Annotated in this window: 63 protein-coding genes, 5 tRNA genes and 3 pseudogenes (2 of these 71 running past the window's edge); 37 read left to right on the forward strand and 34 right to left on the reverse strand. The window is 53.3% G+C overall.

The features are described 5' to 3' along the window. Nucleotides 1-731 carry the final stretch of a methyl-accepting chemotaxis citrate transducer gene (tcp, locus tag ET34_RS0113805; protein WP_031523003.1) on the forward strand. Its footprint begins 934 nt before the window's first position, so only the last 731 of its 1,665 coding nucleotides appear in the window; its start codon lies off the left edge, out of view; its stop codon occupies nt 729-731. A gap of 27 nt (nt 732-758) precedes the next feature. Here tcp and ET34_RS0113810 read toward each other — a convergent pair whose 3' ends face one another. Beyond that, the gene (locus tag ET34_RS0113810) at nt 759-1,007 is read right to left on the reverse strand and encodes a KTSC domain-containing protein (RefSeq protein ID WP_330218005.1); all 249 of its coding nucleotides are present in this window, start codon (nt 1,005-1,007) and stop codon (nt 759-761) included. A 145-nt stretch (nt 1,008-1,152) separates the two neighbouring features. Here ET34_RS0113810 and ET34_RS0113815 point away from each other — a divergent pair, with 145 nt between their 5' ends. The 19 genes from ET34_RS0113815 (at nt 1,153) to luxS (ending at nt 16,030) form a co-directional block, all read left to right on the forward strand. Then, complete coding sequence (locus ET34_RS0113815) at nt 1,153-1,920, forward strand: basic amino acid ABC transporter substrate-binding protein (protein WP_031523006.1); 768 nt, start codon at nt 1,153-1,155, stop codon at nt 1,918-1,920. 66 nt (nt 1,921-1,986) lie between these two features. Continuing rightward, a complete protein-coding gene (locus ET34_RS0113820; protein WP_031523007.1) occupies nt 1,987-2,751 on the forward strand; it encodes an amino acid ABC transporter permease in 765 nt (254 codons plus the stop codon). Next, complete coding sequence (locus ET34_RS0113825) at nt 2,738-3,460, forward strand: amino acid ABC transporter ATP-binding protein (RefSeq protein WP_031523009.1); 723 nt, start codon at nt 2,738-2,740, stop codon at nt 3,458-3,460. The genes ET34_RS0113820 and ET34_RS0113825 overlap by 14 nt, the downstream gene beginning before the upstream one ends. Before the next feature lie 131 nt (nt 3,461-3,591). Continuing rightward, a complete protein-coding gene (gene mltB, locus ET34_RS0113830) occupies nt 3,592-4,674 on the forward strand; it encodes a lytic murein transglycosylase B (RefSeq protein WP_031523011.1) in 1,083 nt (360 codons plus the stop codon). Nucleotides 4,675-4,779: 105 nt separating this feature from the next. Beyond that, on the forward strand, nt 4,780-5,277 hold the full coding sequence (gene pncC / locus ET34_RS0113835) for a nicotinamide-nucleotide amidase (RefSeq protein ID WP_031523012.1): 498 nt from the start codon (nt 4,780-4,782) through the stop codon (nt 5,275-5,277). Between the two features lie 92 nt (nt 5,278-5,369). After that, nucleotides 5,370-6,434, forward strand: a complete 1,065-nt coding sequence (recA, locus tag ET34_RS0113840) for a recombinase RecA (RefSeq protein ID WP_031523014.1) — start codon at nt 5,370-5,372, stop codon at nt 6,432-6,434. 63 nt (nt 6,435-6,497) lie between these two features. Next, nucleotides 6,498-6,992, forward strand: coding sequence for a regulatory protein RecX (locus tag ET34_RS0113845; RefSeq protein ID WP_031523016.1), 495 nt, complete (start codon nt 6,498-6,500; stop codon nt 6,990-6,992). A gap of 140 nt (nt 6,993-7,132) precedes the next feature. Next, entirely contained in the window at nt 7,133-9,760 is a 2,628-nt protein-coding gene (alaS, locus tag ET34_RS0113850; protein ID WP_031523017.1) for an alanine--tRNA ligase, read from the forward strand. A gap of 241 nt (nt 9,761-10,001) precedes the next feature. After that, nucleotides 10,002-10,187 (forward strand): carbon storage regulator CsrA, encoded by a 186-nt coding sequence (gene csrA, locus ET34_RS0113855; protein WP_000906486.1) that lies wholly within the window; start codon nt 10,002-10,004, stop codon nt 10,185-10,187. Nucleotides 10,188-10,544: 357 nt separating this feature from the next. Beyond that, a tRNA-Ser gene (locus ET34_RS0113860) sits at nt 10,545-10,637 on the forward strand. Between the two features lie 4 nt (nt 10,638-10,641). After that, nucleotides 10,642-10,718: transfer RNA gene (locus ET34_RS0113865), tRNA-Arg, on the forward strand. 63 nt (nt 10,719-10,781) lie between these two features. Continuing rightward, nucleotides 10,782-10,858 (forward strand) — tRNA-Arg (locus ET34_RS0113870). Nucleotides 10,859-11,054: 196 nt separating this feature from the next. Continuing rightward, nucleotides 11,055-11,131: transfer RNA gene (locus tag ET34_RS0113875), tRNA-Arg, on the forward strand. A gap of 196 nt (nt 11,132-11,327) precedes the next feature. Continuing rightward, nucleotides 11,328-11,404 (forward strand) — tRNA-Arg (locus tag ET34_RS0113880). Between the two features lie 245 nt (nt 11,405-11,649). Then, nucleotides 11,650-12,564, forward strand: a complete 915-nt coding sequence (locus ET34_RS0113885) for a bestrophin family protein (protein WP_031523019.1) — start codon at nt 11,650-11,652, stop codon at nt 12,562-12,564. 116 nt (nt 12,565-12,680) lie between these two features. Then, the gene (yqaB, locus tag ET34_RS0113890; RefSeq protein ID WP_031523020.1) at nt 12,681-13,247 is read left to right on the forward strand and encodes a fructose-1-phosphate/6-phosphogluconate phosphatase; all 567 of its coding nucleotides are present in this window, start codon (nt 12,681-12,683) and stop codon (nt 13,245-13,247) included. Continuing rightward, on the forward strand, nt 13,244-13,672 hold the full coding sequence (locus ET34_RS0113895) for a YqaA family protein (protein ID WP_031523022.1): 429 nt from the start codon (nt 13,244-13,246) through the stop codon (nt 13,670-13,672). Before yqaB ends, ET34_RS0113895 begins: the two co-directional genes overlap by 4 nt. A gap of 131 nt (nt 13,673-13,803) precedes the next feature. After that, on the forward strand, nt 13,804-15,360 hold the full coding sequence (gene gshA, locus ET34_RS0113900) for a glutamate--cysteine ligase (protein ID WP_031523023.1): 1,557 nt from the start codon (nt 13,804-13,806) through the stop codon (nt 15,358-15,360). Nucleotides 15,361-15,514: 154 nt separating this feature from the next. Continuing rightward, the gene (luxS, locus tag ET34_RS0113905; RefSeq protein ID WP_031523025.1) at nt 15,515-16,030 is read left to right on the forward strand and encodes an S-ribosylhomocysteine lyase; all 516 of its coding nucleotides are present in this window, start codon (nt 15,515-15,517) and stop codon (nt 16,028-16,030) included. Nucleotides 16,031-16,636: 606 nt separating this feature from the next. Here the strand turns inward: luxS and emrB are convergent. From emrB to ET34_RS0113975, 12 genes are all read right to left on the reverse strand, one after another. Then, on the reverse strand, nt 16,637-18,181 hold the full coding sequence (emrB, locus tag ET34_RS0113915; protein ID WP_031523027.1) for a multidrug efflux MFS transporter permease subunit EmrB: 1,545 nt from the start codon (nt 18,179-18,181) through the stop codon (nt 16,637-16,639). Between the two features lie 15 nt (nt 18,182-18,196). After that, entirely contained in the window at nt 18,197-19,369 is a 1,173-nt protein-coding gene (emrA, locus tag ET34_RS0113920; RefSeq protein WP_031523028.1) for a multidrug efflux MFS transporter periplasmic adaptor subunit EmrA, read from the reverse strand. 135 nt (nt 19,370-19,504) lie between these two features. Then, on the reverse strand, nt 19,505-20,038 hold the full coding sequence (mprA, locus tag ET34_RS0113925) for a transcriptional repressor MprA (RefSeq protein WP_031523030.1): 534 nt from the start codon (nt 20,036-20,038) through the stop codon (nt 19,505-19,507). Nucleotides 20,039-20,592: 554 nt separating this feature from the next. Further along, nucleotides 20,593-21,777, reverse strand: coding sequence for an MFS transporter (locus tag ET34_RS0113935; protein ID WP_031523031.1), 1,185 nt, complete (start codon nt 21,775-21,777; stop codon nt 20,593-20,595). 189 nt (nt 21,778-21,966) lie between these two features. Beyond that, entirely contained in the window at nt 21,967-22,962 is a 996-nt protein-coding gene (gene proX, locus ET34_RS0113940; protein ID WP_031523032.1) for a glycine betaine/L-proline ABC transporter substrate-binding protein ProX, read from the reverse strand. A gap of 102 nt (nt 22,963-23,064) precedes the next feature. Next, the gene (gene proW / locus ET34_RS0113945) at nt 23,065-24,210 is read right to left on the reverse strand and encodes a glycine betaine/L-proline ABC transporter permease ProW (protein WP_031523034.1); all 1,146 of its coding nucleotides are present in this window, start codon (nt 24,208-24,210) and stop codon (nt 23,065-23,067) included. Further along, nucleotides 24,203-25,405, reverse strand: coding sequence for a glycine betaine/L-proline ABC transporter ATP-binding protein ProV (gene proV / locus ET34_RS0113950; protein WP_031523036.1), 1,203 nt, complete (start codon nt 25,403-25,405; stop codon nt 24,203-24,205). The genes proW and proV overlap by 8 nt, the downstream gene beginning before the upstream one ends. 362 nt (nt 25,406-25,767) lie before the next feature. Next, nucleotides 25,768-26,730: a class 1b ribonucleoside-diphosphate reductase subunit beta gene (nrdF, locus tag ET34_RS0113955; RefSeq protein WP_031523038.1), complete on the reverse strand. Its 963-nt coding sequence runs from the start codon at nt 26,728-26,730 to the stop codon at nt 25,768-25,770. Between the two features lie 9 nt (nt 26,731-26,739). Beyond that, nucleotides 26,740-28,884: a class 1b ribonucleoside-diphosphate reductase subunit alpha gene (gene nrdE, locus ET34_RS0113960; protein WP_031523039.1), complete on the reverse strand. Its 2,145-nt coding sequence runs from the start codon at nt 28,882-28,884 to the stop codon at nt 26,740-26,742. Next, nucleotides 28,857-29,267 (reverse strand): class Ib ribonucleoside-diphosphate reductase assembly flavoprotein NrdI, encoded by a 411-nt coding sequence (nrdI, locus tag ET34_RS0113965; protein WP_031523041.1) that lies wholly within the window; start codon nt 29,265-29,267, stop codon nt 28,857-28,859. The genes nrdE and nrdI overlap by 28 nt, the downstream gene beginning before the upstream one ends. Next, a complete protein-coding gene (gene nrdH / locus ET34_RS0113970; protein ID WP_031523043.1) occupies nt 29,264-29,506 on the reverse strand; it encodes a glutaredoxin-like protein NrdH in 243 nt (80 codons plus the stop codon). The genes nrdI and nrdH overlap by 4 nt, the downstream gene beginning before the upstream one ends. Before the next feature lie 276 nt (nt 29,507-29,782). Continuing rightward, the gene (locus tag ET34_RS0113975; protein WP_031523044.1) at nt 29,783-30,106 is read right to left on the reverse strand and encodes a DUF883 family protein; all 324 of its coding nucleotides are present in this window, start codon (nt 30,104-30,106) and stop codon (nt 29,783-29,785) included. A gap of 163 nt (nt 30,107-30,269) precedes the next feature. On the opposite strand from ET34_RS0113975, the gene ET34_RS0113980 reads away from it, so the two are divergent. Then, nucleotides 30,270-30,614, forward strand: coding sequence for a DUF2002 family protein (locus ET34_RS0113980; protein ID WP_031523046.1), 345 nt, complete (start codon nt 30,270-30,272; stop codon nt 30,612-30,614). Between the two features lie 35 nt (nt 30,615-30,649). Here the strand turns inward: ET34_RS0113980 and ET34_RS0113985 are convergent, their stop codons facing one another. Both ET34_RS0113985 and ET34_RS0113990 read right to left on the reverse strand, forming a co-directional pair. After that, nucleotides 30,650-31,099: an L-alanine exporter AlaE gene (locus ET34_RS0113985; RefSeq protein WP_031523048.1), complete on the reverse strand. Its 450-nt coding sequence runs from the start codon at nt 31,097-31,099 to the stop codon at nt 30,650-30,652. Between the two features lie 426 nt (nt 31,100-31,525). Continuing rightward, on the reverse strand, nt 31,526-31,705 hold the full coding sequence (locus tag ET34_RS0113990; RefSeq protein ID WP_031523050.1) for a hypothetical protein: 180 nt from the start codon (nt 31,703-31,705) through the stop codon (nt 31,526-31,528). A gap of 321 nt (nt 31,706-32,026) precedes the next feature. On the opposite strand from ET34_RS0113990, the gene ET34_RS21900 reads away from it, so the two are divergent. The 5 genes from ET34_RS21900 to ET34_RS0114015 all read left to right on the forward strand — a co-directional run bounded on the left by ET34_RS21900 (nt 32,027) and on the right by ET34_RS0114015 (nt 34,622). Further along, the gene (locus ET34_RS21900) at nt 32,027-32,185 is read left to right on the forward strand and encodes a YqaE/Pmp3 family membrane protein (protein WP_035891369.1); all 159 of its coding nucleotides are present in this window, start codon (nt 32,027-32,029) and stop codon (nt 32,183-32,185) included. A gap of 116 nt (nt 32,186-32,301) precedes the next feature. Then, nucleotides 32,302-32,730 carry a bleomycin resistance protein gene (locus tag ET34_RS0114000; RefSeq protein ID WP_031523052.1) on the forward strand — a complete coding sequence of 143 codons (429 nt, stop codon included), beginning with the start codon at nt 32,302-32,304 and terminating at the stop codon, nt 32,728-32,730. A gap of 119 nt (nt 32,731-32,849) precedes the next feature. Next, a complete protein-coding gene (locus ET34_RS0114005) occupies nt 32,850-33,695 on the forward strand; it encodes a YPO3983 family protein (RefSeq protein WP_035891373.1) in 846 nt (281 codons plus the stop codon). Beyond that, a complete protein-coding gene (locus tag ET34_RS0114010; RefSeq protein WP_031523056.1) occupies nt 33,682-34,149 on the forward strand; it encodes a DUF943 family protein in 468 nt (155 codons plus the stop codon). The genes ET34_RS0114005 and ET34_RS0114010 overlap by 14 nt, the downstream gene beginning before the upstream one ends. A 14-nt stretch (nt 34,150-34,163) precedes the next feature. Further along, a complete protein-coding gene (locus ET34_RS0114015; protein WP_031523057.1) occupies nt 34,164-34,622 on the forward strand; it encodes a DUF943 family protein in 459 nt (152 codons plus the stop codon). A gap of 157 nt (nt 34,623-34,779) precedes the next feature. Here ET34_RS0114015 and ET34_RS0114025 read toward each other — a convergent pair whose 3' ends face one another. Further along, nucleotides 34,780-35,385, reverse strand: a complete 606-nt coding sequence (locus tag ET34_RS0114025; protein WP_072002029.1) for a TetR/AcrR family transcriptional regulator — start codon at nt 35,383-35,385, stop codon at nt 34,780-34,782. A gap of 118 nt (nt 35,386-35,503) precedes the next feature. Between ET34_RS0114025 and ET34_RS0114030 the strand changes: the two genes are divergently transcribed. After that, entirely contained in the window at nt 35,504-36,511 is a 1,008-nt protein-coding gene (locus tag ET34_RS0114030; RefSeq protein ID WP_031523061.1) for a saccharopine dehydrogenase, read from the forward strand. A 49-nt stretch (nt 36,512-36,560) separates the two neighbouring features. On the opposite strand, the gene ET34_RS0114035 is transcribed toward ET34_RS0114030, so the two are convergent. Next, nucleotides 36,561-36,827, reverse strand: coding sequence for a helix-turn-helix domain-containing protein (locus ET34_RS0114035; RefSeq protein WP_031523062.1), 267 nt, complete (start codon nt 36,825-36,827; stop codon nt 36,561-36,563). 108 nt (nt 36,828-36,935) lie between these two features. Here ET34_RS0114035 and ET34_RS0114040 point away from each other — a divergent pair, with 108 nt between their 5' ends. Next, a complete protein-coding gene (locus ET34_RS0114040) occupies nt 36,936-37,184 on the forward strand; it encodes a helix-turn-helix domain-containing protein (protein WP_031523064.1) in 249 nt (82 codons plus the stop codon). 53 nt (nt 37,185-37,237) lie between these two features. Here the strand turns inward: ET34_RS0114040 and ET34_RS21015 are convergent, their stop codons facing one another. After that, the gene (locus ET34_RS21015; protein ID WP_072002030.1) at nt 37,238-37,630 is read right to left on the reverse strand and encodes a DUF943 family protein; all 393 of its coding nucleotides are present in this window, start codon (nt 37,628-37,630) and stop codon (nt 37,238-37,240) included. Beyond that, a complete protein-coding gene (locus ET34_RS0114050; protein ID WP_051640544.1) occupies nt 37,617-38,549 on the reverse strand; it encodes a YPO3983 family protein in 933 nt (310 codons plus the stop codon). The genes ET34_RS21015 and ET34_RS0114050 overlap by 14 nt, the downstream gene beginning before the upstream one ends. Before the next feature lie 402 nt (nt 38,550-38,951). Here ET34_RS0114050 and ET34_RS21020 point away from each other — a divergent pair. The 4 genes and pseudogenes from ET34_RS21020 (at nt 38,952) to ET34_RS0114065 (ending at nt 42,639) form a co-directional block, all read left to right on the forward strand. After that, nucleotides 38,952-39,495, forward strand: a pseudogene (locus ET34_RS21020) (phage polarity suppression protein). Between the two features lie 691 nt (nt 39,496-40,186). Then, nucleotides 40,187-40,735, forward strand: coding sequence for a hypothetical protein (locus tag ET34_RS21910; RefSeq protein WP_072002031.1), 549 nt, complete (start codon nt 40,187-40,189; stop codon nt 40,733-40,735). Then, nucleotides 40,722-40,955 (forward strand): ABC-three component system middle component 6, encoded by a 234-nt coding sequence (locus tag ET34_RS0114060; RefSeq protein WP_031523069.1) that lies wholly within the window; start codon nt 40,722-40,724, stop codon nt 40,953-40,955. Before ET34_RS21910 ends, ET34_RS0114060 begins: the two co-directional genes overlap by 14 nt. After that, on the forward strand, nt 40,942-42,639 hold the full coding sequence (locus ET34_RS0114065; protein ID WP_031523070.1) for a DUF2326 domain-containing protein: 1,698 nt from the start codon (nt 40,942-40,944) through the stop codon (nt 42,637-42,639). The genes ET34_RS0114060 and ET34_RS0114065 overlap by 14 nt, the downstream gene beginning before the upstream one ends. Here ET34_RS0114065 and ET34_RS21025 read toward each other — a convergent pair. The 8 genes and pseudogenes from ET34_RS21025 to ET34_RS0114105 all read right to left on the reverse strand — a co-directional run bounded on the left by ET34_RS21025 (nt 42,640) and on the right by ET34_RS0114105 (nt 47,559). Beyond that, nucleotides 42,640-43,812 (reverse strand): annotated as a pseudogene (locus tag ET34_RS21025) (tyrosine-type recombinase/integrase). 402 nt (nt 43,813-44,214) lie between these two features. Further along, nucleotides 44,215-44,544 (reverse strand): TA system toxin CbtA family protein, encoded by a 330-nt coding sequence (locus tag ET34_RS0114075; RefSeq protein WP_031523072.1) that lies wholly within the window; start codon nt 44,542-44,544, stop codon nt 44,215-44,217. A 20-nt stretch (nt 44,545-44,564) separates the two neighbouring features. After that, nucleotides 44,565-44,882 (reverse strand): type IV toxin-antitoxin system YeeU family antitoxin, encoded by a 318-nt coding sequence (locus ET34_RS0114080; protein WP_031523074.1) that lies wholly within the window; start codon nt 44,880-44,882, stop codon nt 44,565-44,567. Nucleotides 44,883-44,899: 17 nt separating this feature from the next. Further along, complete coding sequence (locus tag ET34_RS0114085) at nt 44,900-45,121, reverse strand: DUF987 domain-containing protein (RefSeq protein ID WP_031523075.1); 222 nt, start codon at nt 45,119-45,121, stop codon at nt 44,900-44,902. 8 nt (nt 45,122-45,129) lie between these two features. Beyond that, complete coding sequence (locus tag ET34_RS0114090) at nt 45,130-45,606, reverse strand: JAB domain-containing protein (RefSeq protein WP_031523077.1); 477 nt, start codon at nt 45,604-45,606, stop codon at nt 45,130-45,132. 15 nt (nt 45,607-45,621) lie between these two features. Then, the gene (locus ET34_RS0114095) at nt 45,622-46,074 is read right to left on the reverse strand and encodes an antirestriction protein (RefSeq protein WP_031523079.1); all 453 of its coding nucleotides are present in this window, start codon (nt 46,072-46,074) and stop codon (nt 45,622-45,624) included. 102 nt (nt 46,075-46,176) lie between these two features. Next, nucleotides 46,177-46,332: pseudogene (locus ET34_RS21030) on the reverse strand (DUF905 family protein); the annotation flags it as partial. 339 nt (nt 46,333-46,671) lie between these two features. Continuing rightward, complete coding sequence (locus tag ET34_RS0114105) at nt 46,672-47,559, reverse strand: AraC family transcriptional regulator (RefSeq protein WP_031523082.1); 888 nt, start codon at nt 47,557-47,559, stop codon at nt 46,672-46,674. Between the two features lie 136 nt (nt 47,560-47,695). Here ET34_RS0114105 and ET34_RS0114110 point away from each other — a divergent pair, with 136 nt between their 5' ends. From ET34_RS0114110 to ET34_RS0114120, 3 genes are read left to right on the forward strand one after another with little or no spacing between them, the layout of a single operon-like run. Next, nucleotides 47,696-48,439: an SDR family NAD(P)-dependent oxidoreductase gene (locus ET34_RS0114110; protein WP_031523084.1), complete on the forward strand. Its 744-nt coding sequence runs from the start codon at nt 47,696-47,698 to the stop codon at nt 48,437-48,439. A gap of 13 nt (nt 48,440-48,452) precedes the next feature. Continuing rightward, nucleotides 48,453-48,854, forward strand: a complete 402-nt coding sequence (locus ET34_RS0114115) for a VOC family protein (protein ID WP_031523086.1) — start codon at nt 48,453-48,455, stop codon at nt 48,852-48,854. A 52-nt stretch (nt 48,855-48,906) separates the two neighbouring features. Further along, nucleotides 48,907-49,890 (forward strand): saccharopine dehydrogenase family protein, encoded by a 984-nt coding sequence (locus tag ET34_RS0114120; RefSeq protein ID WP_269077683.1) that lies wholly within the window; start codon nt 48,907-48,909, stop codon nt 49,888-49,890. A 51-nt stretch (nt 49,891-49,941) separates the two neighbouring features. Here the strand turns inward: ET34_RS0114120 and ET34_RS0114125 are convergent, their stop codons facing one another. From ET34_RS0114125 to ET34_RS0114135, 3 genes are all read right to left on the reverse strand, one after another. Continuing rightward, nucleotides 49,942-50,682 carry an SDR family oxidoreductase gene (locus tag ET34_RS0114125; protein WP_031523090.1) on the reverse strand — a complete coding sequence of 247 codons (741 nt, stop codon included), beginning with the start codon at nt 50,680-50,682 and terminating at the stop codon, nt 49,942-49,944. Next, on the reverse strand, nt 50,679-51,161 hold the full coding sequence (locus ET34_RS0114130) for a nuclear transport factor 2 family protein (protein ID WP_031523092.1): 483 nt from the start codon (nt 51,159-51,161) through the stop codon (nt 50,679-50,681). The genes ET34_RS0114125 and ET34_RS0114130 overlap by 4 nt, the downstream gene beginning before the upstream one ends. A gap of 88 nt (nt 51,162-51,249) precedes the next feature. Beyond that, entirely contained in the window at nt 51,250-51,996 is a 747-nt protein-coding gene (locus tag ET34_RS0114135) for an SDR family NAD(P)-dependent oxidoreductase (RefSeq protein ID WP_031523094.1), read from the reverse strand. Between the two features lie 112 nt (nt 51,997-52,108). Here ET34_RS0114135 and ET34_RS0114140 point away from each other — a divergent pair, with 112 nt between their 5' ends. After that, nucleotides 52,109-52,735: a TetR/AcrR family transcriptional regulator gene (locus tag ET34_RS0114140; RefSeq protein WP_236633866.1), complete on the forward strand. Its 627-nt coding sequence runs from the start codon at nt 52,109-52,111 to the stop codon at nt 52,733-52,735. An 11-nt stretch (nt 52,736-52,746) separates the two neighbouring features. Further along, on the forward strand, nt 52,747-53,169 hold the full coding sequence (locus tag ET34_RS21915; RefSeq protein WP_060683209.1) for a VOC family protein: 423 nt from the start codon (nt 52,747-52,749) through the stop codon (nt 53,167-53,169). 651 nt (nt 53,170-53,820) lie between these two features. Here ET34_RS21915 and yfjT read toward each other — a convergent pair. The 4 genes in view from yfjT to ET34_RS0114165 are tightly spaced (at most 40 nt apart) and all read right to left on the reverse strand, a layout consistent with a single transcriptional unit that may run on beyond the window. Continuing rightward, a complete protein-coding gene (gene yfjT, locus ET34_RS0114150; protein WP_031523099.1) occupies nt 53,821-54,288 on the reverse strand; it encodes a protein YfjT in 468 nt (155 codons plus the stop codon). A 23-nt stretch (nt 54,289-54,311) separates the two neighbouring features. Further along, nucleotides 54,312-54,752 (reverse strand): YfjS/YafY family lipoprotein, encoded by a 441-nt coding sequence (locus ET34_RS0114155; protein ID WP_031523100.1) that lies wholly within the window; start codon nt 54,750-54,752, stop codon nt 54,312-54,314. Next, on the reverse strand, nt 54,752-54,988 hold the full coding sequence (ypjK, locus tag ET34_RS0114160) for a protein YpjK (RefSeq protein WP_016239690.1): 237 nt from the start codon (nt 54,986-54,988) through the stop codon (nt 54,752-54,754). The genes ET34_RS0114155 and ypjK overlap by 1 nt, the downstream gene beginning before the upstream one ends. A 40-nt stretch (nt 54,989-55,028) precedes the next feature. Further along, nucleotides 55,029-55,178: the final stretch of a WYL domain-containing protein gene (locus ET34_RS0114165; RefSeq protein ID WP_031523101.1), read on the reverse strand. The gene runs 552 nt beyond the window's last position; only the last 150 of its 702 coding nucleotides appear in the window; its start codon lies beyond the right edge, outside the window — the gene reads right to left on this strand; the stop codon is at nt 55,029-55,031.

Raw genomic sequence — 55,178 nt, forward strand, 5'->3', positions numbered from 1 at the left:
TGACGGCGACGGTGAAACAGAACACCGACAACGCCCGTCAGGCCGCGCAGCTGGCGAAGAATGCCTCGGAAACCGCTGGCAAGGGCGGGCGCGTGGTGGATCAGGTAGTCACGACCATGAAGGAGATCTCTGACAGCTCGCGGCAGATTGCCGATATCACTAGCGTCATCGACAGCATCGCTTTCCAGACCAATATCCTGGCGCTGAACGCCGCGGTAGAAGCGGCGCGGGCCGGCGAGCAGGGGCGCGGCTTTGCGGTGGTTGCCGGGGAAGTGCGTACCCTGGCAAGCCGTAGCGCCCAGGCAGCTAAAGAGATTAAGTCGCTGATCGACAACTCTGTGACCCGCGTGGGTATGGGGTCTGAGCTGGTGCATCAGGCGGGCGATACCATGAAAGAGATCGTTACGGCGGTAACCCGCGTCACCGACATTATGGGTGAAATCGCCTCGGCGTCGGATGAGCAGAGCAAAGGCATTGAGCAGGTCAGCCTGGCAGTATCACAGATGGACAGCGTAACGCAGCAGAACGCCGCACTGGTGGAAGAGTCGGCTGCGGCTTCGGCAGCGCTCGAAGATCAGGCCGATCGCCTGCGTCAGGCGGTGGCTGTTTTCCAGCTGAAGGCAAACCACAGCTCACCGGTACGTGACGTGCCGCCGGCGCGGGAGAAGCCACAGGCTCTGGTACCTTCGATGGCAGGCAAAGCCGGTGGAGAACACTGGGAAACGTTCTGAGTTTCCATGCGTTAACGGGAAGAGACGTCAGCCAACGGTCACTTTAAAGAAGCTGTTCCTGATGCTGGCCGTAAAGTACGTCTCTTTCTCATTGCTCATCATAAACGTCTGATACGTTTTAGCGGGCACGCCTAAAAACTGCTCCACGCGGCCATTGGCGTGCTCAATTTCCATTACTGAACAGGTGGGATCGTAACCTGCGCTTTTGAATGTGCGGGACCGGAGTTCATGTCTTTTCATATCATTCGCGTCTTGTGGTGATGGTAAAAGAGTCATATCGGTCCAGCCTGGCGAAACTTTATACCTGCGGGTGTGGACGGCCAGTGCGCCGCTCAGGAAATATCATATTTTTTAGTTGCGTCGCTGCACCACTATATGTATTTTTATGCATAATATTTGCATAAAAATAAGGATTCAGATGATGGTTAAGCAATTACTGCAGGCGTGTGGTCTGATGGTTGCCCTGGCGGGCAGCGCCTTTGCCGCTCAGGAAACGTACGTGGTGGGTTCTGGCGGCACTTACCGTCCGTTTGAATTCGAAAACAGCCAGAAGCAGCTCGAAGGCTTCGATATCGACATCATCAAAGCCATCGCCAAAGCGGAAAACTTCAACGTGAAGCTGGTTAACACCCCGTGGGAGGGGATCTTCGCCACCCTCGGTTCCGGCGATCGCGACATTATTATCTCCGGCATCACCATCACCGATAAGCGTAAGCAGATGGTGGACTTCTCTGCGCCGTACTTCCCGGCGGAACAGTCCATTGTCGTGCCGTCCGGTTCAACCGTCACCTCGCTGGATTCGCTGAAAAGCGAGAAAGTGGGCGTGGTGAACTCCAGCACCGGCGACATTGTGGTTTCTGACGTACTGGGCAAAAACAGCACCGCCATCAAGCGTTTCGATAATACCCCGCTGATGCTGCAGGAGCTGTTTGAAGACGGCGTCAGCGCGGCGGTGGGCGATGTGGGCGTGGTGAAGTACTACATCAAACAGCACCCGGAAAAGCAGTTCAAACTGGTGCCGGACGCCAAATTTGAACGCCAGTACTTCGGTATCGCCGTGGCAAAAGGTAACGACGAACTGCTGGCAAAAATCAACAGCGGCCTGAAGAAGATCGTTGCTGACGGCACCTATGCCACCATCTATAAGACCTGGTTCGACGAGAGCGTTCCGACGCTGCCGGCCCAGTAAGTTCACGCCTGATAAAGTGCGGCTATCGCGGGCCTCTGCGGTAGCCGCTTTTTTTAGAGAGACGCTATGACAGGATTTCGTTGGGAGATCATTCAGGAATACGGCCCGCTGTTTATGGAAGGCGCCTGGATGACCATCAAATGCACCATTATCTGTGTCATCCTCGGCACGCTGTGGGGCTTAACCCTCGGGCTGGGGCGCATGGCGCGCGCCGATCACGGGCCGTGGAAATACGTGCTGCGCTGGCTGGTGCAGTTCCCGGTGCGCTTTTACGTCAGCGCCATTCGCGGTACGCCGCTGTTTGTGCAGATTATGGTGGTGCATTTTGCGCTGGTGCCGCTGTTCATCAACCCGCGCGATGGCCTGCTGGTGACCAGCGGCATCATGACCAGCGACCTGGCGCGCGGGCTGCGCTCGGAGTACGGTGCGTTTCTGTCCTGTATCGTGGCGATTACCCTGAACGCCGGGGCTTACGTTTCGGAAATCTTCCGCGCCGGTATTCAGTCCATCGATAAAGGCCAGATGGAAGCTTCCCGGGCGCTGGGCATGCCGTGGTGGAAAACCATGCGTCAGGTGATCCTGCCCCAGGCGTTTCGCCGCATTCTGCCGCCGCTTGGCAACAACGCTATCGCCATCGTCAAAGACTCCTCGCTGGCGTCGGCGATTGGCCTGGCGGACCTGGCTTACGCGGCGCGTACCGTTTCCGGTGCCTACGCCACCTACTGGGAACCCTACCTGACCATCTCCCTGGTTTACTGGGTGATCACCTTCATACTGGCGCAGGGCGTTAACCGTCTGGAAAAGAGGTTTGGCAAAAGTGATTCACATTAATAACCTCCACAAGCATTTCGGCGACAGCCACGTGCTGCGCGGCATCAGCTGCGACGTTAAACCGCAGGAAGTGGTGTGCGTTATCGGCCCGTCCGGCTCCGGCAAAAGCACCTTCCTGCGCTGTATGAATGCGCTGGAGAGCGTGAGCGAAGGCGAAGTCGAGGTGAATGGTTTTGCGATCCACGACCGGAAAACCGATCTCAATAAGATGCGGGAAAGCGTTGGCATGGTGTTTCAGCGCTTTAACCTGTTTCCGCACATGACGGTGCTGCAAAACCTGATGATGGCCCCGATCAACCTGCGCGGTATGAAGCGCGCCGAGGCGGAAACCCTGGCCCTGAGCCTGCTGGCGAAGGTCGGACTGAGCGACAAGCGCGACGCCTGGCCATCGAGCCTCTCCGGCGGGCAGCAGCAGCGCGTGGCTATCGCCCGGGCGCTGGCAATGGGCCCGTCGATCATGCTGTTTGATGAACCGACCTCGGCGCTTGACCCCGAGCTGGTGGGCGAAGTGCTTGGCGTGATGAAGGATCTTGCCGCTGAAGGGATGACGATGGTTATCGTGACCCATGAGATGGGTTTTGCCCGGGAAGTGGCGGACCGGGTGATTTTCATCGATAACGGCGTGATTCAGGAGCAGGGCACCCCGGAGCAGATCTTCACCGCTCCGACCAATCCGCGTACTGCTGCCTTCCTCAGTAAAGTGCTGTAACCCGCATCGCCGTCGGCACTGCCCGGCGGCTTTTTTTCACTGGATGTCGTCTGGCGAGGGGATCGCGATTCACGCTTTCTCTGAGATGGTCTACCATGAGCGCATCGTCATTTACGCTATATGGATATCTCATGCTCACGCGCCGCTTTGCCACTCTGTTACCGCTCTGTGTTCTGCTTGCCGCCTGTAGCAGCGAGCCGGGAAAACAAGAAACCATTGCTGAAACCGTAGGAACCCCTTCCGGCGGCTTCCTGCTGCAACCCCAACATAATGTCCTGCTCGCTTCCGGTGATTTTGCCAACAACCCGGCGGCGCAACAGTTCATCGATAAGATGGTCAGCAAGCATGGCTTTGACCGCCAGCAGCTGCACGAGATCCTCTCCCAGGCGAAACGTCTGGACTACGTGCTGCGCCTGATGGACCGCCAGGCACCGACCAAAACCGGGCCGACGGGGCCGACGGGCGCCTGGCTGCGCTACCGCGGCCAGTTCATCACCCCGGATAACGTGCAGAACGGCGTGGTGTTTATGAACCAGCACCGCGAGGCGCTGGCGCGCGCCCAGCAGGTATATGGCGTACCGGCGGAGATTATTGTTGGCATTATCGGCGTTGAAACGCGCTGGGGCCGCGTGATGGGAAAAACCCGCATTCTGGACGCCCTCGCCACGCTCTCGTTTAACTATCCGCGCCGCGCTGAGTATTTCTCTGGCGAGCTGGAGACCTTCCTGCTGATGGCGCGCGACGAGCAGGACGATCCGCTCAATCTGAAAGGCTCGTTTGCCGGCGCGATGGGCTACGGGCAGTTCATGCCATCCTCCTATAAAGAGTATGCCGTGGACTTTAACGGCGACGGTCATATCAACCTGTGGGACCCGGAAGACGCGATCGGCAGCGTGGCAAACTATTTCAAAGCCCACGGCTGGAAAACCGGCGAGCCGGTGGCCATCCCGGCGATGGGCCAGGCACCGGGGCTGAAATCCGGCTTCAACACCAAATATTCCCCGGCCGAGCTGGCAGCAGCCGGGCTTACCCCGCAGCAGCCGCTGGGCAACTACAGTGAAGTGAGCCTGCTGCGCCTCGATGTGGGAACCGGCTATGAGTACTGGTACGGGCTGCCGAACTTCTACACCATCACGCGCTATAACCACAGCGCCCACTATGCGATGGCGGTGTGGCAGCTCGGGCAGGCGGTGGCGCTGGCCTCGGTGCGCTGAGCCGCGTGATGATGGAATGCGCGTCGAAGAAAATGATGTAATTGCCTGAAATAATTAGAAAGCGTTTCCGCGAGGGGCGCTTTCTCTCTACAATCGGAACCCACTATGACGGACAGCGAACTGACAGCATTAAGCCAGCAGGTTGGGGCGGCACTGAAACAGCAGGGCGCAACGGTCACCACTGCCGAGTCCTGCACCGGCGGCTGGGTAGCGAAAGTCATCACTGATATCGCCGGCAGCTCCGCCTGGTTTGAACGCGGCTTTGTGACCTACAGTAATGATGCCAAACAGCAGTTGATTGGCGTGGATGGCGCAACGCTTGAAGCCCACGGCGCGGTGAGCGAGCAGGTGGTCACACAGATGGCGCAGGGCGCGCAAAATGCCGCCGCTGCAAGCTATGCGATTGCGGTCAGTGGCATTGCCGGGCCGGACGGCGGCAGCGCGGAAAAACCCGTCGGCACCGTGTGGTTCGGCTTCGCCGGGCCGGCTGGCAAGGTGCTGGCCCGCCGCGAGCGTTTTCACGGCGATCGTGAATCCGTACGCCGCCAGGCCACGGCGTATGCCCTCACTACACTGTGGCAACATTTTCTACAAAAGGCTTGAGATACTGTATGACTATACAGTATAATTGCCGCAACAAAACAGAATGACGCAGCGTGGCGCAATAGGGCTCACCCTGCATGACAGGAGTAAAAATGGCTATCGACGAAAACAAACAGAAGGCGTTAGCGGCAGCACTTGGCCAGATTGAAAAGCAATTTGGTAAAGGCTCCATCATGCGTCTGGGTGAAGACCGCTCCATGGATGTTGAGACTATCTCTACCGGTTCTCTCTCGCTCGACATCGCGCTTGGCGCAGGTGGTCTGCCGATGGGCCGTATCGTTGAGATCTATGGTCCGGAGTCTTCGGGTAAAACCACGCTGACTCTGCAGGCTATCGCCTCTGCACAGCGCAGCGGTAAAACCTGTGCGTTCATTGACGCCGAGCACGCGCTGGACCCGGTCTACGCTCGCAAGCTGGGTGTTGATATCGACAACCTGCTCTGCTCGCAGCCGGATACCGGTGAGCAGGCGCTGGAAATCTGTGACGCGCTGGCGCGTTCCGGTGCGGTAGACGTTATCGTCGTCGACTCCGTTGCGGCGCTGACCCCGAAAGCGGAAATCGAAGGCGAAATCGGTGACTCTCACATGGGCCTCGCGGCACGTATGATGAGCCAGGCGATGCGTAAGCTGGCCGGTAACCTGAAGCAGTCCAACACCCTGCTTATCTTCATCAACCAGATCCGTATGAAGATCGGCGTGATGTTTGGTAACCCGGAAACCACCACCGGGGGTAACGCGCTGAAGTTCTACGCTTCTGTCCGTCTTGATATCCGCCGTATCGGCGCGGTGAAAGAGGGCGACGAAGTGGTCGGTAGCGAAACCCGCGTAAAAGTGGTGAAAAACAAAATCGCTGCGCCGTTTAAACAGGCTGAATTCCAGATTCTTTACGGTGAAGGCATCAACTTCTACGGCGAGCTGGTTGACCTGGGCGTGAAGCACAAGCTGATCGAGAAAGCGGGTGCATGGTACAGCTATCAGGGCGACAAGATTGGCCAGGGTAAAGCTAACGCCACTAACTTCCTGAAAGAGAACGTTGCTATCGCGACGGAGATCGAGAAGAAAGTGCGTGAGATGCTGCTGAACAATCAGGATGGCACGCCGGACTTCGTGGTCGATGACCACGACAAAGACGTCGAAGAAACGAAAGAAGACTTCTAATCCTAAGGGCTGCTCCGGCAGCCCTTGTTCTTTTCTACCGCTCCCCATTCTGGTTTCCGTACTATGTCAGATACCCCTTCTCCCCGCCGCTCCGGCTATGCCCGCCTTCTTGACCGCGCCACGCGTATTCTGGCGATGCGCGATCACAGCGAGCAAGAGCTGCGTAAAAAACTGGTTGCCACCTTTCCCGGCCAAAAAGAAGAGCCGCCGGCAGCGGAAGATATTGAAAAAGTCATTGCCACCTGCCTGGAACAACACTGGCTGGATGATGCCCGCTTTGCGCGTCAGTTCATTGCCAGCCGTGCGCGCAAAGGGTACGGCTCGCGTCGCGTGCGTCAGGAGCTGCAGCAAAAAGGCGTGGCGCGAGAGCTGTGCGATGCGGCAATGGCGGAGTGTGAAACCGACTGGACGCAGATAGCCTGGGACCAGGCGACGAAGAAATACGGTGAGCCGCTGCCCACGGAATTTGCGCAGAAAGCCAAAGTGCAGCGCTTTTTACTTTATCGCGGCTTTCTGATGGAAGATATCCAGGAAATCTACCGAAATTTTGCCGATTGACTGCACTCTGGGTTTTACTTCCCTGTAAAGAAAACTTATCTTATTCCCACTTTTTTCCCGATAAGCCGGGCAGGAGAGGGGGGATAATCTCTTCGCTCTTCCCGCCTTACGACACTCGTTAGCTTGATTTCAGGATAATTATGAGCAAGAGCACCGCTGAGATCCGTCAGGCGTTTCTCGATTTTTTCCACAGTAAGGGGCATCAGGTTGTTGCCAGCAGCTCCCTTGTGCCGAATAACGACCCGACCCTTCTGTTTACCAACGCCGGGATGAACCAGTTCAAGGATGTTTTCCTTGGCATGGATAAACGTAATTATTCCCGAGCGACGACCGCGCAGCGCTGCGTACGTGCCGGTGGTAAGCACAACGACCTGGAAAACGTCGGTTACACTGCCCGTCACCACACCTTCTTTGAAATGCTGGGTAACTTCAGCTTCGGCGACTACTTCAAACAGGACGCCATTCAATATGCCTGGGAACTGCTGACCGGTGAGCAGTGGTTCAACCTGCCGAAAGATCGTCTGTGGGTAACGGTATACGAAACTGACGACGAAGCGTTCGACATCTGGGAAAAAGAAGTGGGCGTGCCGCGCGAGCGCATTATCCGCATCGGCGACAATAAAGGCGCGGCATTTGCTTCAGATAACTTCTGGCAGATGGGCGACACCGGCCCGTGCGGTCCGTGCACCGAAATCTTCTTCGACCACGGCGATCACATCTGGGGTGGCCCGCCGGGCAGCCCGGAAGAAGATGGCGATCGCTATATCGAAATCTGGAACATCGTGTTCATGCAGTTCAACCGTCAGGCTGACGGTACGATGGAACCGCTGCCGAAGCCGTCCGTGGATACCGGGATGGGCCTTGAGCGTATCGCTGCGGTACTGCAGCACGTTAACTCCAACTATGAAATCGATCTGTTCAGCAAGCTTATCGCGGCCGTGGCAAAAGAAACCGGCGCGACCGATCTGGCGAACAAATCCCTGCGCGTAATCGCAGACCACATTCGTTCCTGCGCCTTCCTCGTGGCCGACGGCGTTATTCCGTCGAACGAGAACCGCGGCTACGTGCTGCGCCGCATCATTCGTCGCGCAATCCGTCACGGCAACATGCTGGGCGCGAAAGAGACCTTCTTCTACAAGCTGGTAGGCCCGCTGATTGAGGTGATGGGCGCGGCAGGTGACGACCTGAAACGCCAGCAGGCGCAGGTTGAGCAGGTGCTGAAAACCGAAGAAGAGCAGTTTGCCCGTACGCTGGAGCGTGGCCTGGCGCTGCTGGACGAAGAGCTGGCGAAGCTGCAGGGCGATACCCTGGATGGCGAAACCGCGTTCCGTCTGTATGACACCTATGGCTTCCCGGTGGATCTCACCGCCGACGTCTGCCGCGAGCGCAACCTCAAGGTTGACGAAGCGGGCTTCGAAGCCGCAATGGAAGAGCAGCGTCGTCGCGCTCGTGAGTCCAGCGGTTTCGGTGCCGACTATAACGCGATGATCCGCGTTGACTCTGCGTCTGAATTCAAAGGCTACGACCAGCTTGAGCTGACCGGGCACGTCACCGGCCTGTTTGTTGATGGTAACGCGGTAGAGCAGATCTCCGCAGGCCAGGACGCGGTCGTGATCCTGGATACCACGCCGTTCTATGCAGAATCCGGCGGTCAGGTTGGCGATAAAGGCATTATCGGCGGTACCGGCTTTAGCTTCGACGTCAGCGACACCCAGAAATACGGCCAGGCGATCGGTCACGTGGGTAAACTGACCAGCGGTGTGCTGAAAGTGGGCAGCGGTGTGAATGCGCAGGTCGACGAAGCGCGTCGTGAACGCATCCGCCTGAACCACTCTGCGACGCACCTGATGCACGCCGCGCTGCGCCAGATCCTCGGCACGCACGTTGCGCAGAAAGGCTCGCTGGTAAACGATAAGGGGCTGCGTTTCGACTTCTCCCATTTCGAGGCCATGAAGCCTGCGGAAATTCGTGCCGTCGAAGATCTGGTAAACGCGCAGATCCGCCGCAACCTGCCAATCGAAACCAACATCATGGAGCTCGAAGACGCGAAAGCGAAAGGGGCTATGGCGCTGTTTGGTGAGAAATATGATGACCGCGTGCGCGTGCTGAGCATGGGCGACTTCTCCACCGAGCTGTGCGGCGGCACCCACGCCCGTCGTACGGGTGATATCGGTCTGTTCCGCATCGTCGCCGAATCCGGCACCGCTGCGGGTGTGCGTCGTATTGAAGCCGTTACCGGTGAAGGCGCGCTGGCGATGCTGCACGCGCAGAACGATCAGCTGCAGGACATCGCCCAGCTGTTGAAAGGCGATAGCCAGAACCTCGGCGACAAAGTACGCTCGGTGCTGGATCGTACGCGCCAGCTGGAAAAAGAACTGCAGCAGCTCAAAGCGCAGCAGGCCGCTCAGGAGAGCGCGGGTCTGGCTAACAGTGCGAAAGAGATCAACGGCGTGAAGCTGCTGGTCAGCGAACTGACCAATGTCGAACCGAAGATGCTGCGCACCATGGTAGACGACCTGAAAAACCAGTTAGGCTCCACTATCGTGGTGCTGGCGACCGTGGCTGATGATAAGGTTTCTCTGATTGCTGGCGTGTCTAAAGACGTTACCGACCGCGTGAAAGCGGGCGAACTGATTGGTATGGTTGCCCAGCAGGTCGGTGGTAAAGGCGGCGGTCGTCCGGATATGGCGATGGCTGGCGGCACTGATGCACAGGCCCTGCCTGCGGCACTGGCAAGCGTTGAAAGCTGGGTGGCGTCAAAACTGTAATAACAATGGGGTGTCCTGACGCGCTAATGCGCCAGGTTGCGCTGGCGCGTTGAGGAACACTCTCAATTAACACAAAGTCAGGTTGAAGTTATCTATATCGGCTAAGCTTAGTCATAACAGAATGTAATGCCGTGACTGCTGACACATGAAGTGTTGGTCATCGCTTACTTTTTGGCGTTATATGATGGATAATGCCGGGATACAAGAGACCCGACTCTTTTAATCTTTCAAGGAGCAAAGAATGCTGATTCTGACTCGTCGAGTTGGTGAGACCCTCATGATTGGGGATGAGGTGACCGTGACAGTTCTTGGAGTAAAGGGTAACCAGGTACGTATTGGTGTTAACGCCCCGAAAGAAGTGTCTGTACACCGTGAAGAGATCTACCAGCGTATCCAGGCTGAAAAATCACAACAGTCCAGCTACTAAGAATATGGCGCCTCGCGTATCAATCACGAGGCGCTCCTGTTTGTCCCGCTCCTTTCTTACCTTTTCTCCCATTACCTTCCAATTTTCTCTCTGATTTGCCATTCAGCCGTTACCGCCACGCATAAATCGCTGCTGCACGCCTGCAGAAATTCTTCGTAATCTGGATAACGCATCACGCTTTTACTGTTGATAAAACGGCCTTTTTGTTGGCAAATCACGCTAATTGGGTGCTAAATGTTCAAACGAAATTATCCTCCGAAAAATTGTTTGACTTATAAGACCCAGAAAGTAATATGTGCGCCACGCAGTGCCGATGAGTGGAAACACATTGAGGCACAACTCGTAAGAGGCGTGTGTGGTGAGGTGGCCGAGAGGCTGAAGGCGCTCCCCTGCTAAGGGAGTATGCGGTCAAAAGCTGCATCCGGGGTTCGAATCCCCGCCTCACCGCCATTTTGCATCCGTAGCTCAGCTGGATAGAGTACTCGGCTACGAACCGAGCGGTCGGAGGTTCGAATCCTCCCGGATGCACCATCTTCATCAGTGTTGCGGCATGATGAGCGACAGTGATTCAGTAGTATAGCAGTAAATCCCGATGCATCCGTAGCTCAGCTGGATAGAGTACTCGGCTACGAACCGAGCGGTCGGAGGTTCGAATCCTCCCGGATGCACCATATTTCGCTTAAGTGTCAGCAATGATGATTGAGCAAATAACGCGGCAGCAACCGCGAGCACCAGGAAGGATAACACTGCGCAGCAGTGGCCCGCAGGGTGAGGCGCAAGCCGAATAATCCTCCCGGATGCACCATCTTCATCAGTGTTGCGGCATGATGAGCGACAGTGATTCAGTAGTACAGCAGTAACCCCAATGCATCCGTAGCTCAGCTGGATAGAGTACTCGGCTACGAACCGAGCGGTCGGAGGTTCGAATCCTCCCGGATGCACCATATCTCGCTTAGCTGTCAGCAATGTTGATTAAGCAAATAGCGCGACAGCAACCGCGGGCACCAGGAAGGATAACACTGCGCAGCAGTGGCCCGCAGGGTGAGGCGTAAGCCGAATAATCCTCCCGGATGCACCATCTTCATCAGTGTTGCGGCATGATGAGCAACAGTGATTCAGTAGTACAGCAGTAATCCCAATGCATCCGTAGCTCAGCTGGATAGAGTACTCGGCTACGAACCGAGCGGTCGGAGGTTCGAATCCTCCCGGATGCACCATATCTCGCTTAGCTGTCAGCAATGATGATTATCCAGGCACCCTTCAATGTCAGGTGCGCAGTTAACAAACCCTCTGGCTCAAGCCAGTTTTTTTAAAGCCCCTCTTAGTTACAACATACTTAATACAGCGCTAATACCCTTGCGTTCTGCACCTGTTTTCTGCTTTTCAACATCCCATTAGCAAACTTGCAACCGTGACGCGAATCACGTTTAATAGCGGCGCCCATTCTTATCTGACCTGAGCTATGATCGTACGCCCACAACAACACTGGCTGGCCCTGATTTTTGTCTGGCACGGCTCGGTACTTTCAAAGATTTTTACCCGTTTACTGCTTAACTTCCTCCTGTCGGTTACCGTCGTGTTGATGTTGCCCTGGTATGCCTCGCTGGGGATCAAGCTCACCGTTGCGCCATTCAGTATTCTCGGGGTGGCTATCGCGATATTTCTCGGCTTTCGCAATAACGCCTGCTATGCGCGCTATGTGGAAGCACGTCAGCTGTGGGGCCAGTTAATGATTGCGGCGCGCTCCTTGCTGCGTGAAGTGAAAAATACGCTGCCGGACGATCCGGCCATTGGCGAGTTCGTCAGGCTACAGATTGCGTTTGCCCACTGTCTGCGCATGACGCTGCGTCGTCAGCCGCTGGCCGGGAAGCTGGATCGCTATCTCACCGCAGAAGACCTGCAGGCGGTTATCAGCGCCAATTCTCCTGCTAACCGCATTCTGCTGCTGATGGGTAACTGGCTGGCGGTACGGCGTCGGGAAGGGCAGCTCTCGGATATCCTGTTCCACAGCCTGAATAATCGTCTCAACGATATGTCGGTTGTGCTGGCTGGCTGTGAGCGCATTGCCAACACGCCGGTCCCGTTCGCCTATACGCTCATCCTTCACCGCACGGTTTATCTGTTCTGCATCCTGCTGCCGTTTGCGCTGGTTGTTGATCTGCATTACATGACGCCGTTCATCTCGGTACTGGTTTCCTACACCTTTATTGCCCTGGACGCGCTTGCTGAAGAGCTGGAAGATCCGTTCGGTACGGAAAACAACGATCTTCCTCTGGATGCCATCTGCAACAATATGGAGATCGATCTGCTGCAGATGAACGATGAAGCAGATGTTCCCGCGCGCATCCTGCCGGATAAGCGCTACCAGCTCACCTGAACACCAGCCCGGTTGTCGCTATTTCGTCCTGCCTTTATTGCTTCCCGCGCCAGAATGCGACAACTGGCGCGCTTTACGCTACATTAGCAGTCCGAAACATTGCGGGTGAGGACACGATGTACGATCGATACGATGGACTGATTTTCGACATGGACGGCACGATTCTGGATACCGAGCCGACCCACCGCAAAGCATGGCATCAGGTGCTGACAAAGTACGGGATGCGCTTTGACGAACAGGCAATGGTGGCGCTCAACGGCTCGCCGACGTGGCGTATCGCCCAGACCGTTATTGAACTCAATAACGCCACCCTTGACCCTCACCAGCTGGCCGCGGAAAAAACCGCAGCGGTACGCGCCATGCTGCTGGATGACGTACGTCCTTTACCCCTGATTGAGGTGGTGAAAACGTGGTATGGCCGTCGTCCGATGGCTGTAGGCACCGGCAGCGAAAGCGCACTGGCGAACGCGCTGCTCAATCATCTTGGTATTCGCCACTATTTCGACGCGGTGGTGGCTGCCGATCACGTCACGCATCACAAACCTGCTCCCGACACTTTCCTGCGCTGTGCTGAACTGATGGGCGTGGCGCCAGAGAAGTGCGTGGTGTTTGAAGATGCTGACTTTGGCCTGCAGGCAGCCCGGCTGGCAGGGATGGACGCTGTGGATGTGCGTTTGCTGTGAGCGATGCGCTAAGCCTGCTTTCCCTCTTCGCCAGCAGCTTTCTCAGCGCCACGCTGCTACCGGGTAGCTCCGAAGCGGTGCTGGTTGCGCTACTGGTCGCGGGAAAGAGTCAGCCCTTGATGCTGGTATTAATAGCAACAATGGGTAATAGCCTTGGAGGGCTAACTAACGTTATTCTTGGGTGGTTTTTCCCACTGCGTGAACGTTCACCCAGACAGGAAAAGCTGGCCCGCTGGCTCAGACGGTTCGGGCCGGTAACACTTCTCCTTAGCTGGATGCCAGTTATTGGAGATTTGCTGTGTCTGCTGGCCGGCTGGCTGCGTCAGCCCTGGGGACCAGTGATTTTTTTCTTATGCCTTGGCAAGGCGTTACGTTATGTCGTAGTCACGTATGTAACGCTTCAGGGGATGACGTGGTGGCACTAATTGGTTGTTTGAACAAGGAACAGCGAATGCCGGTAATACGCACGCTGATCATACGATTAAAGACGACGTTCTTAATCATCAACCATTACAATTATGCTTAATAAAAATATTTCGACAGGCGGGAGGTCAATTTGATCCCGGACGTATCACAGGCGCTGGCCTGGCTGGAAGCACACCCTCAGGCAGTTGAGGGTATCCGTCGTGGGCTGGAGCGCGAAACGCTGCGCGTCACCCCGGAAGGGAGCCTTGCGACAACGGGGCATCCGGAAGCCCTGGGCGCAGCACTGACCCATAGCTGGATCACCACCGACTTCGCAGAAGCACTGCTGGAATTCATCACGCCGGTTGATGGCGACATCAACCATATGCTGACGGTGATGCGCGATATTCATCGTTATGCCGCGCGTAATATCGGCGACGAGCGTCTGTGGCCGCTCAGCATGCCTTGCTATGTGGAAGAGGGGCATGACATCGAGCTGGCTCAGTACGGCAGCTCGAATATTGGCCGTCTGAAGACGCTGTACCGTGAAGGGCTGAAGAACCGCTATGGTGCGCTGATGCAGACCATTTCCGGCGTGCATTTTAATTTCTCGCTGCCGCTGGCTTTCTGGCAGGCGAAATGTGATGTGCAGGATGAGCAGAGCGGTAAAGAAGCGATCTCGGCCGGCTATTTCCGTCTGATCCGCAACTACTACCGTTTTGGCTGGGTGATTCCTTACCTGTTCGGTGCCTCTCCTGCGATCTGCGCTTCTTTCTTACAGGGTAAGCCGACCACGCTGCCGTTTGAGAAGACTGAATGCGGCATGTACTACCTGCCGTACGCCACCTCGCTGCGCCTGAGCGACCTGGGTTATACCAATAAGTCGCAAAGCAATCTCGGAATTACGTTTAACGATCTGCACACCTATGTGGCAGGATTGAAGCGCGCGATCAAAACGCCGTCGGAAGAGTACGCGGCGCTGGGGCTGGAAAAAGACGGCAAGCTGCTGCAGATCAACACCAACATTCTGCAGATTGAAAACGAACTCTACGCCCCGATCCGTCCTAAGCGCGTTACGCGCAGCGGTGAAACGCCGTCTGATGCGCTGATGCGTGGCGGGATTGAATACATCGAAGTGCGTTCCCTCGACATCAACCCGTTCTCGGCAACGGGCGTGGACGAGCAGCAGGTGCGCTTCCTCGACCTGTTCTTGATCTGGTGTGTGCTGGCGGATGCGCCGGAGATGAGCAGCGATGAGCTGCTGTGCACCCGTACTAACTGGAATCGCGTGATTCTGGAAGGCCGCAAGCCAGGCCTGACGCTGGGTGTGGGCTGCGAAACTGCCCAGCACCCGCTGCCGGAGGTGGGTAAAAATCTGTTCCGCGACCTGAAGCGCGTGGCGCAGACGCTTGACGGTATCGCCGGCGGCGACGCGTATCAGAAGGTATGCGACAACCTGGTGGCGAGCTTTGACGATCCTGAGCTGACCTTCTCGGCGCGTATTCTGCGTTCGATGATTGATGAAGGGATTGGCGGGACCGGCCGGGCGCTGGCAGAGCAGTATCGCGCCGAGCTGCGCGAAGAGCCGCTGGAGATCCTGAAAGAGGACGATTTCTCTCGCGAGCGTGATGCATCGCTGGTGCGTCAGCAGGAGATCGAAGCGTCGGACAGCGAGCCGTTTGAACGTTTCCTGCAGCGTAACGCCTGACAGAAAAGAAAAAGGCCACAATAATGTGGCCAAACTGTCATCTCTGAACTCAGGGATGATGATGATAACAAATGCGCGTCTTTCATATACTGAGAGTCGGCCAGAAAGAATTAGTTCAGTTAATTTTAAAAAAAATCACTATCGGAGGTGACAGATGCCATTGTTGGATAGCTTCACAGTTGACCATACCCGTATGGAAGCGCCTGCTGTACGTGTGGCAAAGACCATGAACACCCCGCACGGTGACACTATCACCGTATTCGATCTGCGTTTTTGCATCCCGAATAAAGAAGTGATGCCGGAAAAGGGCATTCACACGCTTGAGCATCTGTTTGCTGGCTTTATGCGCGATCACCTGAACGGCAACGGTGTCGAAATTATCGACATCTCTCCGATGGGCTGCCGTACCGGTTTCTACATGAGCCTGATTGGTCAGCCGGACGAGCAACGCGTTGCCGATGCCTGGAAAGCGGCAATGGCTGACGTGCTGAAGGTGAAAGAGCAGAACCAGATCCCGGAACTGAACGTTTACCAGTGCGGTACGTACCAGATGCACTCGCTGCAGGAAGCGCAGGATATCGCGCGCCACATTCTGGAGCATGACGTTCGCGTCAACAGCAACGACGAGCTGGCGCTGCCGAAAGAGAAACTGCAGGAGCTGCACATCTAGCAGCACATTGAGTGATAAAAAAACCACCCTGCGGGGTGGTTTTTTTTGTCTGCAATCCAGCGTCAGGATGCTGACGGGAAGCAAACATTATTGATCAGAGGTAGCTTGCCGGGTATTGAAGATAACCAAATGAAAACGTAGTCGCGTTTCTTTTTTTATAACTATCAATTAACCACAACAGTAAACAGCACTATCGCGCACAGGACAATAGATGCCAGCAGACCTGCCATAAAATAGATGGCGCCTGGGGAGTACTTCATTCGTTCTGAACCTTGACGTGTAATAGCGGATATATCTTATACCAGGAATAATCCTAAGTACAGTGAGTATGCAGGTTAAAGGCGTTGATTTATATAGAATAAATGTTAAGACCTTGAAAGCTATAGCATGCAGCGCCGCGATTATACGTGACGCAGAAATAAAAAGAATCTACCGCTTTTGGTGGGATATGCGCTGGCAGGCTGCGTATTATGAAAAATGCGTTGTTTCTTAATACAAATATGCCGCCGATTAATTCGGTTCCGAATATTGCTTCACGACGGTTTCAGAAAACGTTAAGCGCAGGGAATGATGCGCAAAAAAAAAGCGCCATCGCTGGCGCTTTTTTCAGTGTGCTCCACCGCCGCCGCTTCCGGCGCCAAACGGCGGTCTGGCAAACCAGACCAGCGTTAACAGCAGAAGGAACACGCCAGCCGACACCCAGAAGATCTCGTTTGCGGAGATGATCAGCCCCTGATTGGTGATCTGCTGGGCAATATAGCCCGACGCCTGCTGCTGCGTCATGCCCATCCCTTCCAGCTGGCTGTACATCTGCTGCGCGTTCGGATTGAACGCATTCACCGACTCGCTCAGCTGTGCATGGTGCATCGACTCGCGGTTGGTCCACAGCGTGGTGGTAATGGAGGTGCCAATCGACCCCGCCAGGGTACGGGTAAAGTTCGACAGGCTCGATGCCGCCGCCAGCCGCTCCGGCGGTAAACCGGACAGGGTAATGGTGGTAAGCGGCATAAAGAAGCACGCCACAGCAAAGCCCTGAATAAACTGCGGCCAGGCCGACGCCCCGAAATCCATACCCGGCTCGAAGGTGTACGCGCGCCAGTAGAAGCAGACGGCGTACATAATAAAGCTGAAGGTCACGAGGCGACGCATATCGAGGCGATGTGCGAAACGCCCGATAATCGGCGACAGCAGTACCGGTATGATCCCGACCGGCGCAGATGCCAGCCCGGCCCAGGTGGCGGTATAGCCATACACCTCCTGGAGCAGCTGCGGTAGCAGCACAATCGACCCGAAGTAGAGCATGTACGCCAGGCTGATACACAGACAGCCAATGGTAAAGTTGCGCGATTTAAACAGCGAGAGATCGACTATCGGATTCTCGTCGGTCAGCTCCCAGACAATCAGGAAGCTAAGCGCCACCACCGCCACAATGGTCAGCACGATGATTTCGGTCGAGGCGAACCAGTCCAGCTCCTTGCCCTGGTCGAGCATCACCTGCAGGCTACCAATCCCCACTACCAGCAGCGCCAGCCCCACGGCATCAATACGCCGCTGCTCGGTCCGGGTTTCCCGGTTGCGCAGCGTCTGCAGCGTCAGCAGCACCACCAGCGCGCCGATCGGCACGTTGATAAAGAAGATCCAGCCCCAGTGGTAGTTGTCGCTGATCCAGCCGCCAAGAATCGGCCCGAAGATCGGCGCAACGATCACCGTCATCGACCAGAGCGCCAGCGCCACCGAGCGTTTCGCCGGCGGGTAGTTGCTCAGCAGCAGACTCTGGGACAGCGGGATCAGCGGCCCGGCAACAATCCCCTGCAACACGCGGAAGAAGATCAGCATGTTCAGGCTGGTCGACATGCCACACGCCCAGGAGGCGATCACGAAGGCGATGGTCGACCACAGGAACAGCTTTACTTCCCCGAAGCGCTTTGCCAGCCAGCCGGTGAGCGGAATCGAGATGGCGTTCGCCACCCCAAAAGAGGTGATAACCCAGGTCCCCTGGCTCATGGAAGAGCCAAGGTTACCGGCGATGGTGGGGATCGCTACGTTCGCGATGGTGGAGTCCAGCACCTGCATAAACGTCGCAAGCGATAGCGCGATGGTCATAATGACCAGCTGCGCGCCTTCCAGCGGTTTTCGCTGTGGCTGTTGCATGACTTCCTCCGCCGCTTAGCCCGCGTTCGCCTGCACGATGTCGTTGATGAGCTTGTTGACCGGCTCAAGTTTGATTTCGCGCGCGTTGCTCTCGTAGGCCGGCGCAGCGCGGGTCTGGGTCGCCAGCATCGCACCGTCGCGGGCGGTGGTGTCTACCGTCACCAGCGTGGAAAGCCCGATACGCAGCGGATGATCGGTCAGCTGCTGTTGATCCAGCTCGATACGCACCGGCAGACGCTGAACCACTTTGATCCAGTTACCGGTCGCGTTCTGGGCGGGGAGCAGCGAGAAGGCGCTGCCGGTGCCCATATCCAGGCCCACCACTTTGCCGGTGTACTTCACGTCATCGCCGTAGATGTCGCTCACTACGGTAGCCGGCTGGCCGATACGCATGTGCGCCAGCTGGGTCTCTTTGAAGTTAGCATCCACCCACAGATGGGTTGCGGGCACCACCGCCATCAGCGGTGTGGTCGGGCTGATCTGCGCCCCCGGTTGTACTGCGCGACGCGAAACGTAGCCGGTGATCGGGCTGACAATTTTTGTACGCTGCAGAGCAAGCCAGGCATTACGCACTTCGGTAGCCGCGTCTTTCACTGCTGGCTGATCTTCCAGCGTGGTGTTGAGCACCATCGCCTGGTTGGCGTTGTACTGCTGGATTGCCACATCGAGCTGGGCCTGGGCACTGGCAACGGCGTCACGCGCGTGCTGCAGCTCCTCACGGCCAATCAGGTTAGCGCTGCCAAGCGGCACGCGGCGGTTGAAGTCGCTCTGCGCCTGCGCGAGCGCAGTCTTCTGCACCTCAATGCTGGCCTGCAGCTGCTTGCTGTTGATCATCAGTTGACGGGTCTGGCGTACGCTTGAGGCCAGCGCGGTCTGCGCTTTTTCAAACGCCTGCTGGGCATCGGTCGGATCGAGGGTGACCAGTACATCACCCTGCTTCACGAAGTCGGTATTCTCAGCCCAGACTTTGGTTACGCTGCCGGACACCTGGGACATGATCTGTACCTGGTTACCCGCCACGTAAGCGTCGTCGGTCTCTTCGGCATAACGCAGCACCAGAAACCAGTAAATACCCCATGCCAAAGCAATAACAATAAAGAGCAGGGTCAAAATCAACAGCACGCGCTTACGCTTGCCGGATTTATTCACCGCTTGCTGCGGGGTGGTGTTCTCCGCATTTGCGCTCATGTTTTTCTCCACGATCTACTTTTTTTGTCATCGGCTGAGCCGACCTGTTTTATCAGAAAGGCCAGCAGTAAACTGCTGGCCTGTCAGTGTATCTCGTACAAAGCGAACGGACGTTTGCGAAATGAGCCGCTATCGTTACTTCGCGGTGGCGGCGATGAGGGTTTCATCCTCATCCATCTGGTCGAGACGGGTAAGTAACTTGCGAGTGATGTGCTCCAGCTGCTCTTTTTCCGCCACGCTCAGGGCAGCCCAGAGGTGGTGCAGGCAGTTGTGCTGAGGGGGAAGCACCTGGCGCAGGAACTCATGACCTTTATCCGTCAGATGCAGGTGCAGGCAGCGGCGGTCGTTGTCGCTTTCACGGCGCTCAATCCAGCCACGCTTTTCCAGTTCGTCTGCGATACGCGTAGCGTTAGTACGGGATGAGCCAAGTGCACAGCTCAGCTCGGAAGGCTGAATGCTGTGATTCTCCTGAGACTCAAGCGTAATCAACGCCATAAACAGCGTCTCGTTAATCCCCTGAGCTTTCAGCATCTTATTGCGGTTTTCCAGCAGCTTACCCTGCATATGCATACAGAGACGCGTCAGAAGGATCTCCTGGTACGGGAAATCTTCGTAGCGACTGGCGCGAAATTTTAGCATTTGTTCAATGGGCGTAAACGAACTATCCATCAGGTGTGACCTCATTAATTGCAGCCGATATAGTAACGACGGTAACAAATAAAGTAAATGTAATATTTGTCTGCGTTATGCTTCATACATTGCGTTACCGTCAGGGGTTGCGCATCAATCCATCATGCGCAACAGAAGCAGCGGTACGCTGCTGGCGTGATGTTTCCCGTCGCGGCCAGACGCCTGCGCGCCGGACGCAGCGCGGCCTGCCAACATCGCGTCAGGCATCGAACGTTCGCACGGTTGGCGGGCGCAGCGGCGGGAAAGGAGAGATCGAGTATCTTAACGCCTGTTACACAGGCGCTTAATGCGAGAGGGAAGGCAGGTGGCGCGCCGCGGCGTAAGTCGGGCCGGGCATCAAGTGTACCTTCTGGTAGTCGTACCGTCGGACCGTAAGTGGCTGGCGGACGCATCGCAGAAATATCCATGTCAGATGTAATAAATCACCAACGTTAAAATCACTCGATTCAATAACACCCCTTAACCTTATCAGAGTGTTTACGCCCTTAACACCCTGAAAGGGCGGTTAAGGGCGTAAAGAGGGCTGTACGCGATCAGTGGATCTCGCTCTGGCGGTGATATCCTCGCCACCACACTACCAGATTTAGCAGGGCCACCACCGCACCGGCGATACATACTCCATTCCATCCAGCGTGCTGATACGCCGATGCCGAGATCAGCGACCCGGCGGCACCACCAATAAAGTAGCTGGTCATATAGGCTGCAGTGAGACGGTTACGCGCATCGGGCTGCACCCGGTAGATCACGCTCTGATTGGTGATGTGTACCCCCTGGACCATCAGATCGAGCACCAGGATGCCGACGATCAGCGCCAGCACCGAATACTGCCCGGCCGCCAGCGCAATCCATGACAGCAGCAGCAGCACTAATCCCCAGGTAGTGGTGTGATGCGCTTTGCCTTTATCCACCAGTCCGCCGACCGGTCGTGCGCCCAGCGCGCCTGCGGCACCCGCCAGCCCGAACAGGCCGATGGTGCCGTCGGAGAAGTTGAACGGCGGCGCGGCCAGCAGAAACGCCATCGAAGTCCAGAGGATGCTGAAGTTAGCGAACGTCAGGCAGCCCAGCAGCGCCCGGGTACGCAGCAGCGGATTGCGGGTAAACAGGCTGAACACCGAGCCGAGCAGCTGCGGATAGTTAAGGTGAGTTTCTGATTTCATCTTCGGCAGGCCGCGCCACAGCGCGAACGCCATCACCACCATCAACCCCGACGCGACCCAGAATACGGTGCGCCAGCCGCCGAGGCTGGCGAGCAGCCCGGAGACGGTGCGGGCCAGCAGAATGCCGAGCAGCAGGCCGCTCATGATGGTGCCGACCACTTTACCGCGCGTCTCCGGCGTGGCGAGCGTCGCTGCCAGCGGGACGAGGATCTGTGCCACCACGCTGAACAGGCCGGTGAGGGCCGTACCGAGGATCATCATTCCCAGCGACTGACTGGAGGCGGTGATCAGCAGCCCGCCGGCGGCCAGCAGCGTCATCACCACAATCAGCCTGCGGCGTTCAAACATATCGCCGAGCGGCACCAGCAGCAGCAGGCCTGCCGCATAGCCGAGCTGAGCGGCGGTAACGATAAAGCCCGCCTGATTTGCACTGAGGGAGAAGGCGCGCGCGATGGTGTCGAGCAGCGGTTGCGCGTAGTAGTTACTGGCGACAGCAAGGCCAGTGGCGACAGACATCAGCGCGATAAGCGCCGGGCTAAGCCCTTGATCGTGTTTATTCATTTATATGAGTTATGTTTCCTTTGCCAGGAGGACATCATAACCAATTGCGCTGCAGAGGTGAGGACGGGAAGGTGTTGGTTTGTGCGCTTTGCGGCTGGCGGCGGCGCGCCTTTGTTGTGTTGCACGCGCCTGCCCATGAAAAAGCCCCTCGCCGTGAGGGGAGGGGCTGAAGAGAAGGTTAACGCACGGTTACTTCTGGGCGGCCAGTGCTTCTTTCACCCAGCCGTCGAACTGCTGCTGGTGCGCTTTGATCCAGCCGTCAACGTGACCCTGCACGTCCGCTTCTGACGATTTCCCTGCGCGCATCATCGCATTCTGGGCGTTGATATCGGTGATCGGCAGCTTCATCACGGCAAACAGCTTCGCCGCCGCCGGGTTTTTCTCAGCCCAGGCCTTGTTCGCCACGATGTGCATGGTGTTCACCGGGAAGCCGTAGTTAGCGCCGTTCGGCAGTTTGGTATCAATGTCTTTCTGCTCACCCGGCAGGGAAGAGAACGGCACCTGCAGCCAGACCACATCTTTACCCGGCTTCAGCACGTCGCTTACCCAGTACGGCGTCCAGGTGTAGTACAGCACCGGTTTGCCCTCTTTAAAGCGGGTGATGGTATCCGCCATCATAGCGGCATAGTTACCCTGGTTATGCACCACGGTATCTTTCAGGCCGTAAGCATCCATCTGATGATTAATCACCGCTTCGCAGCCCCAGCCAGGCGTGCAGCCGGTCATATCCGCTTTACCGTCGCCGTTGGTATCAAACAGCTTCGCGATTTTCGGATCTTTAAGCTGCTCAACGTTGGTGATTTTATACTGCTCGGCGGTTTTACGGTCGATGAGATAACCCTGCGCCGCGCCGGTCACGAATACCCCCTCGCGATAAAATTTCTTGTCACCGCCTGCTGCCGCGTACATGTCGTCATGCAGTGGCTGCCAGTTCACGGCGGTAAACGTGGCATCGCCAGCAGCCAACGAGGTGTACCCGACGTTGTAATCCACTTCGCTGGTGGCGTTCACGGTATAGCCGAGTTTCTCCAGCGCGCGGCTGACCAGCAGCGTCTGGAACGACTCTTCAGTGATAGTGCTCTGCACCGGCTGCACGGTAATGCCTTTACCCGGCAGGTCGGCGGCGAAAGTGCTGGTGGAAACAAGGGTGGCAAGGGCCGTAGCAAGAATTACGCTATGTCGCATCGTTGTTCCTTATTGTGATGTTCAGAGTGGTGCTGTGCCGGTGGGAAAACCACCGCGGATAACGCATCGCGCCCGGCAGGATAGCGCCGGGCGCAGAGGCGATTATTTAATGAAAGGACGCGTGACCAGACCAATCGGGCCGGAGGTGTACCAGCGGCGGTTGCCGCGTGACCGGGAATCACGCCCCATCGCCTGGGTCAGACGGTCGAGGATGATGGCGAGGATGACGATCCCCACACCGCCCACGGTAGCGAGACCCATATCGAGTCGGCCAATACCGCGCAGTACCATCTGGCCCAGACCACCCACGGCGATCATCGAGGCGATAACCACCATCGACAGCGCCAGCATCAGCGTCTGGTTGATGCCTGCCATGATGGTCGGCATCGCCAGCGGAAGCTGCACTTTAAACAGCATCTGACGCGGGCTGGCACCGAACGAGCGCGAGGCCTCGATCAGGTCAGCCGGCACCTGGTTGATACCGAGAATGGTCAGGCGCACCACTGGCGGCAGGGCAAAGATAATGGTCACCACCACGCCCGGCACGTTGCCGATACCGAACAGCATCACGATCGGCACCAGATAAACAAACGCCGGGGTGGTCTGCATCGCATCCAGCATGGGCCGAATGATCTTCGCCGCCCGTTCGCTGCGCGCCAGCCATATGCCGAGCGGCAGGCCGATGACAATACAGAACAGCAGCGCCGTCAGGACCAGCGCCAGGGTGATCATCGCCTGCGACCAGGCACCAATGGCACCGATGGCAATCAGCGACACCAGGGTCGCAACGCCCATGCCGACGCTTGAGATCTGCCAGGCGATCAGCGCGAACAGGATAATCGCCACCGGGGCCGGCATGCCGAGCAGCAGCTGCTGGAACGCGCTGAGGATGTAATCCACCGGCACGCGGATGCCCTGGAACACCGGGCGGAAGTGCAGCACGATCCAGTCGATGGCCTCGGTAACCCAGCTGTCGAGCGGGATCAGGGTCTTATGAAACGGGTCCATGATGTTGAAATGTTCAGGCGCGGGTGCCGGTGCGCTGGTCAGCCAGTCGGTTGAGCCATCGGTAGGCGTCGGCGTCGGGCTACCCCAGGCATCGGCGCTGCCGCTGGCGGCATCCTGTGCCGGTGCGGCTGCATTGCCCCACGCGTCTGCGCCGTTAGCAGCATCCTGGGTTGCGGCCTGATTTGCGGCATCCTGGGTCTGCGCCCCGGTCTCCCACGGATTAGTGGTTTGCTTACTCATTGTTTGCCCCCTCGCGATCTAAAGCCTTCAGCAGCATCCCTTTCGAGATGATGCCCAGATACTGCTGCTCTGCGTCCACCACCGGCACGGCGCAAGGCGCGATGCCAACGGGCGTGAGCAGTTCGCTCAGCGGGGTGTCGGCCTCAACGGCTGACGGCGTATCGAGCAGCGCCGCATCCAGCCCCTGGCCGGCAGCGAGGGCGGCTTTCAGGGAATCGATAGACACGGTGCCAACAAACCTGTTGCCGCGCTCAATCACGTAACCGAAGTCGCGATCTTCATCCTGAAGTAGTTTCAGCGCGGAACGCGGACCGAAGCCCGGGGTTTTGCGCAGCAGCCCCACCGGCGTACGGCGGGCAATATCTTTGGCGCTGAACACCTGGCTAATATCGACGCCGCGGAAGAAGGTGCGCACATAATCGTTGGCCGGATTATTGAGAATTTCATCCGGCGTACCGACCTGCACCACTTCGCCATTTTGCATAATGGCAATGCGGTCGCCGATGCGCATGGCTTCGTCGAGATCGTGGGAAATAAACACAATGGTGCGCTGATGTCTGGACTGTAATTTCACCAGCTCATCCTGCATTTCGCTGCGAATTAATGGATCGAGCGCCGAGAAGGCTTCGTCCATCAATAAAATATCCGGATTAATTGCCAGCGCGCGCGCCAGACCGACACGCTGACGCATGCCGCCGGAGAGTTCATCCGGATAAGAATGCGCATAATTTTCCAGCCCGACCTGACGCAGGGCGTCAATGGCTTTTTCCTGACGCTCTTTCACCGGCACGCCGGCTAATTCCATACCGAACGCGGTATTATCCACCACGGTCATATGAGGCATCAGGGCGAAGGACTGGAATACCATCGCTATCTTTTTCCTGCGCACCTCGCGGAGCTCGGCGTCTGATATTCTGGCGATGTCGGTGCCATCAATCAAAACCTGTCCACGGGTAGGTTCAATCAGGCGATTGAGAAGGCGAACCATAGTGGATTTCCCGGAGCCGGATAATCCCATGATGACGAATATCTCGCCTTCTTCAATGGCCAGACTGGCATCAATGACGCCAAGTGACAGCCCGGTTTTCTCTAATATCTCGTTTTTCGAAAGCCCTTTGTCGATATATTTAAATGCCCGATCGGGGTGCTCGCCGAATATTTTATAAAGGTTTTTAACTTCTAATTTAATTGCCATGCAATAACATTATTCCTGTTATATATCGATAGTATTACCATTTGTGTGTGAAATAAAAACTGGCTATACCCTAACATACTCAGATTCTGAGACAACCCTCAAATGATTTGTGGCATGGAATTTGCCAAAGGCTGGTGGCGCGGGTTTCCCATGATATAAGGGCTGAGCGCCGATTATTACAGGCAGATATTTTTGCAATTCTGGTGGGTAATTTCGGGTGAAACTGTTCGGATTCTTACGAAATTAATGTAAATATCAGTAGCAATACCAGGGAAAATAGCGGGTAAAAAAATAGATGGTGAATAAAAATAATGGGGCGAATAAATCGCCCCATGTGGAAATGAAATTACCTGAATTCGCCGTCAGAAATTCCAGTCTTCATCTTCGGTTTCAACCGCTTTCCCCATCACATACGAGGAGCCGGACCCGGAGAAGAAATCGTGGTTTTCATCGGCGTTGGGCGACAGCGCGGCGAGGATCGCCGGGTTAACTTCCGCCATCTCCGCCGGGAACAGCGCCTCGTAACCGAGATTCATCAGCGCTTTGTTGGCGTTGTAGCACAGGAAGGCGTTAACCTCATCGGCCCAGCCCACGTCCGCATACAGCGCCTCCGTGTAGGCCAGCTCGTTATCATAGAGATCCATCAGCAGGTCGAGGGCAAAGGATTTCAGCGCCTCGCGCTCGCCGTCGCTCACTTTCTCCAGCCCTTTTTGATACTTGTAGCCAATGTAATAGCCGTGCACCGCTTCGTCGCGAATGATCAGACGAATAAGATCGGCGGTGTTCGTCAGCTTGCCGCGGCTGGACCAGTACATCGGCAGCCAGAAGCCGGAGTAGAACAGGAACGACTCCAGGAACACGCTGGCAATCTTCTTCTTCAGCGGATCGTCGCTGGCGTACTGCGCCATAATCAGGTCGGCTTTGCGCTGCAGCGGGGCGTTCTCTTCGCTCCAGGCATAGGCGGCGTCCACCTCTTTGGTCTGACAGAGCGTGGAAAAAATCGAGCTGTAGGAGCGGGCGTGCACGGCTTCCATAAAGCTGACGTTCGACAGCACCGCCTCTTCGTGTGGCGTGATGGCATCCTGCATTAACGTCGGTGCGCCGACGCTGTTCTGGATGGTGTCGAGCAGCGTCAGGCCGGTAAAGACGCGGATTGTCAGGCGCTGCTCTGCCTGGCTCAGGGTCTGCCAGGCCGGAATGTCGTTAGACAGCGGCACCTTCTCCGGCAGCCAGAAGTTGCTGGTCAGGCGGTTCCAGACTTCAAGATCCTTGTCGTCCTGAATGCTGTTCCAGTTAATTGCCGACAGGCGCGTTAAACGGGTCATCTTCTCTCCTTACAGCGCGCAGGACACGCAGCCTTCGATCTCAGTGCCTTCCAGCGCCAGCTGACGCAGGCGAATGTAATACAGCGTCTTGATACCTTTCTTCCAGGCATAAATCTGCGCCCGGTTGATATCGCGGGTGGTGGCGGTATCCGGGAAGAACAGGGTCAGCGACAGCCCCTGATCGACATGGCGCGTAGCCTCGGCGTAGGTGTCGATGATTTTCTCCGGGCCGATCTCATAGGCATCCTGCCAGAAGGCGAGGTTGTCGTTGGTCATAAAGGGGGCGGGGTAGTAGACGCGCCCGGTTTTCCCCTCTTTACGGATCTCAATGCGCGACACAATCGGGTGAATACTGGAAGTGGCGTGATTGATATAGGAGATAGAGCCGGTCGGCGGCACCGCCTGAAGATTCTGGTTGTAAATGCCGTAGCGCATCACGTCGTCGCGCAACTGCTGCCACATCTCACGGGTAGGAAGCTCAATCCCGGCGCGGTCAAACAGGGCGCGTACCGCTGCGGTTTTCGGCTCCCAGCGCTGCTCAAGATATTGAGTAAAGTAGTCGCCGCTGGCATAGCGCGACTGTTCAAAGCCCGCGAAGCGCTGGCCGCGCTCTTTCGCCAGCAGCATTGACGTGTGCAGGGCGTGCCAGGTGATGGTGTAGAAGTAGAGGTTGGTGAAATCCAGCCCCTCCGGCGAACCATAGGAAATGCCTTCCCGCGCCAGATAGCCGTGCAGGTTCATCTGCCCCAGCCCGATGGCGTGCGACGCCGCGTTACCCGCCTCAACAGACGGCACTGAACGGATATGGCTCATGTCGGATACCGCCGTCAGGCCGCGCACCGCGATCTCAACGGTGCGGCCGAAGTCGGGGGAATCCATGGTATGCGCGATATTCAGCGAGCCGAGATTACAGGAGATATCCTTTCCGGTATCCGCGTAATCCAGGTTTTCGTCATAGGTCGAGGCGGTGTTGACCTGCAGGATCTCCGAACACAGGTTGCTCATGTTGATACGCCCGGCAATCGGATTAGCGCGGTTTACGGTATCTTCGTACATGATGTAGGGATAGCCGGATTCAAACTGGATCTCCGCCACGCGCTGGAAGAAGTCGCGGGCGTTAATCCAGGTTTTGCGCACCTGCGGGTTCTCCACCAGCTGGTGGTACAGCTCAGAGATCGCCACATCGCCAAAAGGTTTACCGTACAGGCGCTCAATATCATAGGGCGAGAACAGCGCCATTTCGGCGTTCTCTTTGGCAAGCTGGAAGGTGATGTCCGGGATCACCACGCCCAGCGACAGCGTCTTGATACGGATCTTCTCATCAGCGTTTTCGCGCTTGGTATCAAGAAAACGCAGGATGTCCGGGTGATGCGCGTGCAGATAGACCGCCCCGGCACCCTGACGCGCCCCGAGCTGGTTGGCATAGGAGAACGCATCCTCCAGCATTTTCATTACCGGGATCACCCCCGAAGACTGATTTTCGATGCGTTTGATTGGCGCTCCTGTCTCGCGCAGGTTGGAGAGCAGAAATGCCACGCCGCCACCGCGTTTGGAGAGCTGCAGCGCCGAGTTCACCGCGCGGCCAATGGACTCCATATTATCTTCAATACGCAGCAGGAAGCAGGAGACCAGCTCGCCGCGCTGGCTTTTGCCACAGTTGAGGAAGGTCGGGGTGGCGGGCTGGAAGCGCCCGGCAAGGATCTCATCCACCAGCGCCTGCGCCAGCGCGGTATCGCCCTGCGCCAGCGTCAACGCCACCATTACCACGCGGTCCGGGAAGTGCTCCAGATAGCGTTTACCATCGAAGGTTTTCAGGGTGTAGCTGGTGTAGTACTTCCACGCGCCCAGGAAGGTCTGGAACTGGAAACCGCTGCTGGCAGCGCGTTCAAACAGCGAAATAACAAAGGGGCGCGCGTAGCGGGCGAGCACACGGTTGTCGTAATAGCCCTCCGCCACCAGCCAGTCAAGGCGCGCTTGCTGGTCCGGGAACGCCACGGTGTTGGGCAGCACGTGCTGGCTGAAGAATGCCTCCACCGCCTCTCTGTCTTTCTCAAACTGAATGCGGCCCTGCTTATCATAGAGATTCAGCATGGCGTTCAGTGCATGGTAATCGGGCGCGGCGGCGATCACGCGCTCTGCGGTTGTCGTTGCCAAAATTCGGTTACTCCCTTACGCACATTTTCAATGTCTTGCGGGGTGCCCATCAGCTCGAAGCGATAGAGGTAAGGCACCTGGCACTTAGCGGCAATGACATCCCCGGCGCGACAGAACGCCTCGCCAAAATTACGGTTGCCCGCGGCGATCACGCCGCGCAGCAGGGCGCGGTTATGGTCGTTATTTAAGAAGCAGATCGCCTGACGCGGTACGGCACCCGCCGTACCACCGCCACCGTAGGAGGGCACTACCAGAATGTAGGGCTGATCCACTTCAATCCGCTCACGCTCGTTAACCGGAATACGCACGGCCGGCAGGCCCAGCCGCTCAATAAAGCGGTGCGTGTTCTCCGAGGTGCTGGAGAAGTAGACCAGCAGGCTCATGCGCTGGCCGCGATGTCGTTGCGCAGACGGTTAATCATGTCCGGGCGGAAGCCGCTCCAGCTTTCATGGTCGGTGACTACCACCGGCAACTGGCGGAACCCCTGCGCGCGCAGGTCCTCAATGGCCTCCGGCTGCTCGTCGAGATTAATCAGTTCGAAAGCGAAACCGCGGCTCTCCATCGCGCGTTTGGTGGCGTGGCACTGAACACAGTCATTTCGAGTGTAAATAGTAATGCGCATGATTCGTATTTCCGTTTAGAATGCCAGCGCGCCGCGAGAATTCGCGGTGCTTCTGGGGTTACCTGATGAAATAAATACTAGATGTAGTTAAAAATAAATTCAACCACGCAAGATATGGTGCTTCTCATGAAAAGGAGGCTGGCTGACCGCCAGGGCGCATCACGCCTGGGATCGGGCGGAAAAGAGAAAGTCGCGTGGAAGAAACAGCCATAAAAAAACCCCGCAGCGCAGGCGACGGGGTAAAAAAGGCATAGCTAATGAGGGTCGAGCAGGGAGTTAGCGGCGGGTCAGCAGCGCTCCGAGGAAAATACCTGCGGCAGCCGCAGCACCCACGCTGTACCAGGGTTTGTCGCGCACGAAGGTATCGGCGCAGCCGGCAGCGTCGCGTGCCGCCTGGGTAACGCGGCCACGGCCATTCATACGGGCGCGGGTTTCACGCAGCAGGGATTCTGCTTTACGACGCGCGGTATCCGCTTCGCCTTTGACATCGCTGCCCAGGGATTTCAGCACGTCTTCCAGCGAGTCGGCCAGTTTGCTGACGTCACTGTTAATATCATCAACGGCATAATCGACTTCGTTTTGGCTTGGTCGTCTAAACATTCGTTTTCTCCTTTGGGTTCAACGTGTTTAAAAGTGTAGCCTGGATTTTTGGCCTCTGAAGCGAATCGGCAACAATGCACGCCTTTCTGGACTTTTCCGAAAGCCCCGCTAATGCTCCTTATTGTAAGGTTGCGAAGCAGTACTGCTATGACGAGGAAAAGCTATGTATTTACGACCCGACGAGGTGGCACGCGTTCTGGAAAAAGCCGGATTTACCATGGATGCCGTGACGCCAAAAACCTATGGTTACCGCCGCGGTGAAGATTATGTGTATGTGAATCGCGAGGCACGTCTGGGCCGCACGGCGCTGGTCATTCATCCGACGTTAAAAGAGCGCAGCCAGTCGCTGGCCGACCCGGCCTCTGACATCAAGACCTGCGATCATTATCAGGAGTTTCCGCTCTATCTGGGTGGGGAAGCGGAAGCGCATTACGGCATCCCGCACGGTTTTAGCTCACGCATTGCGCTGGAACGTTACCTGAGCGGCCTGTTCGGCGACCCGCAGTAACACGGCGACGGGAGCGTCCCGTCGCACATCATTAGCTACAGCAGGGCGCCAGGCTGCTGCGCCACGCGAAACAGGCGGCGGCAGTACTCCAGAAAATAGCCGTACGCGGCACCCATCATCATCGACGCCACGATATTTGAACTGACGGCAGTGACAATCTGCTGCGCGTCTGCCCCCACGCTCCAGAGGATCACCGCATACACCGGAGACTGGAACGTCACATAAGCCAGCACATCCGCCACGGTCTTAATCCAGCCCGCACCGCCGAGACGGCGCGCGGCGCGCATAGCGCTGTCGCGGTAGAGCCCGTAAGGCCAGGCGATGACCATATTGATGGGGATCGCCACCAGGCGGGAAGAGAGCGATTGCTCAAAGCTCATGCCGGAGATAAATATCTCAATCATCATGTTAACGACGGAGCAATATACCACCATGGCAAAAATGTCAGCCGCCGCGTGGCGCAGGCGAGAGTGCGCAGAGAACATCGCAATGCTCCGGAAATGAAAAAAGGGTTAACAAACAGAAGGACAGAATGGCCTTTTACGATGGTGACAGAGTATATGGCTGGATATAACAAGGCAATTAGCGTTTAATTTTTATTTATTGGCCTTTTGTCTACAACATTCTCTGTGGTGCGATGAAATCACGTTACGATCGCGATCTTTGGCGGTGATGCAACATAAGTTCATTAAATTCAATGGCTTATTTTTTTATTCATTATCTGGCAAAGGGCGTCATCGCGCGGCGTAGTCTGTAATATAAGGCTGGCAGCAACACTAACGGGGAATGAGTGATTTTATTTTGCATACTGCGAAAAGGTAGTGAAAAACTCTGTTAAAGCGGAGTGAGTACTTATTCATTTTAATGCGTAGTTATGCGTATTCAGGGGAGGGCGGGCCTCCCCAGGCAGGTCAGCAGACGCCGAAATCGCCGTCTTCTTTATACAGCGCCAGATCGGCCGCTTTAACGGTAACTTTGTCGCCCTGTTCATTGTCAGCGCGCACGGCGACCACCTGGTCATCGTTAACTTCCAGGACTTTCAGCTTCGGGCCGCCCATACGCGGCTGTACGTAATCACCAGGGTTAAACATTGCGTCTCTCCTTTTATGAGGTTGTTAACAGTAACCATAGCTCAACTGAATACTACGGTATAGCGATGCGTCGCGCTTTTACTTCTTAAAGTATTGGTCTAATTACATGATCTTCCGCCGTTTTCCTGAAATTCTGCGCTGAACTGAAGCAGAACCTGAGTGGCGGAGGATAGCGATTACCGCGCCAGGGACAGCACTCCTAATCCAGGGAAATGTGAGCCGGGGTAAAGTAGTGTCGGCACGGTGGACGTTTCAGCGAAGCGAGCTACACTTAATTGTTAGCATTTACAATAACCTGGAAGACGTAACACAGGAGTAGCTATGGGTTTCTGGAGAGTCGTACTAACTATCATTCTGCCGCCGCTGGGCGTGCTGCTGGGTAAGGGCTTCGGCTGGGCGTTTATTATTAACATTATCCTGACGCTCCTCGGGTACATCCCCGGCCTCATTCACGCGTTCTGGGTACAGACGCGCAACTAAGTTTGCTAAAGCCACCGCTGGTGGCTTTTTTTACGCCTGCTTTCTGCATCTCAGTGTCCATTCAGGCCGGTAACGCGTAATCTGTGCTGCCGGCTCATCATAAAAGGACATTAATCATGGCAGATACTCTCTACTGGAACCGCATGGTGCCGGAACTCACCGTCAGCGATTTCACCGCCTCGCTGCATTTTTACGTTGAGATCGTAGGTTTTACCGTCATGATCCGCCGCGAGCAGCCTGACTTCGCCTACCTTAATCTCGGTGAAGCGCAGCTGATGCTGGAGGCGTATCACGACGGGGGATGGAACACCGACGAGCTGGTTCACCCCTTTGGCCGCGGCGTAAACTTCCAGATAGAAGTGGATGATGTCACCCCCGTGCTGGAGCGCCTGCAGCAGGCTGGCGTCGCGCTTTACCGTCCGCTACGTGAAAATCGCTACCCCACCGCCGACGGCATCGCCTGTCAGCGCGAATTTCTGGTGCAGGATCCCGACGGTTATCTGCTGCGTTTTAGCCAGTACCTTGAAGCATTATCTGAAGAGTAACCCGCAACGGATAAATAATAAGCGCCGCTATATATATAAAAATAACGAACCCTTGCACGGTATCACTCCCGGCGTATTATCCGCAGCCAATTCAGGATGCGACTCGCAGCGGAGGCAGTATGTCGGCAGTTATCTTCCCCAAAATCATATTCAAAACCCGGCGCTGGATGGATGACTATAGTTCCGATGATATGCGCTATGGTGATTTAACCGAAAGCCAGCTCAGGAATGATTTCCGGCTAACGGATATTTCCGCGCATGTGGACCCCTGGCGACTCACCACATTTCACGCCTCACCGCAGCGGCAATCCTTATTTTATTCGCCCACCATAATTCAGGAAAAGATAACGCCAGCGCGGTGCGCCAGCCTGCTGTTTGATGAGTTCAGGCAGCTGGCGCGCATGTTTTCATTTTACGGCCCGTATCAGCATGTGATTGGCGAAATGATTACTCATATGCAGAAAAACAGCGGGATGCCGTTTCGCAGCAGCAGCCTTGATGCTGCGCTGCGAGAGCAGATAATGAGTGATACACGGGAAAAAAGTACTATAAAGAGAATTAAACTGGTATTACAGCAGGTTATCGACTGGGGCAGTAATGAATGCACGGAGAGAATTGATGCTCGTATGGACCTCATGCTTAAGGATTCTTATCTTCCAAAATTCATGCGTTTTAAAGATTCATTTAATGGCCTGGGTATTACCGTGCATGACACCTGCGCCACACATATCACCATTGATTCTTTAGCAATAAATAATAACTGCTACCGGGCAATAGTGACTTATAACGTGCAGGATCATTTTGGCCTCGATAAACACGATATTCGCAGTAAGGTATTTTATCAGTTCCGCCTGTTTCGCCTGTGGTTTTACCTCCAGCGCTCGCAGCAGTTTGGCTACAGGCCTTTCATGACTAATATGCAGGCAACGGTTGAAATCACAGGCGGGCGTGATGAAAAAATCTAAGCTGCTGGTAATGCTTATTTTACTGGTTGCGGGGTTATGGCTTGGCAAACTCGCTTTAAGTCCTACCCAGATTATAGCCGTTCACCGTAGCGGTTATGCCGCGCGTATCATACTGAAAAATCCACCGTTAACTCGGCGCACAAAACTTTTATGGTGGAAGCATAACCGTAAGCTGCTGGAAGAAAAATATAACCTGCCGCGCGTCAATGCCAGAGGTGAATATTACGTCAGCATCTGGGATTATGCTGATGGGTATAAAGAGGAAGAAGATGAAGACCGTCTTTGCTTCGAAGACAAGGCACCTCCCAAAAACTGCATTGATAAAAACTGGGTGATGACGGTAGAGCAGTCGCTCAGTAGTAAAAGGGTAATTTACTCCATTGGAGAAGACACATTTGAAACGCTCCCCGACGGCAAAATAGTGAAGCAGCATTTCACCTTTACGGTACGTTAATAAGGATACGCGTAATGAAAAAACGCACCGCGTTCGCAAGGGTTATTATTTTAACCGCCCTGAGTTTATTGATATGGATTACCCTGAGAACACCTGAAATTAAGGCTGTTCATCGTGAGGGACATGCAGCACGCATCTTACTGATAAACCCACCCCTTACCGCTCGCGATGCGCTGACATGGTGGCGGGAGAATCAGGCAATGCTGAAAGCGCAATACCATATTCCTCAGGAGGACCGCGACCGGATATTTTATCTCAGCCTCTGGGATTTTGCTGACGGGTATAAAGAGGAAGAAGATAAAGACCGGCTCTGTTTTGATGATATGCCCGCTCCGCGCAACTGCATCGATAAAAACTGGATAATGACCGTCTCACGCGCCAGAAACAACAAACGGATTTACGTGCAGGCGGGCACCCGCACCTGGGTACAAAGTGACGGCGGGGAATATATCAGCATGGCGGATGATGAGTAGTCACGCGGTCATTTTTTTCCTGCCCGCGCTACGCACGCTGAAAAAATATCAGGCGATACTCTTAATTTCAGCGCGGGTTACAGTAATCCGGCTTATGTATCTGGATCTGCATGGGATAACGATCGACGCAGTGCCCCGATCGTAGACATGGAACCGGTTAACCCGCCCCCACACCACCCTGAATTAACGCAGAAAACGACTGCGCCGCGTCCTGCTCGCTGCATTGGCCGTTAATCATCAGCATCGACAGCGCATCCCCCGCGCCGATAAGGCCTGCGCAGCGGCGATACAGCTCGTCATCGGCCAGGGTACTCCATGGTTTGAGCGTTGCGGCGAACAGACGGACGTACTCCTCGATCAGCTCTTTATGTACGGCGACCATCTCTTCGCTGCCACCCAGCGCGGAACCAATGGCATGCCACTCCCCGCTGGAGTCTGCCGAGCAGTGGACCCAGGCGCTGGCCAGCACGTCGGCGGTGGCCTGCAGGCTTTTCGGCGCTTTGCTCAGCGCGTCGCGCAGCACGACAGAGTGCTTTTCATCGAGCGCACGGTACATGGCGGTTAACAGCCCGGAACGTGTCCCGAAGTGTTCATAGGCGACCGGCTTCGAGACGCCCGCGCGCGCGGCCAGATAGCCCAGCGTCAGGCGGTCGGCACCTTCTTCACGAATAATTTCCAGGGCGATCTCCAGCATCTGTGCCCGACGCGCCGCGCGGCTCAGGCGGCCTGCTGCGGGAGCGTCCGGTAGCGTTGTATTTTTCACGGCAGGCCTCTCAGGGTTGCACAACTTACTATCAGTAGCTACATTGTTACTAATGGTAGGTTACTAAGAGTAACTTACCGAGCGTAAGTTATCTTAACTAACCCAGAGAGGTATCGCAATGTCACACGCACCCTTGCTTCTGATCGGCGGTTCCGGCGTGGTTGGCCAGTTTACCGCCCGCGCTATCCGCGCTGAACATCCCGATGTCCCGCTGCTTATCGGCGGACGCAACCTGGCGAAAGCGCAGGAGGTCGCCGCCAGCATTCCTCATGCCGGGGGCGTGGCGGTGGATCTGGCCGCCGACGATCTGGGCCTCGGTGACCGCGAAGTTGGCGGCGTGGTGGTGCTGGTGAAGGATGAGAGCCTGGCGAGCGTGCGTTTCGCCCAGGCGCGTGGCGTGCCGCACGTCAGCATCTCATCGGGCGCAGCGGAGATTGGCCCCGACGTGGCCGCCTGGATCCATCGCCCGGACGCCAGCGCCTTGGTGCTGGGCGCGGACTGGCTGGTGGGGGCCGCCACTATCCCGACGCTGAAACTGGCCGAACGCTTCAGCCGCGTCGCCTCAATCAAGGTGGGCGCCTTGCTGGATGAACAGGAATCCGCCGGACCGGCCACCGAGCATGACTTTAAGCGCCTGGGCGAGATCATGCCCGCCGCGCTTACTCGCCGCGACGGGGCGTTCTTCTGGCGCGCCGGTGAAAACGCGCAGGCGCAGTTCCACGCCGTAGACGGCACCCCGGTGCAGGCAACCGCTTTCTCGCCGTTCGACATCATGGGGCTGGCCAACGCCACGGGCGCACCGGATATAGCGTTCAACCTGGCGACGGCAGTCACGTCATCGCGCCGCCGTGGGGAGGCGATGTCCACCGAGATTATTATTGAGATGAGCGGAGAAGGGCATGACGGGCAGCCGCTGCGCCTGCGACAGGCGGTGGTGCACCCGCAGGGCCAGCGGCCGCTTACCGCCGCCGGCGTGACGCTCCTGACCGAGCGCGTCACCGGGCTGGACGGACGTCCGGCCCCGGCCCCGGGTCTTTACTTCCCGTATCAGCTGATTGATTTTGACACCTGGTATGCGCGCATTCAGAAAACCGGCGGGCAGCTTCTGACGTTAGACGTGCTGTAAGGCAGCAGGCAGGCCTCGCGCCGCCTGCCTGATCTGCACCTGGCATCGGTTAACGCCAGCGCAGCGTCTTTCTTATCATCCGTTGCCGATCCACGAACTGGCCGTGCGCATCATAATAGCGGCTCGGCCAGATAACCTGCGGCGGCATGTCCAGCGCCTCGGCAATCAGCTTTTCGCCTTTGGGCCATGAACGGTTCAGCGCATTACCCAATGTGGACGACGCCAGCCCCGACGCGCGCGACAGCGCCGCCAGGTTGGTGCCACGCTTCTTCAGCGCGGCGATGATGTCGGCGGGGTGCCAGTCTTGATTAATCATAGTGTTCTCCTTTTCACCTGTTGTTGTTATGGGAATAATTATCCCAATTTGGGATAAAAAGGCAATGGGAGGATATTCGATTTCGGGATATTTTGACGGAACTGGAATATGGCTTCCATCTACTCAGATGAGTACCAACTCGTGATCAAGGAATTGAAATTAGCGAGGAAAGCATTAGGAATAACGCAGACTCAGCTTGCCGAAGCGCTAGGCAAACCCCAATCAATGATTGCTAAAATCGAAAATGGTGAGCGCCGGTTGGATATCGTTGAATTTATTCATATGGCGCGGATGTTGGGCATTGAACCGGCAAAACTGATCGATAAATTAGGTAAAGACGTCAGGGCTATTAGGTAAAAGCAGCCCTGGGCGGGTTAGCGTAAGCGCGCCCGCCGGGAATGCCATTCCGGCTACCAGTAATGCACGACGCCATACGCGTTTTTACTTACCCAAAGCAACGGTTCTTTCCTGATACAGTTTACGTCGGTGTTCATATCATCGAAGCACAGAAGATCGGAGTCCTGATCGTAAAGGCTGTCTTTACGGTAACCGTCCTGCCAGCCCATAAAGAAAATGCTCCACGAACCGTTTTTTTTCACGACAGGTATTCCGTAACGCTCCTGTAATTCACGCTGATGCGATTTAAACCACGCTTTCTGCCACCACTGCCAGCGCGGGAAATTCTCTACCAGTACCGTGGCAATGCCTTCTTCTTTATGTACAGCCATTACTTTGACTGGCTGTAACAGCCAGACTGCATAGGCGATTAGTGCGGTTAACGCTATCCATTTACACTTCGTCATAACGCCCGCCAACGATGGTTTTTGTAAAGTTCAACTCTGTTATGAAGGGATGATATCCAAAGTGCTCCCACCGTTGAAGGACAAACCAAATTCTGAACATGCGAATTTCTTTAAAAAGTGGATTTTCGATATCAACAGCATCAAGACCGAAATGATCTTGTATCCGGAATTGGATCTTTGCTACGAATTTATCTTTGGTGATAGCAAGTTCTTGTAACGTAATATGCGTAGCCCACGTATCGTGTACGGCAATTCCAAGCCCATTTATCCTGTCCGTCCAGTGATCGAATTTTGGAAGGGTAGAACGAGATACAGCCTGCCATAACATTTTCTCATTACTGGCTGGATATATTCCCCGATCCCAGTCAATATTTTTAATAAAAGCCCCCCGAAGATAGTGCACGGTACTATTTTTACCGTACATAAAAGGATGATTCGCCATTGCCTGATTAAATAGGTCATCAGTAAACGGCTCGCCAGTATTGCTTTGCAGATGATCAATCATTCTACGCATTAAATGCTTATAGGGCCCGTAAAATGAAAAGGCATCAGACAAATTTCGTAATTCATCAAACATGATGCCCGCATTCTGCATGAGGCGAGTCTCATCATAGGCGTTGCAGCGTGCCGAGACATCCTTGAGGCCATAAAGATCTATCAAGTTACTTCTGGAGAGATCCCCGTGACGCATATCGGCAGCGGCATAATCATCCATTAACTTCACCGTTTCGAATACCGAAACGGGTAAAATTAAAGGCGGCTCATTGTCATTCTTTATTTCAGGCACGTAGGCATTTTTGGGATCAATATATACCGGATCATCTCTGACGCGAGTTTCCGGTGCTGGTTCATCATAAATCCACGAGCCTTCCCATAATCCTAACGATTTACCATAGCGAATAAATTTACTCCGTTCCATTACGTATCCTTGTAATTATTTTTACTTACGCCTTTTTTGTGTGCACCATAAATGTGAGTCTTAATAATTGCTGCTACACGATCTACAGAGCAGAGAATATCTTCTACCGGAACGGCGAGGTTTTGCTACGCGCTGGAATCTGAATATATAAAAGAGGAGTGCGCAGATGATTGGTTGTTGTTATTTAGCTAGCGGCGATATATATGCAGAAAAGCAATTGAACGCGTTTTTATTTATTACATAACATCAACTCGATTCGATATGTTAAAGGGTGATATTCGATATTTTTTCTGAGAACGTCAACCGGCACTATCGTCAGCGCCGATAACCCCAGCACCCACACCTATGCTCACCGTTAACCGTCCGGTGCGTAAGCACGGCCAGTTATCAGGAGAAACTAACATGACCACACAGCCGCTACAGAAAGTATTTGAGGCCTGTCAGGCAAAATAAATCCGCCTGGCTGCAACGAAGGGATAAACTGAGGCAGGTCGAACAGGCATACCGCGAGCAGCTTGCCGACCGGATCCTGCAAATGCTGCGCAGTATTATTGACGTGAAAAAGTGGGAAATGAATTGGGCTGCCGGTCGCTATATCAGCTCAGATGAGGAGGTGTAACGCATCAGCATCCGTAACAGGCAGACGCACGGCGCTGTGCTGGCTGCCGCCCTTGCCTCAGAGCTGATGAATTATTCCGACTAGCATCCCGCCGTTCAGCACTGCGCCATGCAGCATTCACTCGATTATCTGCGTGAGGCGCTACAGGCCAGGCTCTCCGCCGGAGAAAAAATTAATTATTCCGCACAGGATAACGACATTTTAACGGCTATCGGATTCAGGCCCAACGCGGCTTCGCGCGATGATAACCGTGAAAAATTCACACCCGGACAGAATCTGAAATACACTCGCTGGCGCGCAGAACTGGCCGCGCATCAGAACCGTTAACCCTCTCCGAAAATCCCGCCTTTTTCCCGCAAAAGCTATGCATGCATAAGGTGCATAGCTTTTCCATCCGTTTTACTGACACTGCATCCCCTGCAGGCGCAAGCGCTGATGCCGTTAATGCACCTGCATTAAAAACGCCCCTTAAGCGGGCAGGCGAGGTCGGGGTAGCATTGCGCGCCGATAGTGTTAAATCATTTTAATTTGTTGGTGCTAACAATAGATAACATAAGGCATCAGTTTTGGCCTCAGAAGCTTACACAGTTGCATTGAGTGTTCATAAGAAGGAGAGAGGCCTGAGTTGCTCAATGTTGAGTGAGATCAGGTTAACGAGAATGAACAATACTTGTTCATTTGCTCGTCTTAAATTGCTATTCTAATTGAATGAAATAGTTGTAACTTTAAATTATCAGGCTTGAAATGGAGTTCCAAATGATTGCATCACTACTCACCAATGAATACGTAAGTTCCTTTGGATATATAGTTGGGGTGGTCTCTGGGTGTATAGCAATATACCAGACTATGCAAGTGACCAGAAAAATAATGAGATACAACAGCTTAATGTTACGATAAATGATCTTAATTCGCAGATTACAAATATCACAACCAATAGGAACAATATTAATCAAGGGGAGCGATCCCAATATTTCCAAGATAATAATGGACCTGTTAATATTGATAATCGGGGGTAGTTATGGGCTCTGGTGTTAATTTTAATGATAATACAGGCCCTGTACATATAACTAACCAGCCACGAGTATTAAGAGCCAGTGTTATTGGGAAATTGATAGAAATTATTTCCAATCCAGTTGGTTGCGGCCAAAGTTTAAACAGAAGTGCGTCAAATATTGACGTTAAAATCTCGTTCAATGATCTTAAAAGAAATAGATGGGTAGCTGAACTTTACAAAGAAGATGCTTTACTAGTTGATGAGTCTATTAAAACACTCGATAGTATAATTTTAAATGGTAGTGCCAAACTGAAAAGACAATTTAGAGGTTATTATAACGCGGCGTTGGGATTATATGGGCTCTATGAAAAGCCATTTAACATTGAAGTTGTTAGGAAAAACTCGGATAATATTATAGATGATGTTATTAGAGCTGCTCAAGAAATGGTTAGTTCATGCTCTAATTTAGATTCCGAGTTTTTACAAGAAGATATTGATAATGGCATTCGTATGATTGTGAGTTATTCAATTATCGAGTGCATAGTGCTGGAGAATCCAAATGATTACAATTGATTCGGATCCAAAAGCAAACCCTGTATATATTGGAAGTGTGGTACTAAGGCTTTTCCAAAGCAATGATTCAATGGTGATTGAAATTTCTCGACTGTATGATTTAGTAAATGCTGTCTTTGAATTATCGTTTGATCTTTTTCTTTACTCATTAGATTGGCTTTTCATAATCGGCGCAATTGAGTTAGATGGAAATGGTGGAGTAGTATATGCGGCTCAATAAACTTATTGTTTTAAAAAACAATGCTATTGTTAGGGACGTGACGTTTAAAGACGGTTTAAACCTAATCGTAAATAAAAGAACGTCAGGTAAAGATAGTGGTAATAGTGTAGGTAAATCCACGTTATCACGCGTTTTAGATTACTTGTTTATGTCTTCAGGTAATGATATCTATCATGATGCTGAATTTGGAAAGGATATACCTGAAATAGTATCATTAATCAATGATAATATATTAAGGTTTACATTGGATTTTAATACGGTAGAAAATAAAAAAGCAATTGTTTCTCGAACAATATCTACTGATGAGAAAAATTCAAAGTATTATTTAAGCGATGTTGAAGTTGATAAGAAAAAATATTATGACTTCCTAGCTCAAGCAGTATTTGGGTTGACTACAGATAAGCCATCTCTAAGAAATGTGTCGCATAAATTCATTAGAAACACGAATGAAAAAATGCAGAAAACTCTTAACTTTTTACATGCTAATACAACTTCTGATGTCTACGATTTATTATATTTGTTTTTGTTTGGATTCAATGGGTTGCCGTTGATAAAGAAAAAGGGCGAATTTAATAAAGATATAAAAAAACAAAGAGCATATCTTGCCGCATACAGAAATCCGAACAGAGAGACAGTTTTATCAAAAATGATCAAGCCTCTAAAAAAGGAAATTGCAGAGGCAGAGAAAAATATTAAAAATTTTGATTTTAAAGATAGCCATGATGAAAGCCTAAAAAAGCTATCAGAAATACAAAGGGTTATCAGTGGCTATTCTTTGACTTATGCTTCTTTAAATATTCGCGTTAGGAATATTGAAGAATCGATCTTGTCTCTAAAAAATAATATCACGCAACTCGTAGAAGACGATTTAATCGAAATATATAATTCAGCTGGTCTTTATTTTAAAGGCGAGCTTAAAAGATCTTATGAAGAAATGGTATTATTCCATAATGATGTAATTAAAAACAAAATTAATTTTTTAGAGTCGCAGATGTTAAAGAAAAAAGAAGAGATTGATGCTGTAAATGAAAAAATTAATGATTTTCATGAGCAAGAGTCATCTTTATTTAAAACAATCAAAGAGCCCGAAACGTTAAAGTCTATAAATCAACTATTTAATAAACTAACTGAGTTACGTGAAAATCTGGCTAGCATAGAGACTAATCTCACTCGTATTAACGATACTAATGCCTTAATAAAATCGCTTGAAGATAGTAGGGAGAAGTTACTTGAAGAGATCGAGTTGGCTGTTCAAGGTCTAGAGAAGAATATCGAGATTTTTAACGAGTTTTTTGGTGATCTTACAAAGGAAATTTATGGCGAGAGATATATCTTTGATCTTTCTTTCGATATTGATAAAGGAAAGTGTAATTTTGATATTTCATGTGTTACGCCAAATAGTAACGGGGGTAAGAAGAAGGGCGAGATAACTGCATTTGATTTAGCATATATTAAATTTGTTGATAAAGTTAAATTGAAGAGACCAACTTTTGTAATTCATGATAGCATTGAAGATGTTGATGTGAATCAAATTAGAGATATATTTTTTGAAGCAAACAATATAAATGGTCAATATATTGTGTCAATCTTAAGTGATAAGTTTTCAGAAGATGTTGATTTAAAAATGATGAAGGATAACACCATCCTTGAGTTATCTTCGACAAACAAATTCTTTAAGGTATAATTATAAAAGGTTTGTTTGATAAACAAACCTTCCCCACCATGCCATTAGCTCTAATCTTTTATTCAGGTACGTAGAGCGGTTATAAGCTCTTCGTACTTCATTTTTATCACTATGGGCTAAGGCTGCTTCGATAACATCAGCATCAAAGCCCGCTTCGATAACATCAGCATCAAAGCCCGCCTCATTTAAAGCTGTGCTCGCGATAGAACGTAGCCCATGTGCAACAAGTCTGCCTCCGTAACCTATCCGTTTTAAAGCGGCATTAGCAGTCTGGCTATTCATAGATTGCTTGGATCATTTCTACTTGAAAAAATATGTTCTCGATGAGCACTAATAGGCTTCATCACTTCCAAAATTTCTAATGCCTGTGGCGATAAAGGAACAATATGTTCACGCTTCGCTTTCATCCGTTCGGCTGGAATAATCAAGAGTTTTGCATTGAGATCGATCTCTACCCATCGAGTGCCATAAGCTTCCGATGGACGCACGAGGTAAATAGCTGCCTCTCAGTCAGACTGAGAGTCGGAACAGGCAAATTTGACATGATTGGAGAGCGCATCAGTTTCGGCAATTCTTCAGGCCTTTGCTTTGCATATTTTCTTTTTGAGTTTCTCAAATGCCATACCGATACCAGATGTAGGATTGGTAGCAATCAGATTAGTGTTAAACGCATAGATCATTCTTACTAATGCGTTGTACCAGCCGGCGTATAACCTCAAGCGCCTCATGATCTTTGATTGGCTCAAACGCTTAAACTAATGTTCGGACTTTGTTTTGCTGTACGAGTATCTCATCGATAGCAGGGAATACATTCTTCTCCAGTGAGTGCCATCAGAGATAACGCTTTTGCTTGTTAGCTGGAATCAGATAGCTGCGACCATTGTAAAAATACTGTCCAAAGCTATTTGCTGCTGTTTCTTTGCAACTTCAGTTTGAATTTGCGGGTCAATACTGTTGGCTAACAAGGAAATGTAATCCGCTCTTAATCTCCGAGCATCCGCAAGCGGAAAGACGGGGAGGGCATCGACTTCCATCATTGATCCCTGTTTTGTTGCCGGAGGTTCATAACGGGAACGCCAGAGCTTTTCCCGCTGGTTTTCACTATCAGGAAAAGCCCTTCGCCATCATGCAGCCTTAGATCCTTCTTTACTGCTTAGCGCGCAGAACTTCGATGTTGGGTCTTTAAGGGGTTGGCCGTGCCACTTTCGTAAATCGGCATACGTTCTTAGGGATACATCCTACCGGGTACCAATTTCTCAGGGTTTAGCCGGAACGCTACGGACTATCACAGACACAAAAAAGCCCGCCAGGCTTTCACCTTGCGGGCTCTCAGGACTTCATCGGATGACTCTGGTAATCACCGATGGAGAATTTTGGCTGGCGGAGTCTGAATTGGTTGTATAACTTCTTGTTTAATAGCTGATAACCTTCAGTTCAATTTTCATTTTGGTCCCATTGTTGGTCCTAAAAGAAAATGTCAGGTTTTTTGCAGGGGAGGGTAGGTTACAGTAGAAGTCTCTTCGTCCGTCACGATTAGCATTTTGCTTTCCTTTAGTCTGCTCTGTATTTAAGCGTTTATTTCACGTTAGTTTTTAGCAAGCCGGTAGAGCGCCTTGCTTGCAGAATATCCACTACGGAAATATATGGAGACTGTTGTTGCCACGAAAATCCTCTGTGATCGATACGTACCAGTTCGTATTTTTCCACCAGAAAATTAACGGCATCGGCCAGAGTGATCCCGGCATCAATATGTTCCTTAATAACAGTTTCATCACTGAATGGCGTGTCGTTCAGTGTCAGGTCATAGTGCTTTTCCAGCAGGCGTGTCAGTAACATTTGCCAGACAACCACGGGTGACAGGCAGGGCTTTATCGCCCGTGTAGTTATTGCAGGTTCAGGTTTCATGTTTGCTCTCGTGAAAGTAATTAACGCTGAGTGGGGTAAATGGTGATGTATACGTAGCCGCAACTGCCAAGGGTATCGGCTTCACAGATAAAACTGTTGTGGTACAGGGTGATGCAGTGAGCGTGGCGAGGGTTCATTTCACCGGTGGTCAGCATCAATTCCATCTGACTGATAAAATGCGGAAATGCCACATCCAGCTTAAGACATTCGGCGTCACTGATCTTACCGGTGATACTGGCCCGATCAGCCAGATAATGCAGCCGGTTCCCCTCCTGCACCAGACGAGCTCCCAGGCGTGGCGTGATATCACGCTGCAGACCCCATGTGATTTTGCTCATTGATAACCTATTTATTGTCAGTTCATGGTGATACTCATCAGGCAGGCGTACGGTCCGTTGCGGTCCTGGCGGCGTTCGGCGTATATCGCCAGCACGCCGGGAATGTCAGGAACTTCCCTGCCGGTGTAATGGCAGACACTGCCGTGCCACTGGTATCTGCCGGTGCAGTAGCGAAAAATGCGGGAGGCCGGATGTTGGCGATATATCGTCATTGCCCGGCGTTTACTGATAATTTTCATGTAATACCTCAAAGCAGACCGTGTTCTGCGAACGAATAGATTTGCCTGCCGCCGACAATCAGGTGGTCAGGGACACGGATATCCACCAGCTGAAGTACCTGAACCAGTCGCTGCGTGAGGGTTTTGTCAGCCTGGCTGGGCGTCGTCTCGCCGGAAGGATGGTTATGCGCCAGTATCACCGCCGCCGCATTGAAATACAGGGCGCGTTTGACCACTTCCCGGGGATAGACCTCGGTGCGATTAATCGTGCCACTAAAGAGCGTCTCATGGGCGATAAGCTGGTTCTGATTATCCAGATACATCACCCGGAACTCTTCCCGCTCAAGCTCGGCCATATGCAGTCGCAGCCATTCACGGACAGCATGTGTGGAGGTGAAGGCCACCCCGGGCTCATGCAGGTGCCGGTCCAGAGCCCTGAGAGCACGCTGGATGAGACGCCGGTCCTGTGGCGCTATCTCGCCGGGTAAAAAGGAAAGCTGTTTCATTCGTTGTTTCTCCGGTCAGTCGATGATGCGCAGAATGGCGTGAGCTTCAGGATGCTGCAGGGCATAGCCCCGCAGGCGGTAATAGTGCTCCGTCATGGCATAGCATTCGGTGCGACAGGCGTGATGGCTGTATTCAATCAGGCAGACAGCGATACCTGAGGCTTCTGCACTCATTTGGGCACCATTGCCGTTCATGCTGTTGAACATATGCCAGTTATCGTCAGCGTCAGGGACCATAAACGCGCCGCCATTGCTGAGGGTGTAAAAAGACCAGATACCGCCGCTGTAGGCCTCACAGAAGCGGTCCATCCATGCAAAAATACGTGGCTCCAGGGTTATCCACTGCGGAATGGTGCCAAAGTGCCGAGGCCAGAAATCGATACGCTGTTCGTCGGGTACCTGCGTGACGGTCAGTTCAAATTCGGATTGGTTAGCGGGTACGAGGTCGTGCTGTATCTGCGTTGTCATGTAAATGTCTCCGTTAATAAAAAACGCCAGCGGCGATGGCTGGCGTATGGGGTAATAAAGTGTGTTCAGGAAGCTTAAATATTGGTTGTAAATGATTCGGGGTCAGCGGGTGAAAGTGTCAGTGCGGATGCCTGACCTGCAGATATAGCGGTTAAGACCTTCACCAGCATCCGGTTCAAAGTTCCACGTCCGCCAGACCATCCGGCCTTCGGCATCGCGAACCACTAGGCGGAAGTGGCTGCCCTGGTCGTCTTCAATGTTAACGCCGATGATACTGGCAGGAACCAATGGCCCTGCTGCGCAATCAGCCGATACCCACTACGGTAGGTCATAAAGCGATTAGTGAAACGACTTCAAACCGTCAGAATTATTCATTACTACCCCCCTGAAAAATAATAAAAAAGCGGCAGAATCGTGAGATTCTGCCGTTAGTTGTGTATGTTCAGAGGAATGATATATATCTGAATATTTTTATAATGCTGATAGGCCGTTTTGTGCCAGAAGCGGATATTACCGCCAATTGAGTTGACTTGTACACAGAGTGCTGTAGAGGTCTGGTGCTTTTCATTTCATAAACTGTCACGGGCACAGGCAGGTCTATATGTTTCTGAGCAGTGTTATATTTTTCTGATCTGATGATGGCGAGAGGCCGAAATGGCGTCCATATTCCCGACTGAATTGCGTATGGCTTTGGTAGCCGACAGCATGTGCTATGGCCGTGATGCTGTCGCCAGTTGTGGCTAACTTCAACCGTGCCTGCATCAGGCGAAGACGTTTTTGGTACTGGACAGGGCTGAGCGCGGTGATCGCCTGAAAGTGGCGATGAAATGCGGAAACGCTTAATGCCGCCATGGCGGCCAGCTCTTCTACCCGCACGGTTTGCATATAGTGTTGTTTCAGCCAGTTAATCACCTTATAGATGCGGGCAAGATGCGATTCCGGCGTGGCAATATCACGCAGCATCCAGCCCTGCGGCCCCTGAAGAACCCGGAACAAAATCTCTCGTTCATACGCGGGTGCTAAAGCAGAAATTTCCTCTGGCTTGTTGAGCAGTCGCAGCATTCTCAGCCAGGCATCGAGCAATTCGGACGTAACCGGGGCGACAGAAAATCCGGCGTTATAAAGATGCGTTTTACCTGAACCCGGCATGCCATCCAGTAATTCAGCAATAATATCAGGCTTCGGTGTCAGACTCACCGCAAGATAGGGCGCCCCGGTTTGCTCATCGGCAAAGACTTTGCCGACGGCGGGCAGATCCACCGACATCACAAAGTAAGTGGCAGGATTGTATTGCCAGGTTTTATCTCCCACCGTCATGCTCTTGGAGCCCGTGAGTATCAGATTAATCATCGGCTCATAGACAGCAGTAAGCCGATGCTCAGGAATTTCTCCCTGTACCATCGCGACACGCGGTATAGCGGTTTCGGTGATTTTATTCCCGGCTTTTGAAGCCAACAGGCGCAGTTCAGCTAATTTTTTTTCCATCCTGATTAAATAACACGGCATGGGATCGGCAACAAGATTAAAGCAGTATTAGGCAAATATCAGAGAGGATTATAGGAGTCAGGGGCCGACGCAATGCGTAACCTTGAATAGGTTATTATTTCTGTCAGGAGTTTTTATGGAGCATGTTCTGATTACTGGCGGAAGCCGCGGCATTGGGGCCAACACGGCGATTGAGTGTGCGCGTCGTGGATTTGGCGTCATCCTTACCTGGAACATCAAGCCGGAAGCCGCCAGCCAGGTCGTTGAGCGTATTCAGGCCGACGGCGGGCGCGCATTAGCGTTGCAGTTGAACGTGGAAGAGATCAGCAGTTTTAGTCAATTTCGTTCAGATCTGGAAAACGCAATGGAATCACACTGGGAAGCCAGAGGGCTTCACGGGCTGGTCAATAATGCAGGATATGGCCTTTATAACCCCATTGAGACAGTCACTGAAACGCAGTTCGACAGCTTAATGAACGTGCATCTGAAGGGCCCTTTTTTCCTGACTCAGACGCTGCTGCCACTTTTACAGCAGAGCGCCGCTATTGTTAATCTCACCAGCGCCACCACCCGCGTGGCTACCGCAGGTGTCGCGCCTTACGCCACCTTCAAGGGAGGCCTGGAGGTATTGACGCGCTATATGGCGAAAGAGTTTGCCGGGCGGGGGATCCGGGTCAATGCTGTATCGCCAGGTCCGGTTCGCACTGAACTTGGTGGAGGATTAAGTGATGAATTCGCAGCATTGCTCGCCGGGCAAACCGCACTTGGTCGGGTTGGTGAGCCTGACGACGTTGCCCGTGTCATCGCCGGTTTACTGTCAGCTGACAGTGGCTGGATTAATGCCCAGACGATAGAAGTCGCGGGCGGCTATAACATCTGATTACGGAGCTTTTATGCTGGACCATATCTTTATTACCGTCAGCGATACTGAGCGTTCAATCGCCTTTTATGAACGCGTGCTCCCCCTTCTCGGTATCATCAATCGCCACGATTATGACGGCAGCGATGGCCCATCAGGCCATCCCGATCTCAAAGGGTTTGGCGCCAATGGCCGTGTATTTTTCTGGCTCCGGCCAGGCACGCCTTATCCGGATGCCGTTCATGTCGGGTTTGTGGCAGATTCCGAAGCCATGGTTAACCAGGCGTATGCTGAAGCAATGGCGGCAGGCGCAACCGAAATCCACCCGCCAGGGGCTCAACTACATTATGACCCGCGCTATTACGCCGCTCAGGTCAGAGATCCGGATGGATACAGTCTGGAGTTTGTCTATAAAAGCTGGCAGCACGGGCGCTGAAAACACGCCCTTAATTCCTTATTAAAGATGCTATATCGTTATGAAAAAACTCATGATTTACGGTGCGACAGGCTATACCGGAGCGATGATTGCACGTCACGCGCAGGAAGCTGGTCTGACAATAATAATTGCCGGGCGCGATCGGGAAAAACTGGCAGCGATGGCATCAGAACTGAAGGTCGCTTTCCGGGCTTTCAGTCTGAATGATCCTGACACCATTGATGGTGCTCTGGAGGATATTGACGTACTCATAAATTGCGCCGGTCCGTTTATGCATACCGCAAGGCCGCTAATGAGTGCGGCAATCCGTCAGAAGGTCCATTACCTTGATGTGGCCGCTGAACTGGACAGTTACCAGCTTGCTGAAATCTTCGATGACGCCGCCGTTGCAGCAGGTGTGATGTTGCTGCCTGGCTGCGGCGGAAGCGTGGCAATGCTGGGATGTCTGGCAGCTCATGCTGCCGGGGAGATCAAAAATCCGGTTCGTATCTCGCTGGCACTGCATGTCACCGGAGCGATGTCTCGCGGTTCGGCGGTGAGTGCCAGTGAGAATTTATCCACCGAATGTCTGCTGCGCCGTAGCGGCCAGTTGATGCAGCGCGAGTCAACTGAGTTGCAAAACTTTGATTTTGGCAAAGGGCCGCAAGCCTGTTTTCCCGTAACGCTTCCCGATGTCATTACTATCTGGAAAGCAACGGCGATACCTGATATCGAGACTTTTGTATATGTTTCCGGCGATGGGTTTCCGCAGGGCGATTTGGCTGATCTGCCCGATGGCCCGACAGCTCAGGAGCGTGAAGCCAGCCGTTATCAGGCGGTTGCGGAAGTAGAAAATGCCGATGGCGATACCCTGCGCATGTTGCTGGATACGGTGAATGGATACAGCTTTACCGCGCTGGCGGCAGCTGAAGCCGGACGCAGAGTGCTGGCGGGAGAATACCTTCCAGGCTTCCAGACCCCGGCGGCATTATTCGGCAAACAGTTCGCCGAAACCATCGCCGATACCCGGATTACGTTATCTGACAATTCGCGTTGAATAAAAATAATAAGCTCCACCCGCTGACAGGAGAGAGCTTACGAATATTCCTTACCAGGGTTGTTGGCCTTGCGGGCCAAAGAATTTTCCCGTTGGGCCATCGGCTTCAGCCAGCGCCATTCTGATCGCCGGCATCGCACCCTCTTCCGGCGTGAGATCGCCGGTATTGCCATTGAGATCGGTTTTCACGTGGCCCGGTTCGACCACATTCACCTTAATGCCCTGCGCCGCTAACTCCTTAGCAAAACACACCGTAACCGCACTAAGCGCCACTTTAGAGGCGCTGTAACTGAGCAGATTTACGCTTGAATAGATTGATGATTCATCCGTAATCAACGCCAGCGATCCCACACCGCTACCCAGCATAACCACCCTGGCCTGTTTTGCCGCCCGAAGCAGCGGAAGAAATGCCTGGGTTACCCGTACCGGGCCGAACAGGTTAACGTCAAACGTAGCTTTCATGTCTGATAAGCGTGTCTGAGTCGGTGTAGCTGAGACATCAAGTAGCACGCCTGCGTTGTTGATCAGTACATCCAGCCGGTCGGTGGCCGTAGATAAAGCGGCCGCTGCCTGCTGTACGCTCACGTCGTCTGCCACATCCATCATCAGCAACTGAACAGAGAGCCCTTCCGCCTGTAATTGCTTAACGGCTTCTTCGCCGCGCAACTGATCACGAGCAGTGATCCAGACATGAAATCCCCGTTGCGCCAGCCCTTTTGCGATAGCAAGGCCAATACCTTTATTTTCTCCTGTGACCAGTGCCGTGCGGTTACCCGATGTGTTCACCGTCATAGGTTCGCCTCTGCATTCGTGCCGCTGACATGAAAACGCAGATCCCCGATCAGATGAGGTACGACGGTACGATGTACAAACTGCCATTCACCGTCAATCAGTGCAAAGCGGTCTTTGTAATGGCCCGTGCATATCGCTTGCAGGGGGAAGCCTGGCAGCTCCTGATGAACGGTAAAATAACTGCTCGTTGTAGCCTCACCGTTGAACGGATTCCCTTCAATAATAATATTGCTGACGGCATGCCAGGTGCGAGGCGTGCCGTCCTGGTGGCGCTGAATACCTGAGGTCAGAAATTTTTCAATCTCATCCCTGCCGGTGACCTGATGACCAGGCGCTTCCAGCGTGGCATAACGTAACAGTTCTGCGACTTGCTCAAATTTCCCACTGTCGAGCAGCAAAGGATAAGAGTTGATGAGACGGGTAATGTCGCGTTCAGCCTGTAGTATACGGACCAGCTCTGTTTCATTTTGCGAATGCATAACAGCGTTTCCTGTTGTTTAACGGAGAAATATAGGGATGGCAACAGGAGTCCTGTGCTCCCGTACCAACGAAGTAATATCTGGCCTGTCAGGTCTGGGATGCGCCACCATCGGCGAACAGCTCAATACCGTTCACATATCCCGACTCATCACCGGCCAGGAATGCTACAGCAGCAGCAATTTCTTCAGGTTCGCCAATACGGCCCAGAGGGCTTTTTGCGGTGAGGAAGGAGAGCCCTTCCTCAGCCTTATCGCCAAAAGCGGTCCGCAAAGAGGCGGTATTGGTCGGCCCCGGACTGACAATATTGAGGCGAATACCCGAGCCATGCAGTTCGGCCACCCAGCTCCTGACCATATTTCGCACTGCGGCTTTGGTTGCGCCGTAGATACTCATTGCCGGGCCGGGATCAATCGAAGCGGTAGAACCGATAATGACCACACTGGAGCCGTGTCGAAGCAAAGGCAGGGCTTGCTGAATGGTCAGCACCACACCTTTCACATTGGTCGCAAACTGCTCATCAATTTGCTGTTCTGTTATCTGGCCGAGAGGCGCATGAACACCGCCACCGGCATTGGCCACCAGGATATCGATATGCCCGGTTTCTGTTTTTATCTGCTGGTAGAGATCATCAAGACTCGCCCTGCGGCTGACGTCCGTCACCATTCCACTCGCGTTATCGCCCAGCGCTATCACCGCCTGATTCAATTTTCCTGCATTTCTGCCGGTGATCACCACGTTTGCACCGTCATTAATCAGGCGTTTTGCTATAGCCAGACCGATACCGCTGCTGCCACCGGTAACCACAGCGACTTTGTCCTTGAGCAGCTTATTCATGTACACACCCCTTATTTTATTGTAGTGGTCACTATAAGTAAGGGTAATTAATTTGTCACGATAAAATATAGCGATCACTATACACATGACGTAAAATAGTCATCAGGATTTAATGACACGCCAGAGTTATAAGCATATGAGTAAGGCACAAGATAATGTCAGAACGCGCAGGCCAGCCTTTGACCGTGAGGCGGGAATTGAGATTGCTCAGGCCCTGTTTCATCAGCGAGGTTATGACGCAGTAGGGATCTTGGAGCTGACAAAGGCATTGAATATCAATCCGCCCAGTCTTTACGCTGCCTATGGCAGCAAAGCGGGTCTGTTTGGTCGCTGCCTTGCCCGCTATGTTGATGAAGGTAATCTGCCTGCTGATAGAATCCTTACCCCCGGACGCCCTCTTGCCGAAGCGATTGAGGAATTATTTATCACAGCAGCACGGCTATATGTGAAATCATCCCTGCGACGCGGCTGCCTGGCCGCCGAGGGGATGCGTGCAAATGATAAACAGGCGCGGGAACTGGCGAACCAGTACACAAAACCAGGAATGCAGTTTATAGAGGATTACATTCGTCAGTCAGAACCTGAAAGAGCGAAAGAACTGGGCGATTTCGTCGTCACAACCTTACGCGGGTTTTCAGCTGCGGCTGTAACGGGCTTATCGCGTCCCCGTCTTTTGAAAGTGGCGCGTATGAACGGGCAGGCTTTTGCTGCATTACTGAGTCTGAAGCCTGACATATAACGGGAGCTTTTATGTCTGTCATCGACCATCTTGAGATTTCAGTGAAAAATGCGCGTTTATCACTGCGCTTCTATCAGCAGGCACTTGAGCCATTAGGCTTCGGACTGGTTATCACTCAGGATCCAGCCAAAACACGCACCGGCGGTTTTCGTTATGGACTTGGGCCGCAGGGCTATCCCCGGTTGTGGCTGCATGACAACGATGCAACTGGCGCGCCGCTGCATCTGGCTTTTTCTACTGATGAGCGCAGCGTAGTAGATGACTTCTGGAAAAAGGCTATTCAGGCGGGTGGAAAAGATAACGGAGCACCGGGAGTTCGTAAGCAATATCATTCACAATACTATGCTGCGTATGTCTTTGATCCTGATGGCAACAGTCTGGAAGTCGTCTGTCAGCGAAGCACGTCAGATAATCAGATATGCGTATTATCTTAAGCAGACGCTTAATTTCAGCGTGAATTACAATCGTAAATTTTTTATCTGGATTAGCAGGCTTAGTGGTTAGGCATTTCCGTTGCTTAACGCCACGATGTTCCGCTCCTCGCTCACAGCGGACCTTCAATCCAGTAAGTATGTCCGCTTCGTGCTGTGAGTCCAGCGATTATTGCAAGAATCAAAATACGCTAACCAACTGGGATCGGGGTACGTCGGCAATCGAAGCTGCAGGCAGGTAGCTCCTGCAGCCAGTATTGTTAACATTTTAACAGCAGCACTCTGCTTCTTTTTCACTACATTCTTCACAAACTCTGCAAGAGCAGAAGTCCTCAAGTTTATTGCACTGGCTACATTTTTTGCAGGTGCAGTCCGACTCTTTCTCGTCACAGTTCTCACAAGTTCCACAGGTGCATGCACTCATCATGTGTGCACACTTATCACAAATTTTATCCATAGTTTCTCTCAACCGCTAAATAAACAATCTCAACATAACACGTGATTATTTTATCATTGCTATATAGTTAACTAAAACTGGCCACTGTGATCGTCATTCGGAAGTGCCTGGACTAATCGGTGGAAATAAAAAGGAAAAAATAAACCCTGACTGCTCCTGGCAGTCAGGTATGTTGTTATGGATGGAAAGCACAACTGTCACTCGTTAGTGCAGTCTGCTAATGTTGGCAATGCCTTCGTAGCGTTCGTCAGGTCAACGCTGAAGGTCCCCGCTTTGCGGTCATTAACGTAGACGTCGAACTGACTGGCCTTACGGATATCCATGATGAAACTAAACCAGGCATTATCCCCGTTACGCCAGCCAAGGGTCGAGGGAATGGCATATTGCTCATGGTCCATCACCACTGTGATGTCGGTACTGTCATCATGCGAGCTGATCGTTTTATCCCCTGCGAGGGTCAGAAAAACCGAGTGCTGGTAAATACCGTTCTGGTCCGGATTTTCCGTACAGTTGATGGTAAACATTTTCCCACTTGCATCCGTCACGCTGTATTCAGTATTGCCCTGGCCATAACCCTGCTGCCATAGTCCGGGAACCGCTGAGGCATTAAAGCTGGTAAGCAGCACGCCTGAGAGCACATACCGGCTTAGTGAACGTACTTTCATTTCCGTCTCCTTTGTCTTTGTATTTATTCCCGGTTATCAGGATTTGAGGGTATCAGCAGCCGTCCCATCAGTTTGCCGTCATGAGAATATTCAAGGAAACGCTCCCGGGTGCGCGGGTCAGTTTTCTCGTGGTATTCCAGGCTGATGTTGTCGGCAATACACAGCGCGTTCATCAGCGGCTGGACGGTTTTTTCCTCCATATCCACGAGGTAGTAGTAACTGCCACCCTCGCAACCATCGGGCGACTGGCGGGTACGTAAGACCTGCAGAGTGGGGCCAGAATGAGCAATCTGCGACCACTCTTCCCTGACATCATCCTGACGGCTCACCACATCGCTGAAGCGCGGAGGCGTGAGGTCCTTAAATTTACTGATAGCTTTGAGGTCATCACCCCTGTCATCGCAGGCGCTCAGAAACAGAGTGGCGGCAACCAGCGCCAGCAGAGGTTGTGTTTTACGTTTCATTATTTTTTTCCTGAAATCAGACGAACCACTTTGGAAAAGACATAAATCCCTACAAAAATACCCACCGGCACGCCGACGAACGGCGTCAGCGCGACACTGGCAGCACCGGCTACGCCACCTCCCGTCAGTAGTGCGGCAACGGTGGCAAGTGTCAGCGCCGTGAGGCTGTCGGACACTCCGGTTTTGTTCAGAATGATGACGATGATAACAATGGCGATAATGGCAATAACGGGCACTGGGTTCCTCCCTGTTGCCGGGTTGATAACAACGCCTGCGCTATTCCGGTGGGCTGTCAGCCGGAACAAACGTAAGCAGTGACTGCTGGATAAAGCGAAAATGGGGTAAGGCCTGAATGAAGACCGGGTCTTCAGTCAGACGGCACAGACAGTCATTGCGGCGAAAAGTCTCCTGCAAAGGCTGAATCAG

The sequence above is a fragment of the Siccibacter colletis genome, from assembly GCF_000696575.1.
Classification (GTDB): domain Bacteria; phylum Pseudomonadota; class Gammaproteobacteria; order Enterobacterales; family Enterobacteriaceae; genus Siccibacter; species Siccibacter colletis.

Coding starts and splice junctions, on each gene's coding strand:
- ET34_RS0113810 (WP_330218005.1), bottom strand. CDS start 1,007: ATGACTCTTTTACCATCACCACAAGACGCGAATGATATGAAAAGACAT.
- ET34_RS0113815 (WP_031523006.1), top strand. CDS start 1,153: ATGGTTAAGCAATTACTGCAGGCGTGTGGTCTGATGGTTGCCCTGGCG.
- ET34_RS0113820 (WP_031523007.1), top strand. CDS start 1,987: ATGACAGGATTTCGTTGGGAGATCATTCAGGAATACGGCCCGCTGTTT.
- mltB (WP_031523011.1), top strand. CDS start 3,592: ATGCTCACGCGCCGCTTTGCCACTCTGTTACCGCTCTGTGTTCTGCTT.
- pncC (WP_031523012.1), top strand. CDS start 4,780: ATGACGGACAGCGAACTGACAGCATTAAGCCAGCAGGTTGGGGCGGCA.
- recA (WP_031523014.1), top strand. CDS start 5,370: ATGGCTATCGACGAAAACAAACAGAAGGCGTTAGCGGCAGCACTTGGC.
- ET34_RS0113845 (WP_031523016.1), top strand. CDS start 6,498: ATGTCAGATACCCCTTCTCCCCGCCGCTCCGGCTATGCCCGCCTTCTT.
- alaS (WP_031523017.1), top strand. CDS start 7,133: ATGAGCAAGAGCACCGCTGAGATCCGTCAGGCGTTTCTCGATTTTTTC.
- csrA (WP_000906486.1), top strand. CDS start 10,002: ATGCTGATTCTGACTCGTCGAGTTGGTGAGACCCTCATGATTGGGGAT.
- ET34_RS0113885 (WP_031523019.1), top strand. CDS start 11,650: ATGATCGTACGCCCACAACAACACTGGCTGGCCCTGATTTTTGTCTGG.
- yqaB (WP_031523020.1), top strand. CDS start 12,681: ATGTACGATCGATACGATGGACTGATTTTCGACATGGACGGCACGATT.
- luxS (WP_031523025.1), top strand. CDS start 15,515: ATGCCATTGTTGGATAGCTTCACAGTTGACCATACCCGTATGGAAGCG.
- emrB (WP_031523027.1), bottom strand. CDS start 18,181: ATGCAACAGCCACAGCGAAAACCGCTGGAAGGCGCGCAGCTGGTCATT.
- emrA (WP_031523028.1), bottom strand. CDS start 19,369: ATGAGCGCAAATGCGGAGAACACCACCCCGCAGCAAGCGGTGAATAAA.
- mprA (WP_031523030.1), bottom strand. CDS start 20,038: ATGGATAGTTCGTTTACGCCCATTGAACAAATGCTAAAATTTCGCGCC.
- ET34_RS0113935 (WP_031523031.1), bottom strand. CDS start 21,777: ATGAATAAACACGATCAAGGGCTTAGCCCGGCGCTTATCGCGCTGATG.
- proX (WP_031523032.1), bottom strand. CDS start 22,962: ATGCGACATAGCGTAATTCTTGCTACGGCCCTTGCCACCCTTGTTTCC.
- proW (WP_031523034.1), bottom strand. CDS start 24,210: ATGAGTAAGCAAACCACTAATCCGTGGGAGACCGGGGCGCAGACCCAG.
- proV (WP_031523036.1), bottom strand. CDS start 25,405: ATGGCAATTAAATTAGAAGTTAAAAACCTTTATAAAATATTCGGCGAG.
- nrdF (WP_031523038.1), bottom strand. CDS start 26,730: ATGACCCGTTTAACGCGCCTGTCGGCAATTAACTGGAACAGCATTCAG.
- nrdI (WP_031523041.1), bottom strand. CDS start 29,267: ATGAGCCTGCTGGTCTACTTCTCCAGCACCTCGGAGAACACGCACCGC.
- nrdH (WP_031523043.1), bottom strand. CDS start 29,506: ATGCGCATTACTATTTACACTCGAAATGACTGTGTTCAGTGCCACGCC.
- ET34_RS0113975 (WP_031523044.1), bottom strand. CDS start 30,106: ATGTTTAGACGACCAAGCCAAAACGAAGTCGATTATGCCGTTGATGAT.
- ET34_RS0113980 (WP_031523046.1), top strand. CDS start 30,270: ATGTATTTACGACCCGACGAGGTGGCACGCGTTCTGGAAAAAGCCGGA.
- ET34_RS0113985 (WP_031523048.1), bottom strand. CDS start 31,099: ATGTTCTCTGCGCACTCTCGCCTGCGCCACGCGGCGGCTGACATTTTT.
- ET34_RS0113990 (WP_031523050.1), bottom strand. CDS start 31,705: ATGTTTAACCCTGGTGATTACGTACAGCCGCGTATGGGCGGCCCGAAG.
- ET34_RS21900 (WP_035891369.1), top strand. CDS start 32,027: ATGGGTTTCTGGAGAGTCGTACTAACTATCATTCTGCCGCCGCTGGGC.
- ET34_RS0114000 (WP_031523052.1), top strand. CDS start 32,302: ATGGCAGATACTCTCTACTGGAACCGCATGGTGCCGGAACTCACCGTC.
- ET34_RS0114005 (WP_035891373.1), top strand. CDS start 32,850: ATGTCGGCAGTTATCTTCCCCAAAATCATATTCAAAACCCGGCGCTGG.
- ET34_RS0114010 (WP_031523056.1), top strand. CDS start 33,682: ATGAAAAAATCTAAGCTGCTGGTAATGCTTATTTTACTGGTTGCGGGG.
- ET34_RS0114015 (WP_031523057.1), top strand. CDS start 34,164: ATGAAAAAACGCACCGCGTTCGCAAGGGTTATTATTTTAACCGCCCTG.
- ET34_RS0114030 (WP_031523061.1), top strand. CDS start 35,504: ATGTCACACGCACCCTTGCTTCTGATCGGCGGTTCCGGCGTGGTTGGC.
- ET34_RS0114035 (WP_031523062.1), bottom strand. CDS start 36,827: ATGATTAATCAAGACTGGCACCCCGCCGACATCATCGCCGCGCTGAAG.
- ET34_RS0114040 (WP_031523064.1), top strand. CDS start 36,936: ATGGCTTCCATCTACTCAGATGAGTACCAACTCGTGATCAAGGAATTG.
- ET34_RS21015 (WP_072002030.1), bottom strand. CDS start 37,630: ATGACGAAGTGTAAATGGATAGCGTTAACCGCACTAATCGCCTATGCA.
- ET34_RS0114050 (WP_051640544.1), bottom strand. CDS start 38,549: ATGGAACGGAGTAAATTTATTCGCTATGGTAAATCGTTAGGATTATGG.
- ET34_RS21910 (WP_072002031.1), top strand. CDS start 40,187: ATGGGCTCTGGTGTTAATTTTAATGATAATACAGGCCCTGTACATATA.
- ET34_RS0114060 (WP_031523069.1), top strand. CDS start 40,722: ATGATTACAATTGATTCGGATCCAAAAGCAAACCCTGTATATATTGGA.
- ET34_RS0114065 (WP_031523070.1), top strand. CDS start 40,942: ATGCGGCTCAATAAACTTATTGTTTTAAAAAACAATGCTATTGTTAGG.
- ET34_RS0114075 (WP_031523072.1), bottom strand. CDS start 44,544: ATGAAACCTGAACCTGCAATAACTACACGGGCGATAAAGCCCTGCCTG.
- ET34_RS0114080 (WP_031523074.1), bottom strand. CDS start 44,882: ATGAGCAAAATCACATGGGGTCTGCAGCGTGATATCACGCCACGCCTG.
- ET34_RS0114085 (WP_031523075.1), bottom strand. CDS start 45,121: ATGAAAATTATCAGTAAACGCCGGGCAATGACGATATATCGCCAACAT.
- ET34_RS0114090 (WP_031523077.1), bottom strand. CDS start 45,606: ATGAAACAGCTTTCCTTTTTACCCGGCGAGATAGCGCCACAGGACCGG.
- ET34_RS0114095 (WP_031523079.1), bottom strand. CDS start 46,074: ATGACAACGCAGATACAGCACGACCTCGTACCCGCTAACCAATCCGAA.
- ET34_RS0114105 (WP_031523082.1), bottom strand. CDS start 47,559: ATGGAAAAAAAATTAGCTGAACTGCGCCTGTTGGCTTCAAAAGCCGGG.
- ET34_RS0114110 (WP_031523084.1), top strand. CDS start 47,696: ATGGAGCATGTTCTGATTACTGGCGGAAGCCGCGGCATTGGGGCCAAC.
- ET34_RS0114115 (WP_031523086.1), top strand. CDS start 48,453: ATGCTGGACCATATCTTTATTACCGTCAGCGATACTGAGCGTTCAATC.
- ET34_RS0114120 (WP_269077683.1), top strand. CDS start 48,907: ATGATTTACGGTGCGACAGGCTATACCGGAGCGATGATTGCACGTCAC.
- ET34_RS0114125 (WP_031523090.1), bottom strand. CDS start 50,682: ATGACGGTGAACACATCGGGTAACCGCACGGCACTGGTCACAGGAGAA.
- ET34_RS0114130 (WP_031523092.1), bottom strand. CDS start 51,161: ATGCATTCGCAAAATGAAACAGAGCTGGTCCGTATACTACAGGCTGAA.
- ET34_RS0114135 (WP_031523094.1), bottom strand. CDS start 51,996: ATGAATAAGCTGCTCAAGGACAAAGTCGCTGTGGTTACCGGTGGCAGC.
- ET34_RS0114140 (WP_236633866.1), top strand. CDS start 52,109: ATGACACGCCAGAGTTATAAGCATATGAGTAAGGCACAAGATAATGTC.
- ET34_RS21915 (WP_060683209.1), top strand. CDS start 52,747: ATGTCTGTCATCGACCATCTTGAGATTTCAGTGAAAAATGCGCGTTTA.
- yfjT (WP_031523099.1), bottom strand. CDS start 54,288: ATGAAAGTACGTTCACTAAGCCGGTATGTGCTCTCAGGCGTGCTGCTT.
- ET34_RS0114155 (WP_031523100.1), bottom strand. CDS start 54,752: ATGAAACGTAAAACACAACCTCTGCTGGCGCTGGTTGCCGCCACTCTG.